The organism is Geomonas agri, from assembly GCF_020179605.1.
Taxonomy (GTDB): Bacteria; Desulfobacterota; Desulfuromonadia; order Geobacterales; family Geobacteraceae; genus Geomonas; species Geomonas agri.
Genome location: NZ_JAINZO010000002.1, coordinates 285,008 through 342,678, shown reverse-complemented (window position 1 = coordinate 342,678; position 57,671 = coordinate 285,008). Strand labels below are relative to the sequence as shown.

At 64.6% G+C, this 57,671-nt stretch carries 41 protein-coding genes (2 of these 41 running past the window's edge); 31 read left to right on the top strand and 10 right to left on the bottom strand.

Annotated features, from left to right (window positions below):
• The 4 genes from gpmI to K7R21_RS12895 all read left to right on the top strand — a co-directional run.
• Positions 1–362: the end of a 2,3-bisphosphoglycerate-independent phosphoglycerate mutase gene (gpmI, locus tag K7R21_RS12910; protein WP_224983718.1), read on the top strand. It extends 1,174 nt beyond the left edge of the window; the window shows 362 of its 1,536 coding nt (coding positions 1,175–1,536); its start codon lies off the left edge, out of view; its stop codon occupies positions 360–362.
• A 56-nt stretch (positions 363–418) separates the two neighbouring features.
• Complete coding sequence (locus K7R21_RS12905; protein ID WP_224983717.1) at positions 419–1,081, top strand: flavodoxin family protein; 663 nt, start codon at positions 419–421, stop codon at positions 1,079–1,081.
• 160 nt (positions 1,082–1,241) lie between these two features.
• Positions 1,242–1,895, top strand: a complete 654-nt coding sequence (locus tag K7R21_RS12900; RefSeq protein WP_224983716.1) for a lactate utilization protein — start codon at positions 1,242–1,244, stop codon at positions 1,893–1,895.
• Positions 1,896–1,909: 14 nt separating this feature from the next.
• Positions 1,910–2,647 carry a ComF family protein gene (locus K7R21_RS12895; RefSeq protein WP_224983715.1) on the top strand — a complete coding sequence of 246 codons (738 nt, stop codon included), beginning with the start codon at positions 1,910–1,912 and terminating at the stop codon, positions 2,645–2,647.
• Positions 2,648–2,663: 16 nt separating this feature from the next.
• On the opposite strand, the gene K7R21_RS12890 is transcribed toward K7R21_RS12895, so the two are convergent.
• Positions 2,664–5,165, bottom strand: a complete 2,502-nt coding sequence (locus K7R21_RS12890) for a helicase C-terminal domain-containing protein (protein ID WP_224984900.1) — start codon at positions 5,163–5,165, stop codon at positions 2,664–2,666.
• A 134-nt stretch (positions 5,166–5,299) separates the two neighbouring features.
• Between K7R21_RS12890 and K7R21_RS12885 the strand changes: the two genes are divergently transcribed.
• Positions 5,300–6,217 (top strand): TIGR01212 family radical SAM protein, encoded by a 918-nt coding sequence (locus K7R21_RS12885; protein WP_224983714.1) that lies wholly within the window; start codon positions 5,300–5,302, stop codon positions 6,215–6,217.
• A 27-nt stretch (positions 6,218–6,244) separates the two neighbouring features.
• On the opposite strand, the gene K7R21_RS12880 is transcribed toward K7R21_RS12885, so the two are convergent.
• Entirely contained in the window at positions 6,245–6,919 is a 675-nt protein-coding gene (locus tag K7R21_RS12880; protein ID WP_224983713.1) for a hypothetical protein, read from the bottom strand.
• Between the two features lie 160 nt (positions 6,920–7,079).
• On the opposite strand from K7R21_RS12880, the gene pdxR reads away from it, so the two are divergent.
• Both pdxR and K7R21_RS12870 read left to right on the top strand, forming a co-directional pair.
• Complete coding sequence (pdxR, locus tag K7R21_RS12875; RefSeq protein WP_224983712.1) at positions 7,080–8,519, top strand: MocR-like pyridoxine biosynthesis transcription factor PdxR; 1,440 nt, start codon at positions 7,080–7,082, stop codon at positions 8,517–8,519.
• 38 nt (positions 8,520–8,557) lie between these two features.
• Entirely contained in the window at positions 8,558–9,412 is an 855-nt protein-coding gene (locus K7R21_RS12870) for an FRG domain-containing protein (protein ID WP_224983711.1), read from the top strand.
• Positions 9,413–9,594: 182 nt separating this feature from the next.
• Here the strand turns inward: K7R21_RS12870 and K7R21_RS12865 are convergent, their stop codons facing one another.
• Entirely contained in the window at positions 9,595–10,827 is a 1,233-nt protein-coding gene (locus K7R21_RS12865; protein ID WP_224983710.1) for a BamA/TamA family outer membrane protein, read from the bottom strand.
• Between the two features lie 332 nt (positions 10,828–11,159).
• Between K7R21_RS12865 and flhA the strand changes: the two genes are divergently transcribed.
• The 24 genes from flhA to flaF all read left to right on the top strand — a co-directional run bounded on the left by flhA (position 11,160) and on the right by flaF (position 37,208).
• Positions 11,160–13,241: a flagellar biosynthesis protein FlhA gene (gene flhA, locus K7R21_RS12860; protein ID WP_224983709.1), complete on the top strand. Its 2,082-nt coding sequence runs from the start codon at positions 11,160–11,162 to the stop codon at positions 13,239–13,241.
• On the top strand, positions 13,231–14,676 hold the full coding sequence (locus tag K7R21_RS12855; RefSeq protein ID WP_224983708.1) for a flagellar biosynthesis protein FlhF: 1,446 nt from the start codon (positions 13,231–13,233) through the stop codon (positions 14,674–14,676). Before flhA ends, K7R21_RS12855 begins: the two co-directional genes overlap by 11 nt.
• 5 nt (positions 14,677–14,681) lie before the next feature.
• The gene (locus K7R21_RS12850) at positions 14,682–15,590 is read left to right on the top strand and encodes a MinD/ParA family protein (RefSeq protein ID WP_224983707.1); all 909 of its coding nucleotides are present in this window, start codon (positions 14,682–14,684) and stop codon (positions 15,588–15,590) included.
• A complete protein-coding gene (locus K7R21_RS12845) occupies positions 15,574–16,326 on the top strand; it encodes a FliA/WhiG family RNA polymerase sigma factor (RefSeq protein ID WP_199395706.1) in 753 nt (250 codons plus the stop codon). The genes K7R21_RS12850 and K7R21_RS12845 overlap by 17 nt, the downstream gene beginning before the upstream one ends.
• Before the next feature lie 9 nt (positions 16,327–16,335).
• Positions 16,336–17,052, top strand: coding sequence for a flagellar basal-body rod protein FlgF (gene flgF / locus K7R21_RS12840; protein ID WP_224983706.1), 717 nt, complete (start codon positions 16,336–16,338; stop codon positions 17,050–17,052).
• A 16-nt stretch (positions 17,053–17,068) separates the two neighbouring features.
• Complete coding sequence (gene flgG, locus K7R21_RS12835) at positions 17,069–17,857, top strand: flagellar basal-body rod protein FlgG (RefSeq protein ID WP_216508624.1); 789 nt, start codon at positions 17,069–17,071, stop codon at positions 17,855–17,857.
• Positions 17,858–17,863: 6 nt separating this feature from the next.
• Positions 17,864–18,583, top strand: a complete 720-nt coding sequence (gene flgA, locus K7R21_RS12830; RefSeq protein ID WP_224983705.1) for a flagellar basal body P-ring formation chaperone FlgA — start codon at positions 17,864–17,866, stop codon at positions 18,581–18,583.
• Between the two features lie 33 nt (positions 18,584–18,616).
• A complete protein-coding gene (locus tag K7R21_RS12825) occupies positions 18,617–19,285 on the top strand; it encodes a flagellar basal body L-ring protein FlgH (protein ID WP_224984899.1) in 669 nt (222 codons plus the stop codon).
• A gap of 90 nt (positions 19,286–19,375) precedes the next feature.
• The gene (locus K7R21_RS12820) at positions 19,376–20,470 is read left to right on the top strand and encodes a flagellar basal body P-ring protein FlgI (protein ID WP_404813670.1); all 1,095 of its coding nucleotides are present in this window, start codon (positions 19,376–19,378) and stop codon (positions 20,468–20,470) included.
• An 11-nt stretch (positions 20,471–20,481) separates the two neighbouring features.
• Complete coding sequence (locus K7R21_RS12815) at positions 20,482–20,823, top strand: rod-binding protein (RefSeq protein ID WP_224983704.1); 342 nt, start codon at positions 20,482–20,484, stop codon at positions 20,821–20,823.
• Positions 20,813–21,115 (top strand): flagellar biosynthesis anti-sigma factor FlgM, encoded by a 303-nt coding sequence (gene flgM / locus K7R21_RS12810; protein WP_224983703.1) that lies wholly within the window; start codon positions 20,813–20,815, stop codon positions 21,113–21,115. Before K7R21_RS12815 ends, flgM begins: the two co-directional genes overlap by 11 nt.
• A 10-nt stretch (positions 21,116–21,125) precedes the next feature.
• Positions 21,126–21,626: a flagellar protein FlgN gene (locus K7R21_RS12805; RefSeq protein ID WP_224983702.1), complete on the top strand. Its 501-nt coding sequence runs from the start codon at positions 21,126–21,128 to the stop codon at positions 21,624–21,626.
• A gap of 1 nt (position 21,627) precedes the next feature.
• Positions 21,628–23,073, top strand: coding sequence for a flagellar hook-associated protein FlgK (gene flgK / locus K7R21_RS12800; protein ID WP_224983701.1), 1,446 nt, complete (start codon positions 21,628–21,630; stop codon positions 23,071–23,073).
• 11 nt (positions 23,074–23,084) lie between these two features.
• Positions 23,085–24,005 carry a flagellar hook-associated protein FlgL gene (gene flgL / locus K7R21_RS12795; protein WP_224983700.1) on the top strand — a complete coding sequence of 307 codons (921 nt, stop codon included), beginning with the start codon at positions 23,085–23,087 and terminating at the stop codon, positions 24,003–24,005.
• Positions 24,006–24,165: 160 nt separating this feature from the next.
• Positions 24,166–24,423, top strand: a complete 258-nt coding sequence (locus K7R21_RS12790) for a flagellar FlbD family protein (RefSeq protein WP_224983699.1) — start codon at positions 24,166–24,168, stop codon at positions 24,421–24,423.
• 39 nt (positions 24,424–24,462) lie between these two features.
• Positions 24,463–25,227, top strand: a complete 765-nt coding sequence (locus K7R21_RS12785; protein WP_224983698.1) for a flagellar motor protein — start codon at positions 24,463–24,465, stop codon at positions 25,225–25,227.
• Positions 25,228–26,001 carry an OmpA/MotB family protein gene (locus tag K7R21_RS12780; RefSeq protein WP_224983697.1) on the top strand — a complete coding sequence of 258 codons (774 nt, stop codon included), beginning with the start codon at positions 25,228–25,230 and terminating at the stop codon, positions 25,999–26,001.
• Positions 26,002–26,232: 231 nt separating this feature from the next.
• A complete protein-coding gene (locus tag K7R21_RS12775) occupies positions 26,233–27,285 on the top strand; it encodes a glycosyltransferase (RefSeq protein ID WP_224983696.1) in 1,053 nt (350 codons plus the stop codon).
• Between the two features lie 22 nt (positions 27,286–27,307).
• The gene (locus K7R21_RS12770; RefSeq protein WP_224983695.1) at positions 27,308–31,618 is read left to right on the top strand and encodes a tetratricopeptide repeat protein; all 4,311 of its coding nucleotides are present in this window, start codon (positions 27,308–27,310) and stop codon (positions 31,616–31,618) included.
• Positions 31,619–31,621: 3 nt separating this feature from the next.
• Positions 31,622–34,594 (top strand): tetratricopeptide repeat protein, encoded by a 2,973-nt coding sequence (locus K7R21_RS12765; protein WP_224983694.1) that lies wholly within the window; start codon positions 31,622–31,624, stop codon positions 34,592–34,594.
• 218 nt (positions 34,595–34,812) lie between these two features.
• On the top strand, positions 34,813–35,631 hold the full coding sequence (locus tag K7R21_RS12760) for a flagellin (protein WP_224983693.1): 819 nt from the start codon (positions 34,813–34,815) through the stop codon (positions 35,629–35,631).
• 59 nt (positions 35,632–35,690) lie between these two features.
• Complete coding sequence (locus K7R21_RS12755; protein WP_224983692.1) at positions 35,691–36,434, top strand: hypothetical protein; 744 nt, start codon at positions 35,691–35,693, stop codon at positions 36,432–36,434.
• Positions 36,435–36,439: 5 nt separating this feature from the next.
• The gene (locus tag K7R21_RS12750) at positions 36,440–36,829 is read left to right on the top strand and encodes a flagellar biosynthesis repressor FlbT (protein WP_224983691.1); all 390 of its coding nucleotides are present in this window, start codon (positions 36,440–36,442) and stop codon (positions 36,827–36,829) included.
• Positions 36,819–37,208, top strand: a complete 390-nt coding sequence (gene flaF, locus K7R21_RS12745) for a flagellar biosynthesis regulator FlaF (RefSeq protein WP_224983690.1) — start codon at positions 36,819–36,821, stop codon at positions 37,206–37,208. Before K7R21_RS12750 ends, flaF begins: the two co-directional genes overlap by 11 nt.
• A 154-nt stretch (positions 37,209–37,362) precedes the next feature.
• Here flaF and K7R21_RS12740 read toward each other — a convergent pair whose 3' ends face one another.
• The 7 genes from K7R21_RS12740 to asnB all read right to left on the bottom strand — a co-directional run.
• Positions 37,363–39,141 (bottom strand): O-linked N-acetylglucosamine transferase, SPINDLY family protein, encoded by a 1,779-nt coding sequence (locus K7R21_RS12740; protein WP_224983689.1) that lies wholly within the window; start codon positions 39,139–39,141, stop codon positions 37,363–37,365.
• Between the two features lies 1 nt (position 39,142).
• On the bottom strand, positions 39,143–42,460 hold the full coding sequence (locus tag K7R21_RS12735) for a nodulation protein NodZ (RefSeq protein ID WP_224983688.1): 3,318 nt from the start codon (positions 42,458–42,460) through the stop codon (positions 39,143–39,145).
• Positions 42,457–46,353, bottom strand: coding sequence for a glycosyltransferase (locus tag K7R21_RS12730; protein ID WP_224983687.1), 3,897 nt, complete (start codon positions 46,351–46,353; stop codon positions 42,457–42,459). Before K7R21_RS12730 ends, K7R21_RS12735 begins: the two co-directional genes overlap by 4 nt.
• Entirely contained in the window at positions 46,350–47,117 is a 768-nt protein-coding gene (locus tag K7R21_RS12725; protein ID WP_224983686.1) for a glycosyltransferase family 2 protein, read from the bottom strand. Before K7R21_RS12725 ends, K7R21_RS12730 begins: the two co-directional genes overlap by 4 nt.
• A gap of 20 nt (positions 47,118–47,137) precedes the next feature.
• Positions 47,138–54,622, bottom strand: coding sequence for a glycosyltransferase (locus K7R21_RS12720; RefSeq protein ID WP_224983685.1), 7,485 nt, complete (start codon positions 54,620–54,622; stop codon positions 47,138–47,140).
• Positions 54,623–54,748: 126 nt separating this feature from the next.
• On the bottom strand, positions 54,749–57,085 hold the full coding sequence (locus tag K7R21_RS12715; RefSeq protein WP_224983684.1) for a methyltransferase domain-containing protein: 2,337 nt from the start codon (positions 57,083–57,085) through the stop codon (positions 54,749–54,751).
• A 120-nt stretch (positions 57,086–57,205) separates the two neighbouring features.
• Positions 57,206–57,671 carry the final stretch of an asparagine synthase (glutamine-hydrolyzing) gene (gene asnB, locus K7R21_RS12710; protein WP_224983683.1) on the bottom strand. 1,358 nt of this gene lie beyond the right edge of the window, so 466 of the gene's 1,824 nt are visible here — the last part of the coding sequence; its start codon lies off the right edge, out of view — the gene reads right to left on this strand; its stop codon occupies positions 57,206–57,208.

Sequence of the window (57,671 nt, the reverse complement as noted above, 5' to 3'; positions counted from 1 at the left end):
ACGTCATCATCCTCAATTTTGCCAACGCGGACATGGTCGGTCACACCGGCATCTTCTCCGCAGCGGTCAAGGCGGTGGAGGCAGTGGACGAGTGCGTGGGCAAGCTGGTGGAGAAGGTGCGCGCCAAGGGTGGCATCACCATCATCACCGCCGACCACGGCAACGCCGAGATGATGCAGGACGACCAGGGTGGACCGCACACGGCGCATACCTGCGACATGGCGCCGGTGGTGCTGGTGGATGACGCCAGGAAGGGTGTCAAGCTGAGGACCGGCGTTCTTGCCGACTTGGCGCCGACCATGCTGGAACTCCTCGCCCTGCCGCAACCGCCGGAGATGACCGGGAAGAGTTTGCTGGCGTAGTTGGTAACCCCGTCTGACCAGTCAAACTGAAGAGAAGCAGAGAAGGAGAGAAGACCATGAAAATTTTGGCAATCAACGGCAGCCCCCGCGGCATGAACGGCACCACGGGGCGCCTTTTGGAAGAGGTATTGGCTGGAGCGGTGCAGGCGGGTGCCGACATCGAAATCGTCTCGCTTTCGGAGACCCCGATCAAGCCGTGCGTGGCCTGCGACGCCTGTCACAAGGTGGGCATCTGCCCGGTGAAGGACGAGTACGAGACCATCAAGGATAAGCTCCTGGCGGCCGACGCCTTCATCCTGGCGACCCCAAACTACCTCCTGAGCATCACCGCCCAGTTGAAGGCATTCCTGGATCGCTGCAACGGCCTCATTCACCTCACGGCGTTGGAAGGGAAATACTCGGCCCTGGTGGAGACCTCCGGCGGTGGCGGCGACGAGGAGCCGCTGGAGTACATGCAGCGCATCGTCAACGCCATGGGTGCCCAGAACGTCGGCAGCATCGGCACTCCGGGCGCGGGGCCGCGCATGTTCCCGGACCAGGAGGCGCTGTTCCAGAAGGCGCGCGCCTTGGGCAAGGACCTTTGCGACAGCGTGCGCGAAAAGCGCTCCTTCCCGGAGCAGGACCAGTTCCGCAACGGCTTCAAGGAGCGCATGAGCCATCTGATCGGCTTCATGGGCGAGTGCTGGCCCTATGAGAAGGAGTACCTGGCTAAAAGGTAAGCGTGCTAGCTGACACCCATCTCCTCCCCCCGGAGGGGGGAGGTTGGGAGGGGGGCATGCGGCGGATAGACCCCTCCCTGCCCCTCCCCCTCTGGGGGCGGGGACGCTCCGAGCGACGAGCGTAACAATTTGCGGATAAAGACGGGTACTGGAGGCAGTCATGAGCAATACCGAAGAGTTGAACACCTGGGCCTACGCCCACAAATGCCAGAAGGCAGTAGAAAACCTGAAGAAGAACGGTTTCGACGCGCTTTACTGCCATAACGGCGAAGAGGTCTTCCACTACATCGTCAACGAGGCGTCCGAGGCGAAAAGCGTCGGCTTCGGCGGCTCCCTTTCCATCGCGGACCTGAAGCTCTCCGACAAGCTGAAGGGGATGGGCAAGGAGATCCTGAACCACGGCGCGCCGGGGCTTACGCCGGAGGAGAAACTGGCGATCACCAGGCGCCAGCTCACCTGCGACCTTTTCCTGACCGGCAGCAACGCGGTTACCCTCTCCGGTGTCCTGGTCAACATCGACGGCAACGGCAACCGCGCCGCCGCCATGTTCTTCGGGCCTCAGAAGGTGATCGTGGTGGTGGGCCGCAACAAGCTGGTGGACGGCAGCATCGAGGACGCGGTGCAGCGCATCCGGACCTACGCGTCGCCGCCCAATGCCAAGAGGCTGAACCTCTCCACCCCCTGTACCACCACCGGCTTCTGTTCCGACTGCAACTCCCCGCAGCGCATCTGCCGCGTGACCACGATCATTGAGAAGAAGCCCAGGAACACCGACATCAAGGTCCTGGTGGTTAACGAGGACATGGGACTGTAACAAGAGGGGGGACCATGCTCTTGCGTCCTCTGATCGATCTGCTGTTTCCCCCTTTGTGCCATGCCTGCAAAGGGGCCATACCTGTGACGGGGGCGGAGGAAACTCCGCCCCAGCCCTTCATCTGTACCGATTGTCTCGGCAAGATCTCCTTCCTCACATCCCCCCTGTGCACCCGCTGCGGCGCACCCTTTGCCACCGAAGCCGGCTGCGACCACACCTGCGGCGCCTGCCTTTCCCATCCCCCTTTCCATACCTGCCGCTCGGCGGCGGTCCTGGCGGGGCCGCTTCAGGAACTGATCCACCGTTTCAAGTACGGCGGCAAGATCCATCTGGCAGACCCCCTGGGGGTGCTGGCTTTCCAAAGGCTGGAACAGTTCCTGGGGGAGGCGAAGCCGGACTGCGTGGTCCCGGTGCCGCTGCACCGCAAGAGGCTTCGGCAGCGCGGCTATAACCAGTCGCAGCTGATTGGTGAGGTGCTCGGCAAAAAATTACGGGTGCCGCAAGTGGTGGGAAACCTGCGCCGGCTCCGCTGGACCGACCCCCAGACCGGGCTCGATGCGGGCGACAGGGTGACTAACGTGAAGGGGGCTTTCGGGGTGCGCAATCCCACGGCGCTGGCGGGAAAGCGGGTGCTATTGGTGGACGATGTCTTTACCACGGGCAGCACCCTGGGCGCCTGCGTCGATGCCCTGCGCGATGCGGACGTCGCCGCTGTGGTGGCGGTGACGGTGGCCCGGGGGCTCCAGCAGTAGGACCACTGCTTTGGGCTCAGGACTGCTGTGACGGCGCGAAGAAGGCCTGGAGCCGGTGGCAGATCTCTTCTTCCGGCGCCTTCTGGACGGTGACCCCGTGCAGGGCAGTGAGGAAGATCTTGCCGTAGTTCTTGGTGAGGACCCTGGAATCCAGGATCAGGACGGCGCCGCGGTCCTCCTTGCTCCGGATCAACCTCCCGAAGCCCTGTTTGAACTTGATCACCGCCTGCGGCACCGTGTAGCTCATGAAGGGATCGCCCCCCTTGGCGGTGATGTGCTCGCTCCTCGCCTCCAGGATCGGCTCTGTGGGGACCCGAAACGGAAGCCGGGTGATCACCACCAGCTCCAGCCCCCGCCCCTGCACGTCCACTCCCTCCCAAAAGGAATCAGTACCGAACAGCACCGGGTTGAGCGAGTTGCGGAACTTGGAGAGGAGCATGTGTCGATTGGTCTCCCCCTGGCGCATGGGGGTGAGGCCGGCGGCCTTGAGCGGTTCGGCCAGGCGGTTGTAGACCCTGATAAGCAGATCGTATGAGGTGAAGAGCACGAAGGCGCGCCCCTGCGAGATTTTCAGTGCGTCCAGCAGGTGGCTGCAGAGCCGGGCCTCGAACATGGGTGAGGTCGGCTCAGGCATGTCCGCCGGGACCACCACCAGCGCCTGGTGTGCGTAGTCGAACGGGGAGGGAAGCAAAAGCTCGCTGACCCGGTCCTTGGCGAGCAGTTCGATGCCGGTGCGGTGCTTCAAAAAGTCGAATTTCTCGCCGATGGCAAGCGTCGCCGAGGTTAGCACCACGGTCTTGAAGCGGTCCAGGATCGCTTTCTTGATCGAGTCGGCCACCTCCAGCGGAGAGCAGCAGAGCTTGACCAGGGGCCCCTTTCTCAACTCGAACCAGCGGCAGAACTCGTCCTCGCGCGCCAAGAAGAACCTAAGTGCATCGACGGCGCACTCGATTCTGCCTTTTACTCCCCGCAGGTCGGTGAGTGGGCCGGCCAGCTTTTCCAGCACCTTGTCGGAAAGTTTCTCGCACCCCTTTAAGAACACCTGCATGGCGAGGGCGTAGTCTGACAGCTCCTTGGCCATGTGCTCAATGTGGGGGGTGACCTCCAGCCAGAGCGGCGTGCTATAAATCGCCGGCGTCACCCGCAACTTCTGCTCGACCCCGTCCTTCTTCAGCTTCTTAAACAGCGCCTCGCCGATCTGGTCCATGCCGCGGGTCACCGCGTCCAGCACCGCAACCCTCCGGGGGATCAGCCTCCCCTCCAGCACTTCGGCGATCTCCAGGTAGAGGTCGTCCTGCGATTCCGGGACGGCGGCGGAAAGCTGGGTGGATAGCTGCGGCAACACGCCGCGGTGTGCCTTTCTGGGGTGCTGCAGTTTGCCCAAAAGCTTCACCAGCCCCAGACGCGAGACCTGGCTGGAGAGGAAGTTGGTGGCAACGTCCTCCAGGTGATGCCCCTCGTCGAAGATGAGCCGGGTGAACGGGGGGAGGATGGCGGTGGCGTCGTAGCCGGTCTCCTGGCGCACCGAGAGATCAGCCAAAAGCAGGGCGTGGTTGACCACGAGGAGGTCAGCGCCGGCCGCCTCGCGCCGGGCCTTGTAGAAGAAGCAGCGCGGGTACTCGGGGCATTTCACCCGGCCGCATTGGTCCGACTCGCAGCAGAGCTCTTCCCATACCTCGTCCTTGGGGATGAAGGCGAGGTCGCCGCGGCAGCCGTCCTCGGTCTTCTTGCTCCACGCCACGATGGCGTCCAATTCCTGGGCAGTGTCGTCCTTGAAAAGCGATGCGTCGGCGGCGTTGACGCGGAGCTTCCTGAGGCAGAGGTAGTTGCCGCGCCCCTTGACCAGCACCGCCCGGAACTGCACCCCGGCGTGCTGCTGCAAAAACGGGATATCCTTCTGGATCAGCTGCTCCTGCAGGTTGATGGTGTTGGTGGAGACGACCACCCGCTCCTTGTTGCGCACCGACCAGAGGGCGGCGGGAAGCAGGTAGGCCAGCGACTTGCCGGTACCGGTCCCCGCCTCGACGATGGCGACTTTCTCCTCGTTGAAGGCTTCGGAGAGGTTGAGCGCCATCCGGCTCTGCTCGGGGCGGTGTTCGTAGCCAGGGAGGGCCTGGGCCAGCACGCCGTCGGGCGCGTAGAAATGTTCCACTTCGGGATAGGAGAGGCGCTCCACGACCTTGCGGGCGAAGGGGGCGACCACCTGGTTGGCTCGGGAGGCGTCGTTGTTGACGATGTAGAAGCCAACCCCCTGGTTGCCCAGGAGCGAAGCGATCTCGATGTCGGGTTGCGAGGGGGTGAGGTTGCCAGAAGGGTGGTTGTGGATGACCACATCGCCGAAGGAGCAGGCAATCATGATGGCGGGGACCGCGTCCTTGTTGCCGCGTGCGAGCGGCTCCACAGTCACGACGATGCGCGCCTCGTCGGTGCGACCCAAAAAGAAGACTTCGTTGCCGTTTGCTTCGGTGATTGCGGTGCGGAGCTGCTCGATGGCGAGAGCTGAAAAGTACTTTTGCATGACCCGGTTGAAGATACAGGGTTTGGGTGGGGGAGGCAACTGAAAAGGCAGGTCAAGGTTGAAGTTAAGGTTGAGGAGCACCGTCATTGATCCAGTGCCGCCATCTATGTTAGAAGAGAAGCCGAGGAGATTTCATGCAGCGCTACAATGCATTTTCTGAAGAGCTGAAGCGGGTGTTCGGGTGCAAGGTGCAGCGGCTCTCGGTGGACGCCGGCTTCACCTGCCCCAACCGCGACGGCAGCGTCGGGACGGAAGGGTGCATCTTCTGCGGCGGTAAGGGCTCCGGCTCCTACGGCATCCTTCTGGGTGTCGGCGTCGCCGAACAGCTGGAGCACGCCAAGGAGGTCATGGTCAGGAAGTACAAGGCGGCCCGCTTCATCGCCTACTTTCAGTCCTACTCCAACACCTACGCGCCGGTGGAACATCTGCGCCGGCTCTATGACGAGGCGCTTTCCGTGCCCGACGTCGTCGGACTCATCGTTGGCACCCGCCCGGATTGTCTCCCGACCGAAACCCTCGACCTGCTTGCCGAGTACGCCCGGCGCTGTTACTTCTGGCTGGAACTCGGCCTGCAGTCGCCGCTCGACCGTACCCTGTCTGCCATCAACCGCGGCCACGACCTCGTCTCGTTCAGTAGCGCCGTCCATGAATGTCAAAAACGCGGCATCCGGGTCTGCGCCCATATCATCCTGGGGCTCCCGGGGGAGAGCCGGGAGGAGATGCTTTCCGGCGCGGAGTTCCTGAACCGGGCCGGGGTGGACGGGGTGAAGATCCATCTCCTGCACGTGATGCGCGGCACTCGCCTAGCCGAGCTGTACCAGGCAGGGACGGTACAGCTTTTGGACCGCGACAGCTACGTGGGGCTGGTCTGCGATTTCCTGGAGCGGCTCGACCCAAAGATCGTGGTGCAGCGCCTGACTGGAGATGGGAACAGGAAGGATCTGATCGCGCCGCTCTGGTCGCTGGCCAAGTTCGAGGTGCTGAACTGCATCGATCACGAACTGGAGCGGAGAAAGACCAGGCAGGGTGACAAAAGGGGACTGGCCCCGTAAGGTGCGTGTCCCCTTTTGCCCTCCAGATTAGTTCCAGGCGCGGGGCTTGCTGCTCAGGGGGCGACCGCCTTCTTCGCGCGCCAGCATCTTGGGAACTTCGATCCTCTTCGCCAGCGCGGGACGCCAGAAATACGAGTCGCGCCCTTGCGCACCGCCATCCTTCTTGATCCTGAGCAGCACGCCGGTCTCGGCCATCGGCTCATAGCTGAACTTGGTCAGCAGTCGCGCCGGTCTTTTGACCTCGAGGCTGTAGCTGCCGTCCCCTTCCTCAATGAGACGATCCTTCGCCCCAAGTGCGACGACGCCACGGTTCCGCTCAACGCCCTGCCCGTCACGGCGCTTCTCCAGGTAGCTCAGCCAGATCTTGTTCGGTTGGCCCACTACCGTCCTCAAACCGACCTCGTCCTCGTAACCCATACGCCCGAACGATACCGCGGCGATGTCGTCCTTGGTTAATCCCGTGACCGCCTTGCCGTTGCCGTCCTTGACGCTGAAGTCGACGTGCAGGGAACCGTCGTTGGCGACGGTGACCCAGCCTATTTTAAGTTCCATCCGTTCTGCCTGTTCGGTTGCGGCGGTTCTATGGGCGGCCTTGCCTGCAGCGCCGGATTCCGCGGCAGTAGCAGTCAGGGGAGACGCTGCCAAAAGCGCGGTTGCGATCATGGTCATAACTGTGAGGAGTTTCGTGTTGAGACCTTTCATAATGTCCTCCTGGGCTGGGTGAGTATTTACACCGCTTTGATTCTGGTGTAAGGATAGGACTCAAACAGTATCCATGTGAAGGGCCACATTTCATAAATTTTATGGATACACTTCGTTTACAGCTTTTTTATCGTCTGCAGCGTGCCGAGAGAGTTAAGCCATGATCTACCTGAATCCTGAATCAAAAAAGCCTTTGTATCAGCAGCTTTATGAGCAGCTGAAACAGAACATCATCACCGGCGAATACGAGAAGGGGAGCCGACTGACATCGACCCGGGACCTGGCAAAAAATTTATCCATCGCACGCAACACGGTTGAGGCGGCCTACGACCAACTCTGCATCGAGGGGTACGTGGAGGGGCGGCATGGATCGGGGTACGTGGTACAGGACCTTAGGGAAGAGTTGCTGCATTTTCCCTGCATAACTGGGGACGGGGAAGATGTGCAGCTTCTTCCGGCAACCGGGACGGCAGATATGGACGAGCCGCCGCCCGAGCAGGCGAAGCCGGTAAAATACAACTTCTCCTACGGCGACTTCGATCCCCATTCCTTCCCCCATGCACTGTGGCGGCGCCTGAACAACGAGGTGCTCACATCGCTCAAGGTCGATTCCATCGCCTACTACGGGGACAAGCAGGGTGAGCTGCAGTTGCGGCGGGAGTTGGCGAAGTACCTGCGCCAGTCGCGGGGTGTCAAATGCTCGTCTGAGCAGATCGTGGTGGGGGCGGGTCTCCAGGACCTGGCGATGATGATCTGCCTGCTGTTTCCGCTGGAGGAGCGCATCCTGGGGATGGAGGAGCCGGGGTACGACTTCACCAGGGTCATCTTCGGCAACCACGGCTACAAGGTGCTCCCGATCCCGGTGGGGGAATGGGGCATCGACCCGGCGGAGCTGAAGAAAAGCGGGGCGCGGTTGGCCTACGTGACCCCTTCGCACCAGCTTCCGACCGGGGTGGTGATGCCTATCCAGCACCGCATGAGGCTCTTGCAGTGGGCGGAGCAAAGCGGGGGTGTCATCATCGAGGACGACTACGACAGCGAGTTTCGCTACCGCACCCGGCCCATCCCCGCCCTGCAGTCGATTGACTGCCAGGAGCGCGTCATCTACCTGGGGACCTTCTCCAAGGCTTTCGCGCCCGGGCTGCGCATGGGGTACATGGTGCTGCCGCAGTGGCTCCTGTCCCGCTACCATACCGTCTTCGAGCGCTACAAGTGCACCGTGCCGAGGCTGCAGCAGTACGTGGCGGCGAGCCTGTTGTCGGGAGGACACTGGGACCGGCACCTGCGCAAGGTCTGCCTGGTGAACAAGAAGAAGCACGAGGTCCTGGTGCAGTCGATCCAGAGGGAGATGGGTGAGCGGGTGCGCATTTATGGGTCCCACGCCGGTCTGCACGTGCTTTTGGAGCATTTCACGGGTGAGACCCAGGAAACGATGGTGGCGCGGGCGGCGGCGTACCAGGTCAAGGTGACGCCGACCCGGCAGTTCTGGCAGAACCCGGAGTCCGCCCCGGAGAACCTGATCATGATCGGTTTTGGCGGCCTCTCCGCGGAAGAGATCGCCGAGGGGATCAAGCTATTGAGGCAGGCGTGGTTCGGCTAGCCGCGTCGGTAGGTTGGTAGCTGCCGGAAAGATTATTTATGGTTAACTCTTGTGGTGCTGCGGTGGTCGACGTTGCGGCACCGGCAGGAGGGACCATGGATATCTCGGGCGAGATCACATCTTTTGACGACTTCCGCAGGCTGATCATCAAGACCGCCCCAGGGTCGTGGAACTTCTTCCGGGGTGAGAGCAGAGACTTCTACACGCTGATCCCGAAGATCGGGCGGCTCACTCCCGACCCGGGCGCGGCGGGGAAGCTTCCCCCGGGCGAGGTGATGCCGGCTGACATCTACGGCGAGTATCAGGCGCTGCAGGAGTTCAAGAAATCGGGGCGCCACCTGGTCGAGGTGCAACCGGCGACGGAATGGGAGTGGCTGGCCCTGGCGCAGCACCATGGCCTGCCGACCAGGCTGCTGGACTGGTCGGTGAATCCCTTGATCGCCCTGTACTTCGCCGTCGCCGAACCGTACGGCGACCTGGCCCTGCGCCGGGACCGGCTCAACAACCCTGACTACTGTGGCGGCGCCGCGCTCTACATTGCCCACACCATGTACGGGCTCTCAGACATCGACGAGAGGGCCAATCCCTTCGAAGCCGACACCTGTTTCTTCATGGCGCCGGTGATCGCCTCCCGCATCAAGGCGCAAAGCGGCGTATTCTCACTGTTGAGGAACCCGTGGCGGCCGCTGGAGCAACAACTCACTCCACGCGAGCACATTCGCAAGTACCGTATTCCCTTCGAGAACCGGGGTTTTCTGGCCCAGGAACTGAAGCTCTTGGGGATTAACCACGCTTTCGTTTTCGCCGATCTTGACGGGCTGGCGCGCTACATCCAGGAAAAGGTTTCCGACAAAATCGATCCACAGCAGTCGTTGGCGCATCGGCATACGTAGAAGGGGACTGGCTCCGCAGGTGCCAGTCCCCTTTGATTTTCTATGCCCTATCCCTCCGGGAGAGGGTGCCCGAAGGGCGGGTGAGGGAGGAATTTCGGAGCTGCCACTACCCTCACCCTGACCCTCTCCCAGGGGAGAGGGGAATGTGGCAGCTAGGAAGAGTGACAACTTTTTACAGAGGATTAGAAGGGGTACCCAAGCCCCACGAAGACGGCGGGGCCGTCCTTACTGAAGCCGACGTCGATGCGGCCGAGGATGTTGGGGCGCACCACGGCGCGGAAGCCAATGCCCGGATTCACCTCGATGTCCCGCCCCCGCAGGTCTCCAACCGTATCGCCTACTCCGCCGATGTCGACGAACGGCGCCAGTTCCCAGTCCGCCTTGACGTCGAACACCTCCCACCGGAATAGCCTGATCCGCTCCTCCAGGTTTAAGAGCACGTAGCTGTTGTCGATGAAGCGGTTCCTGCCGTACCCCCTGAGCGTGTTCTCGCCGCCGAGGATGCTTCGCTCCAGGAAGGGGAGGGAGCTGCCGCGGGTCTGTCCCACGGCCACCCTGCCGGCGCTGATAAAGCGGCTGTCGGGGATCGGGAAGAACCCTTTGACCTCGGCCTCGTAGCGCCCGAAGCGCGCGCTGCTACCCAGGGCGGCCAGGCTCCCCTCGATGGTGGCCCGTGCGCGGATGCCGGAACTGGCCATGGCCTGGGCATCGAGGGTGCTGTAGACCAGGGAAACGGATTGGGCATGGGTGCTGAAGCCATCGAGGCCGGGGACGTCGGCCTGGGCGAAATACTGCTGAGTATTGGGGAGCATTTTGACCGCCCCCTCGTCGATTTCCACCTTTCTCAGGCGGTCGCCCAGGTAGAGCATGGTGTTGGTGGCCAGCGGGTAACCAGCCGATACCGTGTAGCCGAGTTCGCGGTCGGCGAAGTTGGTTTCGTTGTCGACGCTGCTGCCGGAGCCGAAGCCGAAGAAGCGGGCGGATCCGTCGGTGAAGTTGTAGAGGAAGGCGTTCAGCTCCAGCTGCCGGTCCATCAGGCTCTGGTCCCTGACCCTGATCTCGTAGTCGGAGTTTACCTGGGTCGATTTGGAGATGTTGAATTCTATGCTGCGCAAGGGGGAGGGGTACATGGCGCCGTAGAGGGTTCCCGTGGTGCCGAAGTTCTCGTTCTGGTTCACCTGCGGGGCGAACAGCGCGGAGACCTCGTCCTTGTCGTTGTGCAGAAGGAACGCGGTGAGGGCGCCCCAGGTCACCCCTTCGTTGGGGCTGGAAGCGATCACGGGAAGCGGGATGGTGACCAGCTTCACGTACGGTTGTGCCGGTGAGGGAGCCGGAAGTACGGTGGACGGGATATAGCTGGTGCAGCCTGCCAGAAGCGACAAAAGGATCAGCGATAGAAGCGTTAATGCGTGCATGGTGGTCCGTTTCAGGGGAACTCCTGGGAGAGCTGCGGAAAGCCTCCTTTGGGCGGGGAAAACATAGCGGCTCTCCGTCGTTTTGACAAGAAAAAAAGAACGCTCTAACTTGCTGCGGTCAAAAAAATGACTAGCACCGCACTTCAAAAATGACGTCGGGCACCCCGCCCTATCCACTGCGGCGTCCCTTACTTGCCGCCCGCTCCCCCTTGTATTCATTCCGGTTTTTGTCAGCGACCAGGCCGCCGGGCCGCATTCCGGAAAATGGCACACCGGTTGCACAAGGTCCCTCTGCAGAGAAAACCCCCAGGCAAAGCAAAGGAAACTGACGCATGGCAAACCCCTCGACGGACGCCCTGGCGCTCCCGGGACCCAAAAGCAATTCGGACATCTACATGGCGATCGCCCTGATCGGGGTGCTGGCCTTGATGGTGGTCCCCCTGCCTGCGTTCATGCTCGACATCTTTCTGGCTACCAACATCACCGTGGCGCTGGTCATCCTGCTGGTCTGCCTCTACACGGTGCAGCCGCTCGACTTCTCGGTGTTTCCTTCCATCCTCCTGGTCACCACGCTATTCCGACTGGCCCTCAACATCGCTTCTACCCGACTGATCCTGATGCACGGCAGCGAGGGGGTCGAGGCGGCTGGCGGCGTCATCAAGGCGTTCGGACAGTTCGTCGTCGGCGGCAACTACGTAGTGGGGGCCGTCATCTTCCTGATCCTGGTCATCATCAACTTCGTCGTCATCACCAAGGGTGCCGGACGCGTGGCCGAGGTGGCCGCCCGCTTCACCCTGGATGCCATGCCGGGCAAGCAGATGGCCATTGACGCCGACCTCTCCAACGGCATCCTGACCGACAAGGAAGCCAAGCTGCGTCGCAAGAAGATCGCCCGCGAGGCGGACTTCTACGGTTCCATGGACGGTGCCTCCAAGTTCGTGCGCGGGGACGCGGTCGCCGGCATCATGATCGTGCTGGTGAACATCATCGGCGGCTTCGTGATCGGCGTCTGGCAGAAGGGGATGCCGCTGGACCAGGCGCTGCAGAACTACACCCTGCTCACCATCGGCGAGGGGCTGGTGGCCCAGATCCCGGCCCTGATCATCTCCACTGCGGCCGGCGTCATCGTGACCCGCTCCGCCGACGAGAACAACTTCGGCCATGAGATCGCCGGGCAACTCTTGAACTACCCCAAGGCCTTCCAGGTCGCTTCCGGGGTTCTGTTCCTGTTCGCCCTGATCCCGGGGCTGCCGCATTTCGCCTTCTTCCTGCTCTCCGGCGTCTCGTACATGGTGAGCAAGATGGCGGTGGAGAAGAAGGCCGAGGTGGAGGACGTGGTGGAGACCACGGCCGCAGGTGCCGAGGAGAGCGACCAGATCAGCAGCATCCGCCCGCTGGACATGCTGGAGCTGGAAGTGGGCTACGGCCTGGTCCCCATGGTGGACGCGAGCCAGCAAGGGGAGCTTTTGGACCGCATCCGCTCCATCAGGAAGCAGGTGGCGGACCGCATGGGCTTCATCGTTCCCCCGATTCACATCCACGACAACCTGCAGCTGAAACCTTACGAGTACAACATCCTGATCAACGGCGCCAAGGTTGGGGGCGGCGAGCTCTCCGGCCAGTACCTGGCCATGGACTCCGGCGGCGCAGTCGGGGCGCTGGAGGGGATCAAGACCACGGAGCCGGTGTTCGGTCTCCCCGCGGTCTGGATCAAGGGGAAAGAGCGGGAGAAGGCGCAGGTCTCCGGCTACACCGTGGTCGACAACACCACGATCCTCGCCACCCACATCAGCGAGACCATCAAGAAGCACGCCCACGAGCTGGTGGGGCGCCAGGAACTGCAGCAGCTTTTGGACAGCATCGCCGCCACCCTGCCCAAGGTGGTCGAGGAGCTGGTCCCGTCGCTCCTCTCCCTGGGCACCGTGCTGCGCGTGGTGAAGAACCTCTTGAAGGAAAACGTTTCCATCCGCGACCTGCGCTCCATCCTGGAGACCCTGGCCGACTACGGCGGGGTGACCAAGGACCCGGAGATGCTCACCGAGTTCGTGCGGCAGAGCCTGGGGCGCTACATCGTGGAGCAGTACAAGCGCGAGGACGACACCCTCTGCGTGCTCACCCTGGACCACGACATCGAGGAGACCATCATTGATTCGGTCCAGCTCTCGGAGCAGGGAAGCTACCTGGCCATCGACCCGCACGTCGCACAGCGCGTCCTGGCCGCCATCCGCAGGAATGCCGAGCAGTTCGACGCCATCGGCGCACTGCCGGTCTTGATGGCTTCCCCCTCCATCCGTCGTCACGTGAAGAAACTCACGGAACGGTTCATGCCCAACCTGGCGGTCATCTCGCACAACGAGATCCCGCCCAACATAAAAATCCAATCCTTAGGCGTGGTGGTGATCAATGCTAGTTAAAACATTCCAAGCAGGCGAGATGTCGGAAGCTCTCAGGATGGTCAAGGCAGAGATGGGTCTGGACGCGATGATCCTCTCCTCCAAGAAGGAGCGCAAGAAGGGGATCCTCGGCTTCTTCTCCAAGCCCTACTACGAGGTGACCGCGGCCCTGGAACCCAGGCCGCAACAGCGCCCGAATCCGTACCGGGAGGAGCCGCCGCCGGCCCCGGAGCGCGAGCTCTCCACCCGCGAGGAGTTCCAGAACTCCATGCTGGGCCCCCTGGCGCGCGAGGTGCGCGAACTGAAGCAGCGCATCGAGGCGCTCACTAAGAAGGAAGCGCAGCAGGCCGCCCAGCAGGCCGTACCCCAGCCCCAGGAGCCCCAGCCGGAAACCCCGGCCGTCGCCAGGACCTTTGGCAAGGAGGAGCTCGAAGAGATCAAGCAGCTTCTCTACAACGCGGTCTCCGGCAGCAAGGATAAGAGCCCCGAGAAGAGCCCGGAGAAGGGCGCCAAGCCGGTGACCTTCCAGTTGGCCGGGCAGGCGCTGGAGCAGACCGCGGTCAAGGCCGCGGTGCAGCCCGAAGCGCCGGCGTTTGCCTTCCCGGTCGAGCAGGCAGCAACAGCGGCCCCGGCGCTCAAGCTGGTCAAGGAAACCGTCCGCACTACCGATGAGGAGCGGCTGCTGGAGCAACTCGCCGAGGAGCTGCGGGGTGAGGACGTCGGCCCGCAGGCGGTCCAGGCGCTCACCGAGTCGGTCCGTGCCGCCGCCGAGGAGGGGCTGCCGCTGGACGAGCTCCGCTCGCTGATGGCCGAGAACCTGGCCGGCATGGTGAAGTGCTCCGGCTCGCTGCGCATCAAGAAGAATGGCCCGCGCATCGTGGCCGTGGTTGGGCCGACCGGCGTCGGCAAGACTACCACGATAGCCAAGATCGCCGCCATGTACGCGCTCAACCGTCGCGTCTCCGTCGCCATGGTCACCATGGACAATTTCAGGGTCGGCGCGGTCGAGCAGCTGAAAACCTACGCCAAGATCATGGACCTCCCCCTGGAGGTGGCCGGTAACTCGCAGGAACTCTCCAACGCGCTCGCCCGTCACTCCGACAAGGACCTGATCCTGATCGACACCGCCGGCAGGAGCCCGAAAGACGCCGACCGCCTCGACGAGCTGAAGGGGTACCTCGAGACCCAGAGCGGCATCGACGTCTACCTCTGCCTGTCGGCGACCACTAGGAGCCGCGAGATCGACGAGATCATCGCCACCTTCGGCACCCTGCCGTTGACCAAGCTCCTTTTCACCAAGCTCGACGAAAGCCGGACCTTTGGCTGCATCGTCGACACCTGTTTCAAACACAAGATCCCTCTCTCTTATTTCAGCACCGGGCAGAAGGTGCCCGAGGACATCGAGGTGGCGACCTCCAAGAAGCTCGCCGCCATGGTAGTGCAGGAGTCTAACTGATGACAATGTCTTGCCTAGCAACAGACCAGGCCGAATCCCTCAGGAGACTGGCGGGGCGTGCCAAGACCGAAGTACCGGACCAGCTCCAGGTGCGCGAGGGGCTAAGGGTGATCTCGGTCACCAGCGGCAAGGGCGGGGTCGGCAAGACCTCGGTGGTGGTGAACCTGGCCACCACGCTCGCCGCCAGGGGTGAGCGGGTCCTTATAATTGACTGCAACCCCGGCATCGGCGATATCTGCCTGCGCCTGGGCAAGGACGCACCGTTCCGCATGGGGCAGGTTCTCTCCGGCGACATCGACCTGAAGGAGACGGTGGTGGAGCTGGGAGGCGGGGTGAGCGTCCTGCCGGCGGGGATGGAGATGCAGCAATACAGCGCCCTCTCCCCCTGGGAGCGCAGCGCCCTGTTGCAGGCCATGCTCCGGCTGCAAAACGATTTCGACTACTTCCTGATCGACACGGGCTCCGGCATGGCGGCCAACCTGACCGGCTTCGCGGCACTCGCCCGCGAGATCATGCTGGTGGTGACCCCCGAGCCGACCTCCATCACCGACGCCTACGCCCTGATCAAGATGCTTTCCGGCCGCGACAGCTCCTTCCGCTTCCGCCTCCTGATCAACATGTGCCGCGACAACCAGGAGGGTGACACACTCTTTTCGAAGTTGGCCGCGATTACGGGCCGGTTTTTGCAAGTACAGTTTGACCACGCAGGAACGATCCTGCATGACGAGCTGTTGGTGGAAAGTGTAAGGCGTCGCGGGGCTTTATGCCGCCTCTTCCCGGAAGCCAAGGCGTCAACGGGATTCAAAATTTTGGCACAGAAAATCAATGCGGAGCAGCCGGCCGGCGCAGGGGCCATCCCGGCAGCTTCGGTGGCATCTAGCACGATGTGGAGGAACCATGAATTGTCTTCTTAAGGCGTATGAGCATGAGGCGCAGCGCGGGGTCCCGATGAGCAGGGACGAACTGGTGGTCACCCACCTCCCGCTGGTTAAGTTCATTGTCGACCGGATCGCCTCTTCACTCCCCCCGCACCTCGATCGGGACGACCTGAGAAGCGCCGCGGTTATTGGCCTGATCTCCGCCGCGGAACGATTCGATCCCAGCCGCGGGGTCCAGTTCAAGACCTTCGCGGAACAGCGCATCCGGGGCACCATCATGGATGAACTGAGGGCCCAGGACTGGCTGACCAGAAGCCTCAGGGACAAGTTCAAGAAGCTGGAGAAGGAGTTCTCCCAGCTCGAGCAGCGCCTGGGGAGGAACCCCTCCTCGGACGAGGTGGCCACCGCCATGGGGCTCGAACTGAAGGATTACTTCCGGCTCCTGGAGGAGATTCATCTCCTCTCCTTCGTCTCCCTGGACGACGCCTGGCACGACGAGGACGGCGCTCCCTTCGGTCTCTTGGACGTCCTGGAGGACAAGGGGACCGAGAGCCCGCAGAGCCAACTGATCGCGCGCCAGACCGTTGAGCGTCTCGCCGAGGCGATCGACTCACTCCCCGAGAAGGAACGCATCGTGATCACGCTCTACTACTACGAAGAGCTGAACCTGAAGGAGATCGGCGCCGTGCTCGATCTCACCGAGTCGCGCATCTCGCAGCTGCACAGCCAGGCCATCGTCAGGCTGCGCGGCAAGATGAAGCGCGTCGCCTAGGGGGAGAGCATGAACGCAGGGATGTACGCGGCTTTGACCGGCAACCTTTCGGCGCAGCGCAGGCTGGACGTGATCTCCAACAACCTGGCCAACGCCAGCACCACCGGCTTCAAGGCGGACCAGATCCAGTTCGAGAGTGTGCTGGCCAATGTCAAAAATTCGACACAGGGGCCGGTGTTCAGCAACGACCGCTACTCGACCGACTTCTCGGCGGGAGCACTGCAGCGCACCGACAACAGCCTCGACGTGGCCCTGGAAGGTGACGGCTTCTTCGTGGTGAACACCCCGCAGGGAACGGCCTACACCCGCCAAGGGAGCTTCCACCTGGGCGGGAACGGCAGGCTGGTTACCGCCGACGGTTACGAGGTGCAGGGAAGCGGTGGCTCCATCACGGTCCCCGCCAACGGTAAGGTCGAGATCGGCGCCAACGGGCAGGTGAGCGTGAACGGCAACGCCGTAGGGACCATCAGCACGGCGGACTTCGCCAAGCCCTACGCCCTCAACAAGCTGGGCAACGGGCTGTTCCAGCCGGCCGATCCCAATGCCCCGACCACCGCGTCCACGGCCGGCATCAAGCAGGGATACCTGGAGACCTCCAACGTCAAGGCGGTGGTGGAGATGTCGCGCCTGATCGAGGCGAGCCGCTACTTCGAGATCTGCGCCAAGGCCGTCAAGACCTACGACGACCTCACCTCCCGCGCAGCCAACGACCTCGGCAAAGTATAAAAACAGGAGAAACAACATGATCAGAGCACTTTGGACGGCCGCATCAGGGATGCAGGCTCAGCAGCTCAACATAGACGTGGTAGCCAACAACCTGGCCAACTCCAGCACCACCGGCTTCAAGAAAAGCCGCGCCGACTTCCAGGACCTCATGTACCAGACCGAGAAGACCACCGGCGCCCCGGCCACCAACACCACCACCATCCCGACCGGCATCCAGGTCGGTCTCGGCGTGCGCCCCGGCGCGGTGAGCAAGATCTTCACCACCGGGACCATGGTGCACACCGGCAACGAACTCGATATGGCCATCGAGGGGGACGGCTTCCTCCAGGTGCAGCAGTCCGACGGCACCACCGCCTACACTCGCGCCGGCTCGCTCAAAAAGGACGGCCAGGGGAGGGTGGTCACCTCGGACGGCCAGCCCATCCTGCCGGAAATCGTGATTCCCAGTAACGCCACCAGCATCAACATCGGGTCCGACGGCACCGTCTCGGTGCAGCAGGCGGGACAGACCGCGGCGACCACGGTGGGGACCATCCAGCTCGCCTCCTTCACCAACCCGGCCGGCCTGAACGCCATCGGCAAGAACCTCTTCCTCCCCACCGACTCCTCGGGCAACGCCACGACCGGCACCGCCGGGCAGAACGGCCTCGGGACCCTGGAGCAGGGGTACATCGAGCAGAGCAACGTGAGCGTCATGGAGGAGATGGTGAGCATGATCGTCTCCCAGCGCGCCTACGAGATCAACTCCAAGGCGATCCAGGCCTCCGACGACATGCTGCAGCAGGCCGCTGCACTGAAGAGGTAACTCCTGATGCGCGCATTGTTACTTGCTCTCGCGCTCCTCGCCCTGCCGCTCTCCGGCTTCGCCCAGGTGGCGGGCCCGGCCGCGGTCAACGTGGTGAGCGAGGCGACGGTCAAGGCGGCCATCAAGGATTACCTGGTGCAGAAGGCGGCTCCCTTGAACGCCGACATCACCGTCAAGAAGATCAACTACCAGGGGGACCTGAAGCTCCCCGCCGGCAAGGTCACTTTCGACGTGGTGGCCCCGGAGCGCTGGGAAGGGTACGGACCGGCCTCGGTGGCCCTCATGGTGCGGGTCGACGACCAGGTCAAGAAGAACCAGACCGTACTGGTCGAGGTCGAGGCGCTGGCCGAGATGGTCGTGGCCGCACGTCCCCTGGAGCGTGGCGAGGTGCTTGCCGCCTCCGACCTCGCCATCGTCAAGCGTGACCTGGCCCAGGTGCAGGGACGTTATTTCAACAACATCAACGAGGCGGTTGGGCTGAGGGTCAAGAGTACCCTGCGCGCCAACTCCCCGGTCAGAAAGGACAACCTGGAGAAGGTGCCCATCGTCAAGAGCGGGCAGGTGGTGACCATCGTGGCCGAGAACGACGTGGTGCGCATCACCGCGACCGGTCGGGCCAAGGGGGCCGGCGCCTCGGGCGACCTGATCACGGTGCAGAACCTCTCCTCGCAGAAGGAGATCGCGGCGCGGGTGGTCGACGCGACCACGGTAAAGGTGGATTTCTAGATGGACCGCAAGAACAGCAACAGCTTGACCATAGTGAAGGCGGCGGCCCTTGGCCTGCCGCTGTTATGGCTTTCGGCCTGCGCGCACCAAAGCGCCGAGGTGGTGACCCCGACCTTTGACGAGCAGATCCCGGCGCCGCAGGTGAACTACAGCAACGGCTCGCTCTGGCAGGCCAACTCAACCGCGCTGGCCGAGGATATGAAGGCAAGAAGGCGCGGCGACATCATCACGGTGGTGATCTCCGAGAACGCCAGCGCCAGCAAGAAAGCCGCCACCGGCACCTCGCGCGACTCCTCGATCAGCGCCGGGATCCCCAACCTGCTCGGCCTGGAGAAGACGCCGATCAAGTCCTGGGCCGACCTCGCAAGCCTGCTGAGCGCGAGCTACGGCTCCAAGTTCGACGGCGCCGGCTCCACCTCGCGCCAGGAGACCCTGCAGGCGACCATTTCGGCCAAGGTAGTGGACGTCATCCCCAACGGCAACATGCTCATCGAGGGGAGGCGCAACGTCAGGGTGAACAACGAGGACCAGATCATCGTGCTGACCGGTACGGTGCGCGGGCGTGACGTCAGCACCGACAACACCGTCAACTCGGCGCTCATCGCCGACGCCAGGATCTCCTACTCCGGCAAGGGGATCATCTCGGACCGCCAGAAACCGGGGTGGCTGATGAACGTGCTGGACAAGGTCTGGCCGTTCTAAGCGGGCGGCGTGTTCGGGAATTGACGGTTTTGTGTCAAGATTCCGACACGACGGCCGAAAAGGGTTAGGTGAAAGAGCTTGAAAGTTAACGTGATTTTAAAAAGCTGCCTCGCGCTCCTCGTGATCCTGATACTGCCCCAGTTCGCCCAGGCGGCGCGTATCAAGGACATTGCCGCCTTCGACGGCGTGCGCGACAACCAGCTCATCGGCTACGGCCTCGTGGTCGGCCTGAACGGCAGCGGCGACTCGGATCAGACCAAGTTCCCGGTGCAGTCCCTGGTGGGCGCCCTGGAGCGGTTGGGGCTTACCGTGAACCGCGCCGACATCACGGTGAAGAACGTGGCCGCGGTCATGGTGACCGCCCAGCTTCCCCCCTTCGCCAAGCAGGGTAACAAACTCGACGTGCTGGTCTCGTCCATGGGCGACGCCAAGAGCCTCGCCGGCGGCACCCTGATGATGGCTCCCTTGAAGGGCGCCGACGGCCAGGTCTACGCCGTGGCCCAGGGGCCGGTGCTGACCAACTCCTTCTCCTACGGCGGGCAGGCCACCACCGCGGTAAAGAACCATCCTACCGCCGGCACCGTCCCCGAGGGGGCGCTGGTGGAGCGCGAGCTTCCCAACGTGCTGGCCAACCGCCCGGTACTGAAGCTGAACCTGCACCAGTCTGACTTCACCACCGCCGCCCGGGTCGCCGCCGCCATCAACGGCCGCTTCCAGGGCTCGGCGTCGCTCACCGATCCTGGCAGCGTGCAGGTCGCCATCCCCGGCGAGTACCAGAACCGGGTGGTGGAGTTCGTGGCTGATCTGGAGCGGCTCGAAGTGAACCCGGACGTGATGGCCAAGGTGGTCATGAACGAGCGCACCGGCACTATCGTCATGGGCGAGAACGTGCGCATCTCGACGGTGGCCGTGTCCCACGGCAACCTGACCGTGGTGGTCAAGGAGACCCCGAAGGTCTCCCAGCCGGCGCCGTTTGCCAAGACCGGCACCACCACCGTGGTACCCAGGACCGACCTGAAGATCGCCGAAGAGAAGGTAAACCTCTCGCTGATACGTGAGGGGGCCAACCTGGGCGAGGTGGTGCGGGGGCTGAACACCCTCGGGGTTACCCCCAGGGACCTCCTCGGCATCATGCAGGCCATCAAGGCCGCCGGCGCGCTCAACGCCGAGCTGAGCGTGATGTAGGGAGAACGGTCATGGATGTAAAGCCGATTCCGGACAACGCGCTGCCGGTCACCGACCTGCGGGCGCAAAAGAGTGCCCGGGAGCAAAACCCGGAGCAGATCAAGAAGGTGGCCCGCGACTTCGAGGCGATGTTCGTCTCCATGATGCTCAAGTCGATGCGGGACACCGTGGGCAAGGACACCCTGACCGGAGGGGGAAAAGGTGAAGAGACCTTCCGATCCCTGCTGGACCAGGAGTACGCCAACGCCGCGGTGCAGGGAGGCGGCATAGGACTGGCACAGACCATAGAGAGGGAGCTCTCGCGGGCCTACGGCACGCCGGCTCCGGCTAAGGGGGTGCAGAATGCGGATTGAAGGTTCAGCGTACGTAGTCGATCTGAACCGATCGCAGCAGGTCCGGAACGAGACGCAGCAGACACAGGCAGTGCAGGGGATCCGTCCCGCCGGACGGGTCATCCCCTTCGACCGGGTCGAGATCTCGTCCCAGGCGAGGGAGCTGCAGAAGCTCAAAGCCGAGGTGGCGGCGATGCCCGACGTGAGGATGGACCGGGTGGCGCTGGCCAAGCAGAACCTGCAAAACGGCTCTTACCGTGTCGAAGCCTCGGCCCTGGCGCAAAAGATGATGGACGCGTACAAGTCGCGTTAAGGGGGAATAGATGGATCGTAACGTCGTCGAACTGATAGCGGCCCTGTGTGAGAAGGGGGTGCTCCTGGACCAGATGCAGGCGCTTTTGCAGGAAGAGCAGGAATGCATGACCTCCCTCGACCTGGCCCGGCTGGAGGAAAACCAGCAGGAGATCACGGCGGGGATGGAACGCCTGGCGCGGCTCTCCGGGCAGTGCCAGGAGATGATCGCCGCCATCGGCACCGACCTGGGGATGCCGGGCAACAGCACGCTGTCGCCCATCATCGAGCGGCTCGGGGCGCCGGAAAAGCAGGCGCTTAAGGAGGCACAGCAGTCGGTGACCGGCAACGCCCGGGCACTGCAGGGGGCGCTCGCGTTGCACCGGAGGCTGATCGAGGACTCCCTCAACGTGGTAGGACGCTCGGTGAACTTCTTCAACCGTCTTTTCAACCCCGGGCAAACTTACGGCGGCGCGGGAGCGTTCGTCAACGCCGGGCGTGGCAGCAGCGGCTTCGTCAGCAAGGAGATCTAGCATGGGCATCAACACCCTCTTCGACATAGCCTCCTCTGGCATCACCGCGCAGCGACTGGCCATCGAGGTCACCGGCGAGAACATCTCCAACGTCAATACCGAGGGGTATTCCCGCCAGCGGGTGATCATGGAGAACAAGCCGGTGGGCACCGCCAACGGTTTCGCCCTAGGGACCGGCGTGCAGATCGCGGCGGTGCAGCGCAGCTACGACAACATGCTGCAGCTGCAACTGGTGAACGCGAACAGCACCTACCAGGAGGGGCTGGCGCAGCAGTCGGCGCTGGAGCAGATCGAGCCCACCTTCAACTCGCTCACCTCGGACGGACTGGGGACCGCGGTAGCCAACCTGTTCGGCGCCTTCCAGGACCTCTCCGTGAATCCTTCCGGCGCCGCTGAGCGGCAGGCCGTGCTGACCCGGGCCCAGATCACGGTGGACAGCTTCCACCAGGCCGACTCCACGCTTACCTCGGTCGCCTCGACCGCGGACAGCAACCTGGTCGGCATCACCGCCGAGGTGACCGACAACGCGAGGAACCTGGCCCTGGTGAACCAGCAGATCATGGCCACCAGCGCGGTAGGGGGGAGCCCCAACGAGCTTTTGGACCAGCGCGACCTCCTGCTCAGGAAGCTCTCGGAGCAGACCGGCATCAGCTACACCATCGCCAGCGACAACACCGCCTCGGTCACCCTGCCCGGCGGGGGACAGCTGGTCTCCAGCACCAGGTACGCGACGCTCTACACCAACGCGACCGGTACGCCGGCCACCAACGACATCATGCTCTCGGGGCTGGGCAACCCGCCCCCGGCCAACGCCCCCGGCACCGATACCCTGGTTGGCACCGTCGGCGACGGCGCCACCATCGGGGGCAAGCTGGGCGGCACCATGGAGGTGCGTGACAGCATCGTGCCCAAGTACCGCTCGCTGCTGGACGAGATGGCCAACCAGATCGTCACCCAGGTTAACACGGTGCACAAGGCGGGGTACGCCCTCGACGGCACCACCGGCAACAACTTCTTCGACCCGGCCGGCGTCACCGCGGGGAACATCGCGCTCGACTCCGGGATCTCGGCAGTGAAGATCGCGGCAGGGCTCCCCACCGCAAGCGACCCGATACCGACCAGCAGCGGCAACAACGTCAACGCGGTCAAGCTCGCTAACCTCGGCAGCACCAGCTTTGCCTTCAGCACCGGGAGCGCCACCCTGGGCAACTTCTACAACTCCCTGGTCTCCCAGGTCGGCGTTGACACCGAGGGGACCCAGAACGTCACTTCCCAGAACGCGGCGTTTGTGAAGCAGCTGAACGCGCTCAGGTCCTCCAACTCCGAGGTCTCCCTCGACGAGGAACTGCTCAACCTGACCAAGTACCAGCGCGCCTTCCAGGGCTCCGCCAAGGTGGTCAACGCGGGGAGCGATATGCTGGACACCATCCTGAACATGGTCCGATAGGAGACGTCATCATGAGAATTACCCCCGGCATGAGCGCCGACAACGCCATCTACAACCTGCAGCAGGGGCGCACCGCGATCGACCAACTCCAGGAACAGATCGCCTCGGGCTACAACATCAACCGCCCCAGCGACGATCCCCTTTCCACCAGGCAGCTTCTCGACCTGCAGGAGCAGATCGCCTCGGGGGACCAGTACAGCTCCAACATCACCAAGGCGGAGACGCTCTTGAACGTGACCAACACGTCGCTCACCAGCATGGCCGACCTGATGCAGCAGGTGAAGAAGATCGCCGGCGATATGGTGGCCGGTACTCTCGACGCTGCCGGCACTGCCAGCGCGGTGACCAACCTGACCCAGTTGAAGAGCCAGCTGGTCGACATGGGCAACACCCGTCTGGGCGACCAGTACGTCTTCGGCGGCTTCTCCACCAGCCAGCCCTTCAGCTCCACCGGCGCCTTCAGTGGCACCACCGATATCCCGCAAGTCGAGATCGCCCCTAACAGCACCGTGGGCACCACGGTATCGGGCGCCGATCTCCTGAACGGCGGCAAACCGCCGGCGACGGTGGGGAGCGGTGCCACCGCGGGGCAGGGGCCGGTCAACATTCTCGGATCCATCGACGCCCTGATCACCGCCATCAGCAACAAGGACATGGCCGGTATCCTGGACGGGGTCAAAAACGTGAAGGCAGGCGCGGACCAGATCACCGTCGCCCAGAGCGACGTCGCGGGCCGGTTGGTGCGCCTGGACAACATGAAGAGCATGATCACCAACAACCAGAACACCTTGAAGACGGTCTTCGGCGACATCCAGAACGTCGACTACGCCAAGGCCGGTGTGATGCTCTCCCAGCAGACCACTGCCTTCAACGCGGCCCTGTCGGCCACCTCGAAGCTGAGCCAGCTCTCGCTTTTGGACTACATGAAGTAGCGTTGCAGGGTACCCCCCGTGCCACCAAGGGCCGTGTGAGCTGGCCAGGCTCGCACGGCCTTTTCAGTTTCTTTTTTGACGAAGGGTGGTGATAGCGCTAAAGCTTTCGGTGCTGCATCCGAAAAACAAAATTAGCTGCCGAATTCCGCAGGGGGAAGACATGGTCAAGGTGACAACACGAGACGGTACCGAGATGTACCTGAACCCGGACCTGATAGAGATCATCACGGAGACCCCGGACACGCACATCACCCTTTCCAACGGCAACCGGTACCTGGTGCTGGAGCCGGCGCGGGTGGTTATCAGCCGGATCGTCAACTTCAAGGCGCACCTGTTCCGGCACGCCTCGTCGAGCGTGGCCCGGCGCTACCTGCGCAAAAGGGATGCGGAAAGCTACCACCCCAACTGCAGGATCTAACCGTTCGCAGGCGAGCGTTTTCACGATCCAGGAAAATATATGGATTTATCGACCATAATCGGAATAACCCTGGGGCTTTTCGCCGTTTTCGGCGGTGCTGCCCTGGAAGGTCTGCACATGTCGGCGCTGATACAGCCGACGGCAGCCATGATCGTCCTCGGCGGCACCGCGGCAGCGACCATCGTCAGCTTCCCGCTGCCGGTCCTGATGGCCGCAGTCAAGGACCTGAAGAAGGTCTTCATGCCGCCCAAGGAGGACCCCGAGGCGGTGATCAAGAACATCATCAACTACGCGGCCAAGGCCCGTAGAAACGGCCTGATCTCGCTGGAGCAGGAAGCGCAGACGGTCAAGGATTCCTTCACCAAGAAGGGGATCTCCCTGGTGGTCGACGGTATCGACCCGCAGAAGCTCAGGGAGACCATGGAGATCGAGCTGGGCTCGGTCGAGTCGCACGGCAAGCACAGCGCCGAGGTTTTCGAGGCGGCCGGCGGTTTCGCCCCCACCATCGGTATTATCGGCGCCGTGCTCGGCCTGATCCACGTCATGAGCAACCTTTCCGACCCCTCCAAGCTCGGGGGCGGCATCGCCGTCGCCTTCGTCGCCACCATCTACGGCCTGATGACCGCCAACATCTTCTGCATCCCGTTCGGCACCAAGCTGAAGATCCGTCTCAAAGAGGAGCTGTTGCAGAAGGAGATGGTCATCGAGGGTCTGATCGCCATTCAAAACGGCGAGAACCCCCACTTCATCGAGCAGAAGCTCAGGGCCTACCTGCATGACGGTGGAGAGAAGAAGGGAAAGTAAATGGCTAAGAAAAAGGCCCAGCACGAAAAAGAACCCAACCACGAGCGCTGGCTGGTCTCCTACGCCGACTTCATCACGCTGTTGTTCGCCGTGTTCGTGACACTCTACGCCATGAGCCAGACCGACAAGAAGAAGGCCGAGGAGGTGCTCGCCTCCATGCGCGAGTCCTTTGGCTACAGCACCACCTCCGCCGGCCAGAAGCCGACCGTCATTGACGCCGGTTCCATGAGTGTCATCCCTTCCATCCACAAGATCACCCAGGCCCCCAAACGGATGAGCAGCACCAGGACCCGCGGCAGCGAACAGGACTTCCGCGCCACCAAGGCTTCCATCGAGGCGTACCTGATGAAGGCGGGGGCGCAAAACAAGGTCTCCGTGTCGGTGACCCAGCGCGGCCTGGTGGTGAGCCTCAAGGAAGCCGGGTTCTTCGACAGTGGCAGCGCCACGCTAAAGCAGAGTTCCCTGAACCTCTTGAAAGACGTGGTGGCCTCCCTGGCCACCTATTCCAACGCGGTGCGGGTCGAGGGGCACACCGACAACAACCCCATCAGCACCGCCGCTTTCCCGTCCAACTGGGAGCTTTCCACCGCGCGCGCTACCCACGTGCTGCAATACCTCACCAAGCAGGAAGATTTCGACCCCGCCCGGATTTCTGCCGCCGGTTACGGCGAGTACCGCCCGGTAGCCGACAACAGCGACGAAGAAGGGCGCGCCAAGAACCGCCGCGTCGACATCGTCCTCCTCTCCGAACAAAGCGAGCGCAACGAACCGTAGCCGCCTATGTCGGCCAGTGCCGACTGGTCCGACTGGTCCGACTGGTCCGACTGGTCCGACTGGTCCGACTGGTCCGACTGGTCCGACTTTGGCTGTCAAAGAAATGACCGCCTGTCGCCCCGCCGCCGTAAATCACCGCTTTTTCAAACTCTTATCCCCCGCCTTTTCGCACTGGTACGGTAGTTGCTCGCGTGTAGTGGTCGACCCATCACCACAGAGAGGTTTTCATTCATGAAAGTATCCATGCCCAGCGGTTCCATGCACGGCTGGGGCATCGCCGGGACCTACCTCGAGCGCGAGATCGCCCAACTCCCCCCGGTGCCGGGGGTGACCCTGCACTGCATGTCGCAGAACCTTGCGCCGCTGAACCCCGAGGCCTGGGACGCCATCAACATCGGCTACTGCTTCTTCGAAAACAGCATCGAGATCCTCAACTTCACCCGCGAAGCCGCGCGCAGGTGGGACTTCATCGTGGCTGGCTCCAAGTGGTGCGAGTACCTGCTGCGCATCGGCGGGGTGAAAAACTGCTGCACCATCCTGCAGGGGGTCGACCCGGAACGCTTCTATCCGCTGCCGCTCCCCCCGGACGACCGCTTCGTGGTCTTCTCGGGCGGCAAGTTCGAACTGCGCAAGGGGCAGGACCTGGTCATCGCCGCCATGAAGGTGCTGATGCAGCGCCACGACGACGTCTACCTCTCCTGCAGCTGGGTGAACCAGTGGCCCTTTTCGCTCCTCACCATGGAAAGCTCCCCCTTCATCACCTACCGCCACGACGAGGTCGACTTCCTCAGTGTGCCCGGCCGCTGCGCCCTGGAGAACGGACTCGACCCGGCGCGCACCGTGGTGCATCCACTGGTGCACAACAACGCCATCAGAGACGTCTTCGCCGGTACCCATGTCGGCCTTTTCCCCAACCGCTGCGAAGGTGGAAACAACATGGTGATGTGTGAGTACATGGCCTGCAGCAGGTCCGTTATCGCCTCCGACACCAGCGGCCACGCCGACGTGATCAATCCTGCCATCGCCTACCCGCTCACCCGTTACCGCCCCATGGTGGTTAATAGCGGCGGCGTCCAGACCGGGGTCTGGGAGGAACCGCTCCTCGAAGAGATCATCGAGATGCTGGAACACGTCTACCGGAACCGCCACGAACTCGCGCGCAAGGGGGCGCTGGCCGCGGAGGAGATGAAGAATCTCAGCTGGAGTGGTGCAGCCCGCCAATTCCACTACCTGGCCACCAAGCTCGCCAACCAGGCGGAGCTGGCGCGGATGCGGAATGCCTAGCCCGATGACCCAAGAGGACGACATGGCACGGCAATTCTCCCATGCCCTTGAGCTGCAGCGCGCCGGCCGGCTGGCCGAGGCGGAGCCGATCTACCGTAGCCTGGTCGCGGCTGGTGGTCCGCTCCTGCCGGACGTACACATCAATCTGGGCGCGCTTCTGGATGACACCGGCCGCCACGAGGAGGCGCTGGCGGAGTACCGCGCTGCGCTCGCCCTGCGCGAAGGTGATCCATTGGCCCTGAACAACACGGGCTCCTCGCTCTTCAAACTGGGGCGCTTCGCCGAGGCGGCGGAGCAGTTTCGCTTGGCACTGGCCCAGGCACCCGACGCGCCGGAACCGGCCATTGCCCTCGGCGGCGCACTGCAGCGTGCCGGTGACGTCGATGGCGCCATCGCCGTGTTCCGGGACCTGGTGCGGCGCCGGCCAGACTGCGCCGACGCGCACTGGAACCTTGCCCTCGCCCTGTTGTTGGCGAGCGAGTTCCGCGAGGGGTGGGCCGAGTACCAGTGGCGCTGGAAAAGGGATGACTTTACCTCCCCCAGGCGCAGCTTCCCCGCACCCGCCTGGAACGGTGCGCCCCTTAACGGCCGGCGCATCCTGGTGCACGGTGAGCAGGGCTTTGGCGACACCATCCAGTTCGCCCGTTACCTTCCCATGGTTGCCGAGCGGGGCGGCATCGTCATCGCCGAGTGTCAGTCGGCCGCGCTGGCGCCGGTTTTGCGCGGCATGCCCGGCGTCGCCGAGGTTTGCGTCATGGGCGAGCCGCTCCCGCCCTTCGACGTCGAGGTCCCCCTGCTGTCCCTGCCGCACCTCTTCAACACCACCTTGGAGAGCCTTCCCAACGCGGTCCCTTACCTCTCACCGCCGCCGCAGCGGCTCGGACTCTGGCAGGCCAAGCTCGCTGCCGACCCCGGCTTCAGGATCGGCCTGGTGTGGGCCGGCAAACCGGTCCCTGATCCCTTCCGTTCCTGCTCGCTGGCGGCGCTGGCACCACTGTGCGGCATCCCTGGGGCCTCATTTTACTCGCTGCAGGTGGGCGAGGCGGCGCCCGGCCCGGGAGAATGTCCGGGGCTCATCGACTTCACCTCGGCCATCCGCGATTTCGGCGACACCGCCGCCCTCATCGCGCAGCTGGACCTAGTCATCTCCATCGACACTTCGGTGGCGCACCTGGCCGGGGCGCTGGGCAAGCCGGTTTGGCTCATGCTCCCCATGGCCGGCGACTACCGTTGGCTGCGCGGGCGGGACGATTCGCCCTGGTACCCGACCATGCGCCTGTTCCGGCAAGAGCGCCAGGGGGAGTGGGGCGAGGTGGTCGAGCGGGTGCGGACAGCGCTCACCGATGCCGTGGCGGGTTTCCTGGAGCGGCGGCTGGCGACGCATCCCTTCGACGGGGGCGGCCACTACCTCATGGGCTCCTTCCTGGCTGCCGCCGGCAAGCCGGGCGAGGCCACGGTCCGCTTCACCAAGGTGGCGCAACTGCTCCCCGGGCTGTGGCAGCCGCACTACGCCCTGGCGCAGGCCCTGCAAAAGCAGGGGCGTTTCGCCGAGGCGCGTGCGAGCCTGGAAGATGCCCTCGCCCTGGAGCATGGAGTGCCCGAACTGCACGAGGCGCTGGGGATCGTGAGACAGGTACTGGGTGATCTGGAGGGGGCGCAGCAAAGTTACCGCGAGGCCCTGCAGCTCGACCCGGCCCTGGTCAAGGCGCGCTACAACCTGGGCACCACCCTAAAAGACCTGGGGCGCTTCACCGAGTCGCTCGCGGAGTTCCGGGAGACGGTGCGGCTTTCTCCAGGCTACGCCGACGCCCATTGGAACCTCGCCGTGCTCCTGCTCATGACCGGTCAACTGCCCGAGGGGTGGCGCGAGTTTTCCTGGCGTTTCCAGAAGAGTAGCCAAGCGCCGCAACGCCGGTGGCAGGATTTCCCCGCCTGGGACGGCGCGCCGCTCTCCGGCAGGACCATCCTTCTTTATGGCGAACAGGGGGCAGGAGACACGCTCCAGTTCGTGCGCTACGCACCGCTGGTCGCCGGTCGCGGCGGTCGGGTGCTGATCGAGGTGCAGTCGCCGGGCCTGGTGCCGCCGGTAACAACGGTGGCCGGCGTGGAGGCTGTCTACGCCAGTGGCGAGACCCTGCCGCCGTTCGAGCTGCAGGCATCGCTCATGGACCTGCCGGGGATCTTCGGAACCGACCTTGTCGGCATCCCGGGCCACGTGCCCTATCTGCACGCTGACGCGGCGCGCGTAGCGGCATGCGCGGCCAGATTCCCTGAGGACCGGATGTTGAAGGTCGGGCTGGCCTGGCAGGGAAGTCCGGGCCACCCCAACGACCTTAACCGCTCCCTCCCCACGGACAAGCTGGCGGCACTCGCCGGGCTGCCCGGGGTGAGCTTCTACTCCCTGCAGCTCGGAGCCCAAGGGGATCTCGGCTCGATCCTGCCGGTCACCGACCTGGCCCCCGCCATCTGCGACTATGCCGACACCGCGGCGCTTGCCAGCCGACTCGACCTGGTGCTCTCGGTGGATACCTCGGTCGCGCACCTGTGCGGGGCCCTGGGATTGCCGGTCTGGCTCCTGGTTCCCTTTGTGCCCGACTGGCGCTGGCTGACCGACCGGGAGGATTCGCCCTGGTACCCGACCATGCGCCTGTTCCGGCAGAGCAGGCCGGGCGACTGGGACGGGGTGCTGCAGCGGGTGGTACGGGCGCTAGGGGAAATGCTGGCGCAGAGAAGTGGGGAGGTACAGGCGCCGGCCGCTGACCCGATGCGGCAGGCGGAGCAGTACAACGACGAGGGATGCACCTTGGACGGTGCGGGGAGGCAGGGCGAGGCGATCGAGCGCTACCGAAAAGCCATCGAGCTCTGCCCCGCTTTCGTGGCGCCGCACTACAACATGGGCAACAGCCTCTACACGTTGGGGCGGCTTGCCGAGGCGGCCGAGAGTTACCGGCGCGCCCTCGCCATCGAGCCGAAACTGGCGCAGGCCTGGCACAACCTGGCGCTGGCCCTCAAGGAGCAGGGCGATTTCGAGGGTGCGCTGCAGGCACTGCAACAGGCGGTGGGCGTCGCGCCGGACTACCTCGAAGCCAGGCACAACCTGGGCGAACTGCACCACGCCATGGGCGATATCGAGTTGGCCCAGCAGACCTTCCGCACTATCCTCGACGCCAACCCCGGTTACCTTCCCTCCTGGAATGCACTCGGGATTGCCTTACAGGCGCAGGAGCGCCTGGAGGAGGCGGCGCAGTGTTACCGCACCGCGCTCGCGTTGAATCCGGACTACCTGCACGCGCTCAACAACCTTGGTTCGGTGAGCCGTGCCCTAGGCGACGTCGAAGAGGCCGTCCGGTGCTATCGCAAGGTCCTTGCCCTCGACCCCGGCTACGTCGACGCGCGCTGGAACCTCGCCTTGGTACAACTGCAGCTCGGCGAGTACCGTGAAGGATGGCGAGGGTACGAACAGCGCTTTGAGAAGGTCGATCCGATCCCGCGCCTGGACCTGCCGCAGCCGCTTTGGGACGGCTCTTCCCTGCAGGGAAGGACCATCCTGCTCCACGCCGAGCAGGGCTTCGGCGACACCTTGCAGTTCGTGCGCTACGCGCCGGTTTTGGCGGCGCAGGGAGCGACGGTACTGGTGCAGTGCCAGGCGAAGCCTATAGCGCCGGTGCTCACCACGGTGCCGGGTGTCGCGCGGGTGCTGGTGCGCGGCGAGCCGTTCCCCGACTTTGACTGCCACGCGTCGCTCATGAGCCTGCCGTACCTGTGCGGCACGCTCCTCGACTCTATCCCAGCCGCCGTGCCCTATCTCGCCGCCGACCCTGCCTTGGTGGAGCGTTGGAAGGGCGCGCTGCCGGCTGAGGGGGTACTGGTCGGGCTGGTCTGGGCCGGCAGGAAGACCTACAAGGACGACCTGAAACGCTCGCTCACCCTCTCGCTCTTTGCGCCGCTGGCGCGGGTCACCGGGGCTCGCTTCTGTGCGCTCCAGGTAGGGGACGGTGCGGAGCAGGCGGCCACCCCGCCGCCGGGGATGGAGCTTACCGACTTGGGCGCCGGCATCAAGAGCTTCGCCGATACCGCCGCCATCCTGAGCCAGCTCGACCTGGTCATCTCGGCCGACACCGCCGTAGCGCACCTGGCCGGGGGGCTGGGCGTGCCGGTCTGGGTGCTGTTGCCCATGGCGTGCGACTGGCGCTGGCTGATGGAGCGGGAGGATTCCCCGTGGTACCCGACCGCCCGGCTGTTCCGCCAGCGCCGCCGCGGTGATTGGGGCGAGGTGGTGGAGCGGGTGGCACAGCAGCTGGTACTGCTGGTCCGTGCCAAAGGAGATCGATAGTAGATGCAAAACCGCGATGAACTGAAACGGACCCTGGCCGAAAACCGGGTCGAGCGGGCGGACGAGTTGTGCCGGGAACTCCTGCGGGAGACGCCGGACGACGTGGACCTGCTCACCCTTTCGGGCGCCCTGGCGCGTATTTTAGGGCGACAGCAGCAGGCTTTGGATGCCTTCTCCCGGGCCCTAGCCCTCGACCCGGCGCAGGCCGAGCTACACAACAACCTGGGCGTGATCCTCGAGGACCTGGGGCGGATCGACGAGGCGGAGCAGTGTTACCGCACCGCCCTGGAACTGAAAGCCGACTACCCGGAGGCCATGGGCAACTTAGGCAACACGCTCTTGAAGCAGGGGCAACTGAATGCGGCCGTGGCCCGCTTCTGCGACGCCATCGCGCTTGATCCCGGCTACGCCAACGCCTATTACCACCTCGGGCACGCCCTGCGCGCCCAGGGAGAGTGGCAGGGGGCGGTGCAGTGCTACCGGAAGGTGGTGGAACTGCAGCCGGATCACCTGAAAGGGTGGGTGAATCTCGGCGGCTCGCTGCTTGCCCTGAACCAGTTCGACGATGCGCTGGCGTCCCTGCGCGTGGCCCTGGCGCTCGATCCTAACAGCGTCGACGCCCACTGGAACCTCGCCCTCGCCCTGCTCGCCCTCGGCGACTACCGGGAGGGGTGGCGCGAGTACCAGTGGCGGCTGAAGGCCCCCGCCGGCGGCTTCGATCCCGCCTTCATGGGACGGCAGATGTGGGACGGATCCCCTTTGAACGGCCGCACGCTCCTGGTCCGGGCCGAGCAGGGGTTCGGCGACGCCATCCAGTTCTACCGCTACGCGCAGTTGCTGGCGTGGCGCGGGGAAAAGGTGGTGCTCGAGTGCCGCCGCGAGCTTTTGCCGCTTTTCGCCGCGCAGGGAGACGCCATCGCTCTCTTTGCCGCCGGCGACGCTCCGCCCCCCTTCGACAGCTACACCTATCTCATGAGCCTGCCGCACCTGCTGGGCACCACCCTCGACTCCATCCCGCCGCAATCGCCGCCGCTCAAGACGGACGCCGCACTGGGCGATGAGTGGCGCCAAAAGGTGGCGCCGGCGGCGGGACTCAAGGTCGGCGTGGTCTGGGCCGGCAGTGTCGGCTACAAGAGGGACCGCTACCGCTCGCTTGCGGCGCAGGCCCTGGCTCCCTTGGCATCCGTGCCCGGGGTGACCCTGTACAACCTGCAACTGGGCGCGGCCCCCGAGGACGTGGCACTGCTGTCCGGTGCCGACACCCTCGTCGACCTGACTGCCGACCTCAAGGACTTCACGCACACCGCCGCCCTCATCGACAACCTCGACTTGGTGGTTTCGGTGGACACCGCGGTGGCCCACCTCGCCGCCGCCATGGGCAAGCCGGTTCACCTGCTGCTTCCCTTCTCCTGCGACTGGCGCTGGCTCTACGGCCGCGCCGACTCGCCCTGGTATCCGAGCGTCACCCTGCACCGCCAGCCGGCCCCGGGACAGTGGCAGCCGGTCATCGAGGCGGTGGTGCGCCAGATTACGCCCCTCCCCGAGGCGTCGCTCCAGGACCCGAACCTCCTGTTCCGGGAGGCGAACCGGCTGAGGGGTGAGGGGGATCTCGACGGGGCGGTGAGGCTCTACCGCGCCCTCTTGTCCCGGCTACCCGACTGCGCCGAGGTCCACAACAACCTCGGGCTCGCGCTGCAGGACCAGGGGCTCGTGGTCGCGGCCGAGGCAAGCTACCGGCGCGCCATGGAGCTGAAGCCGGCCCTCGCCGACGCCTACAACAACCTCGGGACGCTTTTGGTTGGCCGCGCCGAGCACGCCGCCGCCGAGCCCCTCTTTCGGCGCGCCGTCGAGCTGAACCCGGGCTACCTTCCCGCCTACGCGAACCTGGGCTCCTGTCTGCAGGTGCTGGAACAGCCGGCGCAGGCGGTGGAGCTGTACCTGCGCGCCATCGCGCTCGACCCCGGCTACCTGGAGGCCCGCATAAACCTGGGCACCGCCTACCAGGACCTGATGCAGCCGCAACAGGCCATCGCTACCTACCGGGAACTGTTGCGCCTGGCGCCCGATCACCCTGAGGCGCACTGGAACCTCGCCTTGAGCCTTTTGTCGGTGGGGGATTTTCAAGAGGGGTGGCGCGAGTACCAGTGGCGCCTGGCGGGGTGCGAGCCGGAACTCGCCGTACCGGTGTGGCGCGGCGAAGAACTTTCCGGGCGCACCATCCTGCTGCAGTGCGAGCAGGGGCTGGGCGACACGCTGCAGTTCATCCGCTATGCTCCGCTAGTGGCGCAGCGCGGGGGGAGGGTGGTAGTTCGCTGCCAGATCCCGGCGCTCAAGCCGCTCTTGGCGCGCGTTCCCGGTGCCGCGACGGTCTGCGGCCCGGCGGACCAGCTCCCGGCGTGCGACTACCAGGTCCAGCTCATTTCCCTGCCGCACCTGTTCGGCACCACCCTGGACAACATGCCCCCCTGGCACCCCTATCTCTTTCCTGAGGAGCGGCGCGCCACCCTCTGGAGCCTCATGCTCGAGGAGGGGGCTACGCTCAAGGTCGGGCTGGTGTGGCGCGGCGGGCCGCTGCCCAAGAATCGCGCCTGCCCTTTCAAGCATTTGGGCACTCTTGCCGATATGCCTGGTGTGCTCTTTTATTCTCTGCAGCTGGGCGAAGCCCCTGACCTCGAGGTACTTCCCGCCATCGACCTCGCGCCGCAGATCCAGGATTTCGGCGACAGCGCCGCCATCCTGGCCGGGCTCGATCTGCTCATCACCGTGGACACCGCGGCCGCGCACCTGGCCGGCGGCATGGGGATGCCGGTCTGGCTTCTGTTGCCCTACTCCTGCGACTGGCGCTGGTTTGCCGAGCGCGAGGATTCCCCCTGGTATCCCACCATGCGTATCTTCAGGCAGGAGCGCCCAGGCGCCTGGCCCGGCGTGATGCGCCGCATCCGCGCCGCCCTGGAAGAGAGATTGAGCTGCCAATAATTTGACAAAAATAATCGTAAGGTGGTGCTTTTCCGTTAAAGTTTTGGGCCCGCCGTGTCGATATTCTTTACAAACGCGCAGGACGCGCCGGCGATGAGGGGGTGAAATTCATCAGTTACTCGCCGTAGGGCAGGATGCCCGACACTGAAGAAGACAGTATCGACACGGTTTTCAACCCGGCAAGAATGCCGGCAAACACCCAGAAAAGGAGAAGTACCATGGCAACTAGCGACATCTCTCTCACCGCAGGCATGAGGACCAACCTTCTCAACCTCCAACAGACCAGCCAGCTCCTGAACAGGACCCAGCAGAGGCTTTCCTCTGGCAAGCAGGTCAACAGCGCTCTGGACAACCCGACCAACTACTTCGCAGCCCAGAACGCAAACCAGCGTGCCAGCGACCTTGCTGACCGCAAGGACGGCATGTCCGAGGCGGTTCAGACGGTTTCGGCAGCCAACGCAGGTATCACCGCTATCACCGGTCTGATCAACGCTGCTAAAGGTATCGCCCAGTCGGCTCTGTCGACCAGCGACACCGCTACCAGGTCGAAACTGGCAACCCAGTACGACACCATCCGCAGCCAGGTCAACAACATCTCCTCCGACTCCGGTTACCGCGGCCTTAACCTGCTGAGCTCCACCAACACCCTGACCGTCAACTTCAACGAAGATGCGAGCTCCAACCTGAACGTTGTTGGCTTCCTGGGGAACGCAAGCGGTCTGAGCCTCTCTCCGGCCAGCAGCAGCTGGTCAACCAACTCGGACATCACCACCGACACGGCGAAGATGGATACCGCGATCTCGACTCTCAGGTCGAACACCCAGACCCTGGCGGCAAACCTGAACATCATCACGACCCGTCAGAACTTCACCGACTCCATGATCAACACCCTGCAAACCGGTGCTGACAACCTGACCCTGGCCGATATGAACCAGGAAGGTGCCAACATGCTGATGCTGCAGACCCGTCAGAGCTTGGGCACCACCTCGCTCTCCATGTCTTCTCAGGCAGCTCAGGCAGTCCTCAGACTGTTCTAACCCTAGCTTTGCGGAGCGGGGTAACCCGCTCCGCAATCCCTCTTCAAGGGGGGTAGCGTATGCTAATAGATCGACTGCAACCAGAGAGCGTTCCAGTCACCACTTCCTCGCCCCAACTCGCCTCCCTCTCCAGCTCTATCCAAAATCCCCAACCCGAAAAACAAAACACCCAAGACCCCGTAATCGCAGACCAGGTGCTCTTTTCCGGGCAGGGGGACCGCAAGCTGGCGGACATCCGTTTGCAAAACGAGCGGCAAAACACCACCGCAGCTGCCATCAGGGAGACCGACAAGGTGGCCCAGGAACTGGGTCAAAAGATTGACAAGCTAAAGCAACCTCTGGAAACGATAGTAAAAAATTTTCCTCCCTTCGCACCGCAAGACAAGGAAAGGGTCAAACTCCTCAGGAGCTACAACGCGCTTCGCAAGGAGATCGATGAGCTAACCCTTCCTCCCCCTCCATCCGTTGTCGAGGCCCGCAAGCAGGTGGCGCTTCCCGAGCCGCTCGGTATGAATGCGGACGACAGTCAAATTGCTGACCACGTGGACAAACTTGACGCGGCGGCGCAGTCGCTGACGGGGCTGCGAGGTGACATTGCCGCGGCTACCGCGAATTTCGTTGCCGACGGGCGTTTCGCCAACATCTTCTCGGCGCCCAAGGGCTCGGAATCACTGGTTTCTGACCCCATTGCCAGCGAATCGCGCGCGGCACAAAAAAGTGTCGAAATTGGCCAGCAATTTGCAGAATCGGTTACTCAGGGGGTGGCGCAACAGCACCCTCAATTCCTAAAAGGATTGAGCTAACCGACATGTCCCTAAAAATCACTTTGAAGAGCAACGAGCGGCTAATCGTAGGCGGCGCAGTGGTCAGAAACGGCGGCAAGGGCACCGTTCTCTTCATCGAGAACACGGTCCCCATACTGCGCGAAAAGGACATCCTGGGCGAAAAGGACATCACCACGCCCTGCAAGAGGATCTACTTCACCCTCCAGCTCATGTATATCGACGAGCCCAACATCCCGAACTACGTCAAGGCGTACTCGGAGCTGGCGGCCGAGATACTGAAGGCGGCCCCGAGCACCAGGACCTACATCGAGCAGTTGAACGAACGGATAGAGACCGGGAACTACTACCAGGCACTCAAAAATGCGAAGAATCTCATCGAGTACGAAGAGGAGCTACTGAAAAATGCAAACTAACAACGCGATCAAGGAGTACGTCGGTATCCAGAAGGAGAGCATGTCGGGACGCGAACTCGAAGCCTCCGTGCTGACCAAAGCGGGGCTGATGCTCAAGGCCGTCCAGGAAAACTGGGATGCCCCGGACCGCGAAGCCAAGATGCTGGAGGCGATAAAGTATAACCAGAAGGTCTGGAGCTTCTTTCAGGCCGAATTGACGGAGCCCAACCACCCGATGCCCAGGAAACTGCGGGAAGACCTCCTGAACCTGAGCCTGTTCGTGGACAAGAGGTTCTTCGAGGTGATGGCTTTCCCGACTGCGGAAAAGCTCTCCATCGTCATCGACATCAACTTCAATATCGCTGCGGGGTTGAGGACCAACCCCGAGACCGCGGGTTAGTTCATTGCAACAGCAACTCTTCGAGGGGGATCGCCGCACGGTGACCCCCTCGATGACGTTCGCCCGGCGCCCTCACCGCTTACCCGCCATCACTCCGCCAGCCGGCTCCCACCTTGCCTCATCCCGACCGCGATACCCTGTGCCGTAACTAACCCTACTTAGGCCTGCGCGAGGTCGCCCACAGTTCTGCCAGCACCGTCTCCAGTTCCCGCGTCACCCCGCCCGCATCCAAAAGCGGCGAGCGCCGCAGTCGCTCACGTGCGCCTGCCCTGAATTCGCGCAGGGTGGCGTGATCCTTGGCCACCTGTCGCGTCATGTCCAGATAGGCCGCTTCGCTCGTGGTCACCAGGTCCGCCAGTCCGCAGTTGGTGAGGATGCTCGCGCCGGTGCGCGAACAGTGGCGGTCGCCGGCGAGGGAGATAACCGGGACCCCCATCCAGAGCGCCTCGCAGGTCGTGGTGGTGCCATTGTAGGGGAAGGTGTCGAGGCCGATGTCGACGCGCTGGTACCGCTCCAGGTGTTCGCGGGTGCCGGGCTGCCCCTGGTCCAGCTCGATGCGCTCGGCCGCTACCCCGTGCTCCTGGAACAGTGCCAGGATGCGGCCGCGCACGCCGTGGTCCACCAGCGGCTTGGCCTTCAGGAGCAGGCGGGAGTCGGGGACCGCGTGCAGCACGCGGCTCCAGAGTGCAATTACCTCCGGGGTGACTTTCGCCAAGTTGTTGAAGGAGCCGAAGGTGATGTGGCCGTTGCCTCCGCAGGGGGGCGGGACCAGCTCCGGCGCCTCGGCGGGGGGAAGGTAGCAGCAGAAGGTGCGGGGGAGGCGTAGCAGCAATTCGCTGTGCAGGCGGTCGTCGGTTCCCGGCGGGTCGGCCAGCGCGTCGGTGATGCGGTAGTCCATCTCCCTTAACCCGGTGCTGTCGGGATAGCCGATCCAGGTGATCTGGATCGGGGCGGGACGGTGACAAAAGAGCGGGAGCCGGCTACCGGAAGTGTGCCCGGCCAGGTCGAAGAGGATGTCGATGCCGTCGCCGGCGATGAGGGCAGCGGCGTTGTGGTCGGCCATGCCGTGGATGTCGCGCCACTGGTCGCACAGCCCCTTGAGGCGCTCGGTGGTTGCGTCGGGAGCGGCGACGTTGGCGTAGCAAAAGATTTGGAAGCGGCCGCGGTCGTGCTCGCGCAGCACCGGCTCAATGAAGCTCGCCACGGCGTGGCCTCGGAAGTCGGGGGAGAGGTAGCCGACCCTGATGCGGCCTCCGGGATGGGGGCGGTCGGCAAGGTCCCGGCGCTCAGGCCGGAACGGCCGGCTGCGGGCTGCCTTCAAGTGCTCGGCGTAGATCTCGCGTCGGCTGAACTGCGGCGAGTAGTGCAGGGCGAAGAGGAGGTTCTGCCGGGCGTCCAGGTGGTCCGGGTCCAGGCGCAGCGTCTCCCGGTAGGCCGCCACAGCTGCCAGGCTCCTTCCCTGCGCGTGCAGCACGTTGGCGAGGTTGTAGTTGAGGCGCACCGAGCCGGGCTCCAGTGCTATCCCGGTCCGCAGCAGCTCTTCCGCCTCGGTGAAGCGCAGTGCCTCCTTCAGGAGCAGAGCCAGGTTGATGCGCGCCTCGCCGAAACCGGGTTCGATGCGCAGCGTCTCGGCGAATGCCGCCGCGGCCTGCTCGAGCTGCCCCATCTGCCGCAGCGCGGCTCCCAACGCGTTGAGTGCCTTGGTGTTCTCCGGCTCCAGCGAGAGGGTTTTGAGCAGCAAATCGACCGCCTCGCGCGCCTCGCCGTCCTCCCCCTTGAGCACCGCCAACAGGTAACAGGCCGCTGCCACCGGCGGCTCCTGCCGCACCAGCTCCTCGAGCCGGGCGCGTGCCTCCTCCTGCATCCCCTTGCGCAGGAGAAGCTCGACGTATTTCAGCTGTGCCTGCCCCTGTGACGAGTGCTCCGCGCTCATGTCAGCTCCGGTACAGGGTAAGCTGGCGCAGGTAGTCGAGCCGGGTGCCGAAGAGTCGGCAGGTCCCGGGCGCCCAGCGCCTCATCTGCGCAACGGCGAGCGACACGTTGGAGAGGCCGTTGCCCAGGAAATGATCGCAGCGGGCGGCGAGGAGCGCGTCGATGAGCACCTCCTCGCCCAGCGCGCGGCGGCTCGCCTGTTTCTGGTAGTGCACCCCCTGCACGTTGGCGGTGCGGGTCGAGACGGTGTAGACCAGCCGCTCCCCGAAGCGTTCGCGGTAGCGGGCCAGGATACGCTCGTCGTCGGTGCTCAGGAAGATGCGTGCCTGCGGCGTTGCGGCAAGCAGCCGCTCCAGTTCCGGGAGGTAGAGGGCGTTCAGCCTGGCAAGGCCGGGATCCTCGCCCACCTTGTCTCCTCCCCTCACGTGCAGCCCGATGACCGGGGCGCCAGCCAGGTGCTCGCGGTAGAAGGCCTCCACCCGCTTCAGGATGTAGGGCTGCACCTTCAGGTAGCGCTCGAGCAGGTAGAGGTAGAGCTCCTCGGTGGAGCGTCCGTGCAGCGGGTGACTGGCGGGAATCCAGGGGGCGAGGTCGTTGACCGCGTAGTGGAAGTCGCTCACCACGACCTCTTCGTTTCGTTCCAGGGTCCAGAGCGCGGAGCCGCGGGACCAGGGGCCGTCGAACTTGGCCAGGTTCTCGTGGCGCAGGTTGTCGCGTTGCCACTTGGGTGGATAGAAGCTGTGCCGGCGCGAGATGACGTCACCGATGGTGAGCGGAGAGACCGGCTCGAAGAAGTGGTTGAATGCGTTGTCGAGCGGGTCGTCGCTGAAGAGCGAGTTGGCCCCCCAGTGCACCACCGGCGTGCGCCCGGTGATCTCGGCCACCAGGAATTGCCCGAGCGCGTGGTTCACATCGCTCCAGAAGCCGTAGCCCCAGGCCTTGATCAGCAGCAGTCGTTCTCCCCGCTCGCGGGGCGGCGGGAACTGTTCCGCCTGCTGGGCCTTCACCAGCAGGATGCGGGTGGCGCGCGAGGCATCCCCCTGCTCCAGGGCGCGCGCGAGCGCGGTCACCGCTGCGCCCGGCTGCCCGATGGCCAGGGCCACCGCGCCGATGGTGCGACTGACGCGGGCGGAGTCATAGCCGTGGTCGCCGAGGTAGCGGCAGATGAGATCGGCGGGGGTGACGAAGCCGGCGCTGCAGAGCAGCTCGGCGCACTCGGCCAGGGTGTCGCTGGCGATCCGTTCCGGAACCCCTGCCGCTTCATGCCCTTCTTCGAGCGCCAGGGCGCGCGCCTGGTCGGCGGCGGTCTGGGCGTTCAGGGTTTCCTGGATATCGGTGAGGGTAGACTTGTCGCCGGAGCGCAGCGGCTCCAGGAAACGCTGCAAGGCGGCATCGAGCCTCCCCCCGCGCAGCAGCTCGCGCCCCTCCTGTTTCGGATCAGCGGCGGGGGGAGCATTGCGGCGGCACCATCTCCCCCAGGCGGCGATCAGTTCCTGCTCCAGTCCCCTGGTGAAACCGGCGCCGTCGGTGAGCGTGGCGGCGGCCATGGTGGCGCGCAGCGTCTCCCTGAGCCCCTGGAGCCGGTTCCGGTCCAGGGCGAGGGCGCGGGCGATCTGCACGAAACTGCGGCCGTCGTCGGCGACCATGCCGTCTAGCCCGACGCTGTGTAGAAGTGAGGCGCCGACGCGGGAGCGGTGCGAGGCACCGGCCAGCGTTACCACCGGGACCCCCATCCAGAGCGCCTCGCAGGTGGTGGTGGTGCCGTGGTAGGGGAAGGTGTCCAGGGCGATGTCGACGCCGGCGTAGAGCGCCAGGTGATCGCGGTAGGACGGGGTGTTGCCGATCAGTTCCAGCCGCTCGGTTTCGATACCGGCCGCGGCGAAGGCGTCCAGGAAGCGCTGCCGCCCCTGCGGACAGGCGAGCGAATACCCCTTGAGCAAGAGCCGCGAGCCAGGCACCGCGCGCAGCACGTCGGCCCACATGGCCAGGGTCTCGCGGGTGATCTTGGCGGGATTGTTAAACGAGCCGAAGGTCACCGATCCCGAGGCCAGGCAGGGGAGCGGGGCTACGGGCGGCGCTTCCTCGGGGGGCGCGAAGCAGGAGAAGGTCCCCGGGAGCCGGATCAGCTCCTCGCTGTGGAAACGCTCGGTCTCACCGGGGGGGTCGCAGATGGCGTCGCTGATGCGGTAGTCGATGCTGTCCAGTCCGGTGCTGAAGGGGTAGCCGATCCAGGTCACCTGCAGCGGCGCCGGCTTGCGCGCGAAGAGCGTGAGGCGGTTCCCCGCGGAGTGGCCGGAAAGGTCGACGAGGATGTCAACCCCGTCCTCGCGTACCAGCTCTTCGGCCTGGTCGTCGCGCAGGCCGGCGATATTGACGAAGCGGTCGCACAACTGCGCCAGCGCCTCGCTCTTGCCGTCGGGGACCTCTACGTTGGAGTAGCAGTAGACCCGGAAGCGGCTCCGGTCGTGGTGGGCGAGGACCGGGGTTATGAAGCGGGCCACCGCATGCTCGCGGAAGTCCGCCGAGACGTAGCCTATGGTAAGTACCCGGTCCGGGTCGGGGACGTTGCCGTGCGGCTTGACGGCGCGGCGCTGGGCGGCGCCGAAGGCGGCATGCTCGGCGAAGATGCTCTCCTCGGTGGTCTGGGTGCCGTAGAGGAGCGCAAACAGCAGCGAACTCTGCGCCTCGAGGTAGTCGTGCTTGAGCCGGAGTGCCTCGCGGTAGTGGGCCACCGCCTCATCGTGCCTCCCTTGCGACTTGAGCGCGTTGGCCAGGTTGTGGTGTGCCTCGGGGTAGTCGGGGCGAAGCCGCAGCGCCTGGCTCAGGGATCCGATGGCGGCGGCGCCGTTGCCGAAGCGCTCGTAGAGGATGGCCAGGTTGCTGTGCGGTTCCGGGTAGTCGGGGTCGAGGCGGATCGCCTCCTGGAAGCTTGCCTGTGCCTCCTCGCCGCGCCCGAGCGCGCTCAGGGCGAGCCCCAGGTTGTTGCGGTAGCCGGCGTGTTCCGGCGCCAGGCGGCACGCCTCGGCCAGCTCGCCGGACGCCTCCTCCATGCGCCCCACCCGCGCCAGCGCGAGGCCGAAGTTGCCGTGCGCCTCGCTCCACTGCGGCACGAGCTGGGCCGCCCGCTCGAAGTGGGGGAGTCCCTCGCCTGGCCCGCAGAGTCGGTCCAATGTGCAGCCCAGGTTGAAGCTCGCTTGGGCAAAATAGGGATCGAGCTGCAGCACGCGCCGGTAGCGCTCGGCGGCGCCGGAAAGATCGCCAGAGGCGAAGAGGGCGTTGGCCGCCGCGAAAAGGTCCTTCAGGCTCTGCGACTCGGTCATGGCCGCACCCCCGCCTGGAGCCGCGCTGCCAGGTCGGCAAGGGGGGCGCCCAGGTGCTCCAGACCACCGCGCCGCAACCCGCCTGCGTATTCGTTCAGGAAATCGCCACAGTCATAGCCCTGTGCCGCCAGGCGCGCCACCTCGGCCTCGCCGCCGGCACGATCCCCCTGCAGCAGAAGGCAGACCGCCAGGAGCGAGCGCGCCGCGGGGTAGCCGGGCCAGTGGTGCAGCATGTCCTGACAGCAAGCCAGCGCCGCCGCGACCTGACCCAGGTACAACTCGCACTTGGCCAGGTTGAAGGCGGCCTCCTTGAGGTCCGGGGCGAGTTCCACCCCCCGGAGGGCGTGGGCCTGCGCCTGGCGGTAGTCGCCGCGGGTGAGGTAGAGGTAGCCCAGGTTGAAATAGGCTTCGGGGTGGTCGGGCTTATCCCGCAACAGCTGCTGCCAGAGCCGTTCAGCCTCGTCGAGGAGCCCGAGTTCGGTGGCCTGCCGGGCCAGCTCCGCCAGCGCCTCGTGGCTCGCGCCGGTCTCCTCCAGCTTTTGCACCCCCAGGCGGTAGTAGAACTCCTGCTTGGCCCGGACGGCAGCCGGGTCCAGCTTGCCGTAGTGGTGCACCGGCACGTCGCAGGCATGGATCGGGATCTCCTGACGCAGCAGGGACAGCTCCAGGAGCTCGTGCACCGCTCCCTCGAAGCGCAGCGTGGGCAGGTTCGGGAACAGGCGCACCTTGTCGCTGCCGGTCCAGCCGCGGCCGCGCTCCTGTTCCGGGTACTCGCCGCTGTTGGCGACCCAGCCGCGCCGGGCGATGTCGTCGATGTAGTTCCTGGTTGTGAAGGAGTAGGCTACCCTGCCCCCTTGCCGCGCCAGGTCGGCGAGCGGCCCGAGGTCGTTCGGCGCGAGCACCTCGTCGGCGTCCAGCACCAGGATCCAATCCCCCGCGGCCTGGGCCAGGGAGAAGTTCCTCGCTTCGGCGAAACTCCCGGTCCAGGGGAAGTCGAGGACGCGCGCACCGAAGATGCGGGCGATGTCGCGGGTGCGGTCCGTAGAGCCGGTGTCCACCACGACCAGCTCGCCGGCCAGGGCGCGCACCGAGTCCAGCGCGGCGGCGAGATTACGCGCCTCGTTCTTGACGATCATGCAGACCGAGACGCTGCCGGTGCCTCTTTCGGGAGGGGACGGGGTGCCGGCGAGGCCCCTGATCTGCAGAGCGGCGTCGATGCCGGCGCCGTCCAGCCCGAAACGGGCGGCGGCGCGCTCGATCTCGCGGATCGCTTCGCCGTAGCGGGCGCTCCTGACCAGGAGCTCGATCAAGCCGTAGCAAAGTCCCTTGTCCTCCGGGTAAAGGGCGATCGCCTCGCGCAGGTGCTCCTCCTCGCGCGGCAGCCGGTCCAGCGCGGTGGCGTAGTCGTGGTAACGCCCCAGCGCGGCTAGCTCCAGCGGATCGAGGATGAAAGCGCGCTCGGCCAACTGCAGTCCCTGTTCCCTTTCCCCCCGCTCCCAGACGATGGCGGCAAGGGCGGCGCAGGCCCGGGCGCAGCCGGGGTCGGCAACCAGGGTGCGGCGCAGCAGCTCCTCGGCCCGGTCCCGCTCGCCCCCCTGCAGTGCCAGCGCCCCTTGCAGGGTCAGGAACTCGGGGGACTGGTCGTCGAGTGCGGCGGCCCGCTCCAGCTCAGCGCGCGCGAGGTCGGGCTCCCCGACGGCCTCGTGGCAGCGTGTCCGCACGAGATGCGTCGCGAGCGCAGCGCCCGGCGGGACGTGTTTCAGCACCTCGAGCGCCTCGCGGCTTTCCCCCGCCTCGGCCAATGTCCGGGCCAGGGCGAGGTAGGGGGCGGGGTCGCCGTTGGCGAGATGCACCCCCTGCTCGATCATAAGTTCCACCGCCAGCTTCAGTTTCCCGGCGCGGGCGAGCCGGTTCCCCTCGACCTCGGCCCGGTGTCGCAAAAGGCGCGCGGCAAGTTCCGGCTCCAGGGCAGACGGTCCCCACTTTTGTTCCAGGAGCGGGTGCTCGCGGTGGCGCAGGAACTCTTCGTCGGGGGTGCCGTAGCGATGCACGAAGACGTCCCCGGCGACGACGCAACGATATCCCTTGAGCGCCGCACGCAACGAGAAGTCTTCGGCCCAGGCGTCCGAAGCGAAGCTGCCATCCGGCCCTCCGACTTCGTCCAAAAGCTCGCGCGAGAAGAGCAGGCAAAAACCGGAGAGGCACGGCGCATCGATGCGGCGGCCGTAGTGAGCGCCGGCGAAGGTTTCGGCGCAGCTTTCCAGCTCGGAGAGGTTTCGGTAGCTGCAGGCGACCTGGCCCTGGGAGCCGTGCGCCCGGTTGGTCATGGGACCGCACAGCCCGGCTCTCTCCTGGCGGGCCAGGGCGTCCAGCATGCGCGACAGCCAGCCGCGGGTCAGTACCACGTCGCCTTCCAACAGCACCAGCTCCCGCCCGACCGCCTCACGCAGGCCGGCGCCGAAGGCGGCGGCAGAAGAGCGCCCGCCGCAGTCGACCAGGATGAGGCCGCTGCGCCCGGCGCAGAAGTGCTGCAGTTCCGCGAGGGGCGCCTCGTCGCTGCCACGGAACACCACGATCACTTCGTGCGGCTCCGGGGTGTGGCGCTCGATGCTCTCCAGGCACTCGCGGGCGCATCCGGCATTGTCACCGGCCGCCACCACGATGGAGGTGAGCGGGTGCACCTTGGGGCGCAACTCCCGCTCCAGGAAGGCGATGTTCTCCCGGGCCAGCGCGCTGTCCGGGTTGATCTCCAGGGCGCGCCGGTAGTGGGGCAGGGCCGCCTGGTAGCGCTCCATGAGGATCAGGATCATCCCGGCGCAGAGGTGGCCCTCCAGGTCATCAGGGTCCGCCACCAGGAACGCGGTCTGGTGCTGCAGCGCCTGGTAGAGTTCGGTCTTCAGGAAGGAGAGGAGGTTGTCTCGGTAGGTGTCGCAGCCGGGGGCGACGATGGCGGCCTTTTCAAAATACTTCCTGGCGTGGCCGATCTCCCCCTTCTTGTAGAAGATGCGGGCGATTTCCAGGTGGAAGCGGGGCGCGCGCGGGTGCAGCTTGCTGAAACGTTCCACTTCCGCGACCACACCGGGGTGCCCTGCCTCCACGCGCGCGGCCAGGAGCTTGAATTCCTGCCATGCGTCGGGCTCCAGTTCCACCGGGGGCGGGGCGAACCGGGCGTAGCGGTCACGGTATTCCCGCTGCACCTCCATGTACTCGAGGGTGGGGAGGTCCCCTTTCCGGGATACGGTCTCCTCGGAAAGCAAGTACAGTCCCAGGAACTCCGGGACGTGGACGAAGTCGTACGTGAGCGCCGCGCGCAGCCAGAACTCGTAGTCCGCGGCGCTCTTGAAGCGCTCGTCGAAGTAGCCGATTTGGTCGTGCAGCGATTTTCTCCAGAGCGGGAAGGGGCCGACGCAGCAAAGCTCCAGGAGGTCGGTGCGGTCGAATTCGGGCCAGTCGCGAAAGCCCAGGCGCTGGTGCCGCTCGAAGGTGCCGTTTTCGTCATTGGTAATGCGCATGTCCGGATAGGCAACCATGCACTCCGGGCGCTCCCAGAGAGCGCGCACCAGCACCGCGTAGGCATCGTTCCTGAGCCGGTCATCCGTGTTGGCGTTGGTGACGAATTCTCCGGCCGCCATGCGGATGCCGCGGTTCCAGGCCTGGTACACGGTCTCGCGCTTCTCGGTCCTGAGATACCGGATGTTGTCGTAGCGCTTTTGGAACTCCTCCACGATGGCGCGTTCGTTTCCCGGCGAGGCGGCGTCGATGACGATGATCTCCAGTTCGGGCGCGATGGTCTGCGCCTCCAGGTCCTCGAGCTTACCGGCCAGGAAGCGGTCCGCGTTGTAGGTGGAGACGATGGCGGAAACCAGGTATTTGTTGGGCATGGATGCGGTCACAGGATCACCCGGTCGCCCTGGATCAGGATGGGGAGCGGCGCCGGTGGGTTGAAAGGTGTCTTTTCGGCGGCGAAGAGCTCGCGCTCGCGGGCCAGCACCCGGTCCGCCTCGGTGGTGTAGCCAGCCTTGTCCTTGGATTTCTGCAGCGGGTGGTCGCGGAACCCGGCGAGCAACTGGTCGACCGAGAACAGGCGCGCGCTCCTGAAGAATCGGGCCCACAGCTCCAGGTCGGCTGCCAGCGGCAGGGTCTTGTCGATGTAGGCCCCGCTTCTCTCCCAAAGCGCGCGGCGCCAGAACACCCCCTCCTGCTGGATGAACTCCTCATCCGCCAGGTACTTGGCGCGCGAGTTGAGCGGCAGGTAGGTGAGGACGTGCTTTTGCCTCCCCTGCTCGTCGAAGCTGTTGGGGCGCCCCATGAGCCACTCGACCTCGGCGCACTGCGCGAAGATGCGGCCGACGGCGTCGAAGGCGCCGGGGTGGAACATGTCGTCGGCGTTCAACCAGGTCATGATCTCGCCGCTGGCGCGGTTCAGCCCCTCCTCGATAGCGGCGTACTGCCCGGCATCCTTGTGGCTGCGCCAGTAGGCAATGTGCATGTCGTAGCGTTGCAGGAGTTCAACCGTGCCGTCGGTGGACCCCCCGTCGAGGACGATCAGTTCCAGGTTGGGGTAACGCTGGGACAGGATCGATTCGAGGCACACCTCAAGGTAGCGGGCGTAGTTGTAGGAGGGAACCACCACTGAGATGCGTGGGGCTCCGCTCACGGATGTCTCTGGTGCAGTCGCTACTTTGCCATGCTGTGGCATCTGGTTCCCTCGTGCGGTTGAGGCGTGCACTGTCGTGTGACGGCCGGTGCGGTTGCGTCCTCCCGGGTGCGGTTGCCGCCCCCCCGCGCCGGGAACGTGCTGCAGATCACCCCCCTGATGATGTCCGCCATCTTCTTCCAGGAGAACTTGGCCACCTGTCGGCTCCCCAGGTGGACCAGGTGCTGCCGGACTTCGGGAGTGGTGACTTGCATCATGGCGGCGGACAGTTCACCGGGGTCGGTCGGCGATACGTACAGCGCAGCGGCGCCGGCTACCTCGGGTATGGACGAGTTTTGGCAGGTGATGACCGGGCAGCGGCAGGCCATGGCCTCGAGGATAGGGAGGCCGAAACCTTCATAGGTCGAGGGATAGAGCAGTGCCGCGGCACCGCTGTAGGCGCAGATGAGTTCCCGGTCGCTGAGCTTTGCCAGCCGCACGTCCAGATTCCGCGCCAGCGCTTTCACTTCCGGCTCCAGCACCCCCACTCCGCCGACGTACAGCAGGGTGAAGGCGCCCGGGTCCGGGAGCTTTTTGAGCGCGTGCAGGGGGAGCAACCCGTTCTTGTATGCCTGGCGCATGCCGACGAAGAGGAAGTAGGGCTTGTCCAGTCCGTGGCGCCTGCGGAAGGCCTGTACCTCCTCCTCCGGGGCCGGCGCGAAGGTGTCGTGGTCGATGCCGTTGTGCGCCACCACCACGTGATCTTCGAGGTTGGGGTAGAGCTTCACGAGGTCCCTCGCGGTACTGCGGGAAACGGCCACGAAGGCGGAGGCGCGGTTGATGGCATGGTGCTTCTCCTGCCACTGGGCGTCGGACAGGTCGTAGCAGTCGGTGAATTCTGGAATCATGTCGTGGGCCAGAAACAGCGATGGCGTGGTGAGCGGCGTCGAGTAGTAGGTGGAAACGAAGACGTCGGCCCCCTCGTCGTCGCACACCGTCTGCAGCATGGTCCGGTCCCAATCCCCCGCCTCGTAGCACGGGACGCTGCGGTAGCGGATGCCCGGCACCCTCGGCGCGGTCCCCGCCCGGTCCAGCACCACCAGTGACCGGCCGAAGTCGGTCCCGGCCCATTGGATGAGGAGCGAGGTCCAGACCCGGGCGATCCCCGTCATGTTCATCTGGTAAAAGACGCCGTCCACCACGGTGACCGGCAGCTGCGGGGCGGGCGTCACCGGGAGCTCGATGGGCACGATTCCCTTTTCTTCGACCGGAACCACCGTGGTCTGGTCGCAGACCCAGGGGAAGTAGTCCCTGAGCAGGAGGGGGAAGCGCTTTTGCTCCTGGAGGCGCTGCCAGCAGGCGAGCGCGCCCCGGTAGCCGTAGTAGGTTTCCTTGAACCGGAGCTGCTCCGGCAGGACGTAGGCGAAATGCTGGAACACGATCCCTTCCCGCTCAGTCTCGCCGTGCAGGAAGGGATCGATGCAGGCGAGATCAACGGAGCCGCCGTCGGGGAGGGGGCGGTGCAGGCGTGGCGGCTCGTGGGCGATCCATTGGCACCCCTTGGTGTAGCGCCAGGTCCTGAGCCATTCCATGGCGGGGTTTTGGCTGTAGCAGTTGCGGCTGCCTACCACGAGGCGCGGACCAACGAAGAAGTGGCACCAGTACAAGGCTGCGGTCTTTTCGGGGTTGGCCAGGAAGCGTTCCCGTGCCTTGCTGAGCTGTGCCGCGGTCCAGAATTCATCCACGTCCACCTGCCACAACAGGCAGTGCTCCGGGAGGTTTGCCACCGGGGCCTGTACCATCTCCAGTTTCCCGTGCCAGAATTTTCCCTCCGGCTTGCGGTAGACGGTAACCTGCTCCGGGAAGAGCCGCTTGAGCTTGTCCAGGTACTCGGTGGTACCGTCGATGCTGCGCCCGCCGCTGTGGAAGGCATCGGAGATCTTCCCCCCCAGCTGTACCGACCAGGCGGTGTCGTGCACGAGGTCGGCGACCCCTTCCACGATGTGCCAGTGCCATTTGAAGGGGAGCGTCCTGAACACGTCGGCGTGGTAGCGGATGAACGGCATGCCGTTCAACACGATGGTGAAGAAGTGGACCGGGAGCTCGTCTTCCTTTTTCCTGAAGACGGCATAGCCGTTTCTGAGCTGCCAGTTTTCGCGGTAGAGCTCGTAGGTCGGGTCCTTTTTGAGCCGGTGGTAGTTCACGTAATTCTTATAGGCGTTGACGTCGTCCAGGATCAGCCAGCGGGCGCCGTACACCCGCTCCAGTTCCGCCTCGCCGGTGAACTCGGAGCCGTCGATGAGCACCATGTCGAAGTGCTCGATGCCGTTTTCCTGCTGGATCAGCCTGATCCCGTCCTGGTCGAAGCCGGCGCCGGCCACGTAGTCGATGTCCTGCTGGAGCCAACCGAGAATCTGTGCTAGTGGGTACTGGTTGAGGTTGGTACGGGTCGAGTGGTAAAAGCCCTCGACATCGTCCGGCGTGGCGAAGGCACGCAGGGGGACCGAGGATGTGTTGTAGCATTTGACGAAGCCGCGGTCGGCATAGCGCCGGCTCAGCTCCTTGAACCGGGCGCGGGATACCTCCATGCAGAAAAGGCGCGCATCGCCGGGGTTGGCGGCAAGGCCCGCGACGAAGGCCTCCGTGCTCCCCCCGCCAGCGGAGGAGCCGATCTCCAGCACGGTCCGGATGTCGGCGGCCTGTGCCAGTTCGGTGATCAGGTGGTAGAGTTCGTCGTTTTTCACCTCGGGGGCGATGATCCGGTCCAGTTCCGAGTCCTGCACGGCCACCGCTTCCCCTTGGGCCAGCGCCCGGACCAGCTTTTGGAACCTTGCCCCCTGGTCCTCCAGGCGGAACATCTGTCGCGCGAAGTCGACACACCTCTGCCGGATGGCAGGGTCGGCGTCGAGGGACTGAAACGCGGCGACGATGTGCGCCGCCAGCACGTCGGGTTGGTTCGGGGTGTAGACCAGGCCGGTGATGCGGTTTTGCACCGTCTCGGGCATCCCCCCGGCCTCGTTCACGATGGGGACGCAGCCGCATGCCTGGGCCTCGACGGTCACCAGCCCGAAGCTTTCCAACTGGGACGGGAGGCACAGCACGCTGTGGCTCGAGTAGATCTCCGGCATCTCGTTGTTGGCGACCGCGCCGTGGAAGTAGGTGCCTTCCGGTGCTGAGGCCATCAGCTCGCGCTCGTAGCCTGCATCCTCGCGCCACATGGCGGCGTTGCCGTAGACGTGCAGTTCCGCGTCCGGGAACTGGGCGCGCACCGAGGTGAAGGCCTGCAGCAGTATGTGCACTCCCTTGTGCGGCACAACGGCCCCGCTGAACATGACCGAGTGCGGCTTTCTCGGCACCGGGCGCGGCGAGAAGAAGTCCGTGTCGATGGCGTTGGCGAGGACGGCTAACCGGGATGAGGGAACCCCCTGCTCTTCGAAGCGCCGTTTCTGTCCCTGGGTGAGGCCGATGACCAGGTCGAAATCCTCGAGCCGGGTGCGCTCCGCGGGGTTGAGATCCCAGCAGTGCTGGTGCAGTATCCAGCGCTGTGCCGCGGGCTTGACGATGTTGCCGAAGCTGCCCAGGTGCGTGGCGAAAACGACGACATCGAAGCTGTGCAGAAAGGCCGCCCGTTCCGCGGGGGGAGGCAGCGGGACTAGCACGCCCCCACCCGTCTCTTCCCTGGAGGTGACGTGGTCGCCGGTGAGTGTCACGCTGCAGGCGGGATCTTTTGCGGCGAGCTGCCGGGCAAGTTGTACGGTGACGTTGCTGCTACCGGCAAAAGGCCGCGCCGAGTTGTGCAGCCCTGCGTAGTAAAAGAGGATGCGCAGCGAAGCTTCAGTGCCGCTGGTGCCGTGGTTGGCTGCCGGCGCGTGGGGAGCGGGTGCCGGCAGGGCCTGGATGTACTTCGCCAGGCTTGACGCTGCGGCAGCTTCTCCTGCCTGTGCGACCCTTGCCTGGAACGCCTCGGCCCGCGCCTTGAAGTCCTGGGGAGCGAAGCGGTACCCCTGCGGGTAGGGATGCCCGAAGTCCCTTATTGCCGCGACCAGTTCCGGGTCGGCTCCGGACTGTGCAGCGCTGGCGGCGACGGCGACGATCTGCGGGCGCAACGAGGCCGCGATCTCTGCCGGGGCGTGGCAGTCGAGCCACTCGTGCAGCCGCTCCAGGAGGGCCGTCGACGGGCCGCAGCGGTGCATCACCGCGCCGGGGGAGAGGGATACGTTGAGCGTCTCCTGCACCGCCTGTACCGCATCTCCGACGGAGGAGAGATCCAGGAGCGGGAAAAGCTGCCGGAAGTCGTGGTGGTTGATAAACTGCGCCAGGGCACGCGCCGAGTCGTAGAACCCCGCCTCGGGGAAGGCGTTGGTGGACTGCCCCTTGTGCCACCTGGTGACGCAGGTGCGGCTGTCGATGAAGAGCGAGGGGAAGCGGGCGCTGATGCGCAGCCACATGTCGAAGTCCTGGCCGTTGCGCAGCGAGGCATCGAAGCTGCCGACCCGGTCGAAGACGTCGCGCCGCACCGCGACGCTGTTGCCGTGCACGTAGGGGCCAAGGAAGAAGCGCGCCACCTGGAACTGGGGCTGTGGCACTGGGTTCCAGAGCTCGGGGGCGCTTTTTTCCCCGGTGTTGTCGTCCAGGTAGTAGAAATGGGTGAAGAAGAAGGCGGTCTCCGGATACGCCTCGATGGCGGCACGGTGCACGGCGAGCTTGTCCGGCTCGAAGAGATCGTCCGAGGAGAGCCAGCAGATCCATCTGCCACGGGCTTGCGCGAGGGCCGTGTTCAGGGCGGCGCCCACACCGCCGTTGTCCTGGGTGAAGCACCGGAAGCGGGGTTCGCCCGCCGCGCAGCGCTCCATGACGGCCGCGGTGTCGTCGGTGGAGCCATCGTTGACGATGACCGCCTCCCAGTCATCAAACGTTTGTGCCAGGAGGCTCTCAAGGGCCGCCGGCAGGAATGCGGCCTGGTTGTAAGTCGGGATCAGTACGGAGAAAAACGGCACCCGGGCCGCCTTCTGGTCGGGGTTCATGGATGCTCCTTGTTGCGTGTTCAGTTCCCGCACCATGGCGAGATAGCGGACCATCGCCCGCTCTTCCTGCAGGTTCCCCCGCTTTCTGACCTGCTCCAGTTCGTTTTCCAGCGCGCCGAGGGCATCGTGGGGGCGGTACCCCTTCGCTACCGGGCCGAGTGCCCGTTGCAGCAGTGCCCGGTAGCTCCCTTGCGCGCCGTGCCAGAGGGCGCGGACTTCTTCGTGCGCTTCCGTGGGTGCCGCTTCCATGAGCCACTGTCCCAGCCGGTCCGCGAGGGCGGGGCGGTAGCCGCAGCGCCCCAGGAAGGAATCGGCGCTGGCGAGGACGGCGCTGACCGCGGCCACCGCGGCGAGCGCCTGTTCGACCTGGGACAGGTCGTAGCAGGGGAAGATGTCGGCGAACTCGTGGCTGTTGAGAAATTCAAGCGCGGCCCTGGCAGAGTCGTAGATGCCCGCCTCGGTAAAGAGGTTCGTCCCCTGCCCGGGATGGATGCGGGTGACGCACGTCGCGCGATCCAGGAAACGGGAACGAAAGCGCGCCGATGCACGCAGCCAGAAGTCAAAGTCCTGACCGTAGCGGTACGCCTCGTTGAAGCCTCCCACTGTCTCGAAGACGGATCTGTGCACGGCGACGCTGATGCCGTTGTAGTAGTTGATCTGGAAGAACCGGACCACCTGCTCCGCCACCGGCGGGATGAAGCGTGCCGTATCGATCGAGGACGGAACGGTGGCGCCGCTTTCGTCGTACAGTACCAGGTAGTTGGTTTGCAACAGGCGTGCCCCGGGGTCGCGGCCCATTTCCTCGAGGTGGAGGGCGAGCTTGTCCGGCAGGAACAGGTCATCGGAGGAGAGCCAGCAGATCCATTCGCCGCGGGCTTCGGCAACAGCCCGGTTCAGCGCCGAGGCGACCCCGCCGTTTTCCTTGTGGAAGGGGCGAACGCGCGGGTCCCTGGCCGCGTAGTCGGCCATGACCTGGGCCGTGTCGTCGCTGGACCCGTCGTTCACAACCACCGCTTCCCAGTTCGGGTAGCTCTGGGCGATCAGGCTGTCCAGGGCCTGTACCAGGAAAGACGCTTGGTTATAGCAGGGGACCATGACGGAAAAAAGCGGTGCGGGGGATGCGCCGGCAAAGGCGTGGGCTTCCCCTGTCAGCGTGGTGCCGGTGATGGTGCTGAAGGCCTCGGCCAGCATCCGGTGCTGGCTGGCCAAAGAGAAATGCCCGGCGGTGGCGCGACCGTTTTTCGCCAGCCGCTCGCACAGTTCCCCGTCGTCAAGAAGCCGCTCCAGCGCGGTTGCCAGCGCCGCCGGCGAGCCGGGGGGGACCATGAGGCAGTCGCGGCCGTCCTCGACCACACCGTCGAGGCCGTGGTTGTCAGCCTGGATCACCGGGGTGCCGCAGGCCATCGCCTCGATGCTCGGCAGGCCGAACCCCTCGTAGCGGGAGGCGTTCACGTAGACGTCGGCGGTACGGTAGCGGTCGCGCATCTCCCCGGGGGTAAGCCCGTGCACGATCTCGCAGGTAAAGGCCGTATCCAGTGGGGGGCAGAGCTCAGGTTGTGCACCGCAGACGTTCACCAGGGTGAACCTCCGGTCCGATCGACGCCGGGCGACCATGGCGAGCGCCTCGCGCACCGTAGCCACCCCTTTCAGCTCGTCACCGGGGTTGCCGTTCACCATGACCGTCCAGGCTGCTCCCACCTGGCGGCGTGCGCCGGGGCTAAAGAGTTCGAGGTCGATGCCGTTGTTGATGAGCAGGGGCTGCTGGCCGTACTTGTCCTGGAAGTACCGCTGCAGACTGGGCGACACGACGATGCGTCCCACCGGGAGGGTGTTCAGGAGGTCGAACACCGGCAACGGGCGCATGAGATCGGTAGTCTCGGTGCAGAAGTGGAATTCCTCGGCGCCCTGGCACAGGTGGTAGATGCGCTTGCCGCGGGTGTCGTTGTGGCACAGGAAGTAGGGGATGTACCAGACCGAAAAGGCGATGACGACCGGTTCGCTCACCGCGGCGTAGCGCTCCTTGAAGTCCGGGATGCTGCGGATGCGGGCATTGATAGTGGTCCAGGAGGGGAGGGGGCCTTCGGTGTAGAGGGTCACCTCGACCCCCATGTCTGCCAGCCAGTTTATGTAGCGGCAGAACACGATGGTCCCGCCACCCATGTAGGTGGGATCGTTGATCAGGAAGGCCACCCGTGGCCGCTCCCCCGTCCGTCGTCCCGCGGCATAGATCTCGGATTCGGTGTCGAAATCATAGCCGTAGCTCAGGAAATCCTTGATCTGCTCCGGGGTGACCGTCACCTGTTCGCCGCTGGCACGATGCGCGAGGGTAAGGGGTGCGAGGCTTGCGGTGTAGGGGAGCGAGAGGGCGCCCTTGTGCTGTACCCCGTTTTTTTCGCAGGCGAGCAGCAGTAGGAACTTCCCCGGTTCCCCGGCCATGACCATGCACTCCGTGATCGGGGTGGTCGATCCGGTTTTCCGCTGCGGCCTGTCACTGGCGTTCATGTTCCCTCGCGATCAGGCCCTGTCGGGCCTTTTGTCTTTGTTGTCACTATTTTGACCTTCGCCCTGGGTGCGGTGGGCTCAGCCGCACTGCGCCAAGCGGCATGTCCTATCCAGGCAGCCCGCCTGTCATGGGGCCGGTGCGGCAAATGCCTGCGCTGGTGCCTTGCCGGAGGCGGCGACTGAAAGCGCGAGGTCAAGCATCCTGGCATTGTTGACGGCAGAGTTGGCCTGTGCAGCAACAAGCGCTGCCGCCTTTTGCACTGCCTTCTCGACTTTTTCGTCGGCACCGTAAAGCAGTTCTACGATCCTTTGCGCCAGTACGCGGTGGTCGGTTGGCGGGGTGAAGAACCCCGTCTCGCCCTCAGAAACCCAGTCCCTTATGGGAGGGATGTCGCCCATCAGGACGGGGGTATGCGACGCCATGGCCTCCAGCATGCAGTTCGGCAGCGAATCTTTCGAGGAGATCGAAACCATGAGGTCGGCGGCGTTGTAGTAAAGCGGCATCTTTTCCCACTCTACCTGCCCGTCGTGGCGCAGCTGTTCGGCAATTCCGAGTTCCCTTCCGCGGGCCAGGTACTCCTCCCACAGCTCCATCCCCACGCCCGAGACAAAGAGGAACAGGACCTCGGGATGGGCGCGGCAGACGAGGCCTGCTGCCTCGATAATGACATCGGCGTTCAGGTATGCGCCGAGGCCACGCGGGCAAAGGACCACCTTTCTGTTGTTTATTGCCAGGGCTACTCGTGCTTCTTCCTGGTCTCGCCGGCAAAAGCGCGCGAGGTCGGCACCGGGGTAGCGGATCAGGTGGATTCTTTCCGGGGCGACCCCGTAGTCGAGGCAGGCCTGGAAGGCTTTTTCGGAATTCACGGTGACGGCCGCTGCGTTCAAAGCGCCCTGCGTTACGATCTCCTTCTTGAACCTCTGTTCGATGCCGTCGTACTGTGCCCACCACGTGACGTCGCCGTTCCAGAAGGTGACGAGGTACGGGATGTTTCGCCCCAGGGTGAGGGCTAGGTAGCAGGGGTACAGCAGCGTCTGCAGTAGCATGACCTGCGGAGCGAATTCACGCACCAGGTCGCGCAGGATGATGTAATCATGCAGTCCCGTGCAGATCTCCTTGGTGAACGGTTCAAGGTTGGTAACTCCGAGCCTTTGGGCGTAGTCGGACAGGAACCTTACTTCCTCGCCATCGGGATCGACGTTGAAGGTGTTCTCGCTGTTGCCGTCTAGCATCACGTTTCGGGCCCCGGCGAAGTTGTAGTCGTGGTTCGAGGCCACTACCACGTCGAAGCGCGGGTCGGCAGTGAATACCTGGATGCGACGGCGCGCGTGGATGGAATACCCCCAGGCTACGATCAGTATCCTGGTCTTTTCCTGGGCCCGGTCCGGTGGCAAAAACGGCGCCTCTGCGGGGGGGCGGCGTAAAGGCTTAACTGCCCTGGCCTCGATGCCGTTGCCGCCCTCGGAAGTCACGACCTCTCCCATGCCGCAACTCTCCAGCTGCTGTTTTATCGACGCTGCATCCCTCAGGTGTTTGAAGGTGTCTGTGAGGGTGTCGTGGGTATCGAGAAGGGCCCACGTCTTCAGTTCCTTGCCAAGCTCCGGGTAGGCCTCGTGGTAGTCAACGATGGGGGAAAGTTCGAGGAAGGACGGGCGCAGCCGGTCGAAGGGAGGCGTGCCACGGTTCTGCCAGAAGAATTCATGTGTCGGCCAGTAAAGATCAACCAGGTCCGTGCAGAAGTCGAGGGCCGCCTGGGGGGGGACCTGGAGCAGCAGTTTGCGCAACATTTCCCGTGAGCGGGACACGGGGTAGCCGTAAGTGTAGTGATCGATCACCAGGATCCCTCCCGGTTTGACCTGCCGGCAAAGGGCCGCCATGGTTTCCTCGGGGTCGGGCGTGTGCTGAATCACCCCGATGCAGATCACGATGTCGAACTGTTCCGGGGCGAGCGGGAGCTGGCGCAGGTCGGCCTGGCATACGAAGTAGTTGGTTCCCCGCTGCAGGTTGCGGCAGTTGTCGAAATTTGCCTCCACGGCGCTGGAGATGTCGCAGGCGAAGACGTTTGCGCCCTCCTTCAGCATGATCTCGGTGAAGCGTCCGGCGCCGCACCCTGCCTCCAGCACGTTCTTCCCCTTTAAAAGCGAAAGGTCTCCCCCAAAAAGCCGCTGCAGGCGATCCCTCGAGATGGTCGTACCGTTGCAGGAGTCGAGCTGGGTGCTCCGGAAGGTTTTCCATTGCAGTCCGAACGAAGAGGCGTACTGTTCCGACCCTACGAAGCGAGGGACCCCTTCCACCACCGGAAAGAGGCAGCCGGCGTCGCAGCCGAGCTTCGCCATTGAAGGATCCGGTGCATCGCGGACGGTAAGTGGCAGAGAATGCTCGTTACAGACCATGCTGATGCTTGCCAGTCCTTCCTTTTCGCCGGCGGCATTGATCCCGTGCTCCGCTTTTATGGCGCTCATTTCTACAGCAGCTTGTCGTGTCGTACCCGCCTCCTTCCACGTGTGGTGCTCATGATTTTCGTTGTTTTTGCTGCGGCACTGCCCAATTCATTCCCGGCTCGATGCACCGCCGTGGCATGGCTACTGGTCCAGGAGCTCCCGACACCAAAGCTCGGTCATCATCGGGATCCAGAGCTGTGGCCACCCTCCCCTGCCGGCCAAGAACTCATCCCGAACCCGTGACACTCCCTGCACACTGAACAGCCCCCTTCCAGCCACTGCAGTTGGGGACAGCGTGTCCTCCATCACTTCGCGTAGCGGTCCCTTGAGCCAGGTGGCAAAAGGCATTCCGAAACCTCGTTTAGGCTGGACATCCATGTCCGGAGGCAGGATGCTGCGCCCTATCTCGATGAGGGCACGCTTTACACCCGTCTGCCGATAGGTTGCCGCGTACGGGTCAAGCTGGTCGGTGTCCGGGTTGAGCTTGGCCGCGAGGGGGAGTGAAAGTGCCGTATCGAGCAGCGGAATGTCCAAAAAGGGAACCCGGACTTCGAGAGAGTGCGCCATGGAAGCGGCGTCTATGTCACGCAGCAGTTGATTTTGGGTA

Bases quoted from the DNA above. Each gene is read 5' to 3' on its own strand.
- K7R21_RS12905 (WP_224983717.1), top strand. From the start codon at position 419: ATGAAAATTTTGGCAATCAACGGCAGCCCCCGCGGCATGAACGGCACC.
- K7R21_RS12900 (WP_224983716.1), top strand. From the start codon at position 1,242: ATGAGCAATACCGAAGAGTTGAACACCTGGGCCTACGCCCACAAATGC.
- K7R21_RS12895 (WP_224983715.1), top strand. From the start codon at position 1,910: ATGCTCTTGCGTCCTCTGATCGATCTGCTGTTTCCCCCTTTGTGCCAT.
- K7R21_RS12890 (WP_224984900.1), bottom strand. From the start codon at position 5,165: ATGCAAAAGTACTTTTCAGCTCTCGCCATCGAGCAGCTCCGCACCGCA.
- K7R21_RS12885 (WP_224983714.1), top strand. From the start codon at position 5,300: ATGCAGCGCTACAATGCATTTTCTGAAGAGCTGAAGCGGGTGTTCGGG.
- K7R21_RS12880 (WP_224983713.1), bottom strand. From the start codon at position 6,919: ATGAAAGGTCTCAACACGAAACTCCTCACAGTTATGACCATGATCGCA.
- pdxR (WP_224983712.1), top strand. From the start codon at position 7,080: ATGATCTACCTGAATCCTGAATCAAAAAAGCCTTTGTATCAGCAGCTT.
- K7R21_RS12870 (WP_224983711.1), top strand. From the start codon at position 8,558: ATGGTTAACTCTTGTGGTGCTGCGGTGGTCGACGTTGCGGCACCGGCA.
- K7R21_RS12865 (WP_224983710.1), bottom strand. From the start codon at position 10,827: ATGCACGCATTAACGCTTCTATCGCTGATCCTTTTGTCGCTTCTGGCA.
- flhA (WP_224983709.1), top strand. From the start codon at position 11,160: ATGGCAAACCCCTCGACGGACGCCCTGGCGCTCCCGGGACCCAAAAGC.
- K7R21_RS12855 (WP_224983708.1), top strand. From the start codon at position 13,231: ATGCTAGTTAAAACATTCCAAGCAGGCGAGATGTCGGAAGCTCTCAGG.
- K7R21_RS12850 (WP_224983707.1), top strand. From the start codon at position 14,682: ATGTCTTGCCTAGCAACAGACCAGGCCGAATCCCTCAGGAGACTGGCG.
- K7R21_RS12845 (WP_199395706.1), top strand. From the start codon at position 15,574: ATGAATTGTCTTCTTAAGGCGTATGAGCATGAGGCGCAGCGCGGGGTC.
- flgF (WP_224983706.1), top strand. From the start codon at position 16,336: ATGAACGCAGGGATGTACGCGGCTTTGACCGGCAACCTTTCGGCGCAG.
- flgG (WP_216508624.1), top strand. From the start codon at position 17,069: ATGATCAGAGCACTTTGGACGGCCGCATCAGGGATGCAGGCTCAGCAG.
- flgA (WP_224983705.1), top strand. From the start codon at position 17,864: ATGCGCGCATTGTTACTTGCTCTCGCGCTCCTCGCCCTGCCGCTCTCC.
- K7R21_RS12815 (WP_224983704.1), top strand. From the start codon at position 20,482: ATGGATGTAAAGCCGATTCCGGACAACGCGCTGCCGGTCACCGACCTG.
- flgM (WP_224983703.1), top strand. From the start codon at position 20,813: ATGCGGATTGAAGGTTCAGCGTACGTAGTCGATCTGAACCGATCGCAG.
- K7R21_RS12805 (WP_224983702.1), top strand. From the start codon at position 21,126: ATGGATCGTAACGTCGTCGAACTGATAGCGGCCCTGTGTGAGAAGGGG.
- flgK (WP_224983701.1), top strand. From the start codon at position 21,628: ATGGGCATCAACACCCTCTTCGACATAGCCTCCTCTGGCATCACCGCG.
- flgL (WP_224983700.1), top strand. From the start codon at position 23,085: ATGAGAATTACCCCCGGCATGAGCGCCGACAACGCCATCTACAACCTG.
- K7R21_RS12790 (WP_224983699.1), top strand. From the start codon at position 24,166: ATGGTCAAGGTGACAACACGAGACGGTACCGAGATGTACCTGAACCCG.
- K7R21_RS12785 (WP_224983698.1), top strand. From the start codon at position 24,463: ATGGATTTATCGACCATAATCGGAATAACCCTGGGGCTTTTCGCCGTT.
- K7R21_RS12780 (WP_224983697.1), top strand. From the start codon at position 25,228: ATGGCTAAGAAAAAGGCCCAGCACGAAAAAGAACCCAACCACGAGCGC.
- K7R21_RS12775 (WP_224983696.1), top strand. From the start codon at position 26,233: ATGAAAGTATCCATGCCCAGCGGTTCCATGCACGGCTGGGGCATCGCC.
- K7R21_RS12770 (WP_224983695.1), top strand. From the start codon at position 27,308: ATGGCACGGCAATTCTCCCATGCCCTTGAGCTGCAGCGCGCCGGCCGG.
- K7R21_RS12765 (WP_224983694.1), top strand. From the start codon at position 31,622: ATGCAAAACCGCGATGAACTGAAACGGACCCTGGCCGAAAACCGGGTC.
- K7R21_RS12760 (WP_224983693.1), top strand. From the start codon at position 34,813: ATGGCAACTAGCGACATCTCTCTCACCGCAGGCATGAGGACCAACCTT.
- K7R21_RS12755 (WP_224983692.1), top strand. From the start codon at position 35,691: ATGCTAATAGATCGACTGCAACCAGAGAGCGTTCCAGTCACCACTTCC.
- K7R21_RS12750 (WP_224983691.1), top strand. From the start codon at position 36,440: ATGTCCCTAAAAATCACTTTGAAGAGCAACGAGCGGCTAATCGTAGGC.
- flaF (WP_224983690.1), top strand. From the start codon at position 36,819: ATGCAAACTAACAACGCGATCAAGGAGTACGTCGGTATCCAGAAGGAG.
- K7R21_RS12740 (WP_224983689.1), bottom strand. From the start codon at position 39,141: ATGAGCGCGGAGCACTCGTCACAGGGGCAGGCACAGCTGAAATACGTC.
- K7R21_RS12735 (WP_224983688.1), bottom strand. From the start codon at position 42,460: ATGACCGAGTCGCAGAGCCTGAAGGACCTTTTCGCGGCGGCCAACGCC.
- K7R21_RS12720 (WP_224983685.1), bottom strand. From the start codon at position 54,622: ATGAACGCCAGTGACAGGCCGCAGCGGAAAACCGGATCGACCACCCCG.
- K7R21_RS12715 (WP_224983684.1), bottom strand. From the start codon at position 57,085: ATGAGCGCCATAAAAGCGGAGCACGGGATCAATGCCGCCGGCGAAAAG.